At 64.5% G+C, this 57288-nt stretch carries 52 protein-coding genes (2 of these 52 running past the window's edge); 21 read left to right on the top strand and 31 right to left on the bottom strand.

Translation table 11 applies throughout. The features are described 5' to 3' along the window. From GRS80_RS13890 to GRS80_RS13880, 3 genes are all read right to left on the bottom strand, one after another. A protein-coding gene (locus GRS80_RS13890) for a hypothetical protein (protein ID WP_160048079.1) crosses the window boundary here: on the bottom strand, positions 1 to 275 show its 5' portion. 2491 nt of this gene lie to the left of the window's left edge; 275 of the gene's 2766 nt are visible here — the first part of the coding sequence; its start codon is at positions 273 to 275; the stop codon falls past the left edge of the window. After that, positions 260 to 886 (bottom strand): hypothetical protein, encoded by a 627-nt coding sequence (locus GRS80_RS13885; RefSeq protein ID WP_160048078.1) that lies wholly within the window; start codon positions 884 to 886, stop codon positions 260 to 262. Before GRS80_RS13885 ends, GRS80_RS13890 begins: the two co-directional genes overlap by 16 nt. Positions 887 to 1144: 258 nt before the next feature. Next, a complete protein-coding gene (locus tag GRS80_RS13880) occupies positions 1145 to 2146 on the bottom strand; it encodes a helix-turn-helix domain-containing protein (RefSeq protein WP_160048077.1) in 1002 nt (333 codons plus the stop codon). Between the two features lie 93 nt (positions 2147 to 2239). On the opposite strand from GRS80_RS13880, the gene GRS80_RS13875 reads away from it, so the two are divergent. Further along, entirely contained in the window at positions 2240 to 3271 is a 1032-nt protein-coding gene (locus GRS80_RS13875; protein ID WP_160048076.1) for an NAD(P)-binding protein, read from the top strand. Positions 3272 to 3284: 13 nt separating this feature from the next. Here the strand turns inward: GRS80_RS13875 and GRS80_RS13870 are convergent, their stop codons facing one another. Then, positions 3285 to 4685 carry a deoxyribodipyrimidine photo-lyase gene (locus GRS80_RS13870; RefSeq protein WP_160048075.1) on the bottom strand — a complete coding sequence of 467 codons (1401 nt, stop codon included), beginning with the start codon at positions 4683 to 4685 and terminating at the stop codon, positions 3285 to 3287. Between the two features lie 302 nt (positions 4686 to 4987). On the opposite strand from GRS80_RS13870, the gene GRS80_RS13865 reads away from it, so the two are divergent. Beyond that, on the top strand, positions 4988 to 6568 hold the full coding sequence (locus tag GRS80_RS13865; RefSeq protein WP_160048074.1) for an HTTM domain-containing protein: 1581 nt from the start codon (positions 4988 to 4990) through the stop codon (positions 6566 to 6568). 43 nt (positions 6569 to 6611) lie between these two features. Here GRS80_RS13865 and GRS80_RS13860 read toward each other — a convergent pair whose 3' ends face one another. Beyond that, positions 6612 to 7409, bottom strand: a complete 798-nt coding sequence (locus GRS80_RS13860) for an ArsR family transcriptional regulator (protein ID WP_160048073.1) — start codon at positions 7407 to 7409, stop codon at positions 6612 to 6614. Positions 7410 to 7626: 217 nt separating this feature from the next. On the opposite strand from GRS80_RS13860, the gene GRS80_RS13855 reads away from it, so the two are divergent. Beyond that, positions 7627 to 8625: an EamA family transporter gene (locus GRS80_RS13855; RefSeq protein WP_160048072.1), complete on the top strand. Its 999-nt coding sequence runs from the start codon at positions 7627 to 7629 to the stop codon at positions 8623 to 8625. Between the two features lie 63 nt (positions 8626 to 8688). Here GRS80_RS13855 and GRS80_RS13850 read toward each other — a convergent pair whose 3' ends face one another. The 7 genes from GRS80_RS13850 to GRS80_RS13820 all read right to left on the bottom strand — a co-directional run bounded on the left by GRS80_RS13850 (position 8689) and on the right by GRS80_RS13820 (position 13802). Then, complete coding sequence (locus GRS80_RS13850) at positions 8689 to 9318, bottom strand: HAD family hydrolase (protein WP_160048071.1); 630 nt, start codon at positions 9316 to 9318, stop codon at positions 8689 to 8691. A 50-nt stretch (positions 9319 to 9368) separates the two neighbouring features. Next, a complete protein-coding gene (lwrS, locus tag GRS80_RS13845) occupies positions 9369 to 9755 on the bottom strand; it encodes an LWR-salt protein (protein ID WP_160048070.1) in 387 nt (128 codons plus the stop codon). A 7-nt stretch (positions 9756 to 9762) separates the two neighbouring features. Next, a complete protein-coding gene (locus tag GRS80_RS13840; RefSeq protein ID WP_149083166.1) occupies positions 9763 to 10044 on the bottom strand; it encodes a 4a-hydroxytetrahydrobiopterin dehydratase in 282 nt (93 codons plus the stop codon). Between the two features lie 96 nt (positions 10045 to 10140). After that, complete coding sequence (gene hemA / locus GRS80_RS13835; protein ID WP_343161586.1) at positions 10141 to 11505, bottom strand: glutamyl-tRNA reductase; 1365 nt, start codon at positions 11503 to 11505, stop codon at positions 10141 to 10143. Then, positions 11502 to 12158, bottom strand: coding sequence for a bifunctional precorrin-2 dehydrogenase/sirohydrochlorin ferrochelatase (locus tag GRS80_RS13830; RefSeq protein WP_160048069.1), 657 nt, complete (start codon positions 12156 to 12158; stop codon positions 11502 to 11504). The genes hemA and GRS80_RS13830 overlap by 4 nt, the downstream gene beginning before the upstream one ends. A 35-nt stretch (positions 12159 to 12193) precedes the next feature. After that, the gene (locus tag GRS80_RS13825; RefSeq protein ID WP_160048068.1) at positions 12194 to 13309 is read right to left on the bottom strand and encodes an Lrp/AsnC family transcriptional regulator; all 1116 of its coding nucleotides are present in this window, start codon (positions 13307 to 13309) and stop codon (positions 12194 to 12196) included. A gap of 76 nt (positions 13310 to 13385) precedes the next feature. After that, entirely contained in the window at positions 13386 to 13802 is a 417-nt protein-coding gene (locus tag GRS80_RS13820; RefSeq protein WP_160048067.1) for a DUF5778 family protein, read from the bottom strand. A gap of 357 nt (positions 13803 to 14159) precedes the next feature. Here GRS80_RS13820 and uppS point away from each other — a divergent pair, with 357 nt between their 5' ends. Next, positions 14160 to 15116, top strand: a complete 957-nt coding sequence (gene uppS / locus GRS80_RS13815) for a polyprenyl diphosphate synthase (RefSeq protein ID WP_160048066.1) — start codon at positions 14160 to 14162, stop codon at positions 15114 to 15116. A gap of 190 nt (positions 15117 to 15306) precedes the next feature. Here uppS and GRS80_RS13810 read toward each other — a convergent pair whose 3' ends face one another. Beyond that, positions 15307 to 16080 carry a hypothetical protein gene (locus GRS80_RS13810; protein ID WP_343161585.1) on the bottom strand — a complete coding sequence of 258 codons (774 nt, stop codon included), beginning with the start codon at positions 16078 to 16080 and terminating at the stop codon, positions 15307 to 15309. 69 nt (positions 16081 to 16149) lie between these two features. Continuing rightward, positions 16150 to 16755: an undecaprenyl diphosphate synthase family protein gene (locus tag GRS80_RS13805; protein WP_149081460.1), complete on the bottom strand. Its 606-nt coding sequence runs from the start codon at positions 16753 to 16755 to the stop codon at positions 16150 to 16152. A gap of 174 nt (positions 16756 to 16929) precedes the next feature. On the opposite strand from GRS80_RS13805, the gene GRS80_RS13800 reads away from it, so the two are divergent. Then, a complete protein-coding gene (locus GRS80_RS13800) occupies positions 16930 to 18261 on the top strand; it encodes a DUF92 domain-containing protein (RefSeq protein ID WP_343161584.1) in 1332 nt (443 codons plus the stop codon). Between the two features lie 14 nt (positions 18262 to 18275). On the opposite strand, the gene dnaG is transcribed toward GRS80_RS13800, so the two are convergent. Then, complete coding sequence (gene dnaG, locus GRS80_RS13795; RefSeq protein WP_160048065.1) at positions 18276 to 19637, bottom strand: DNA primase DnaG; 1362 nt, start codon at positions 19635 to 19637, stop codon at positions 18276 to 18278. Positions 19638 to 19756: 119 nt separating this feature from the next. Continuing rightward, positions 19757 to 20689 carry a helix-turn-helix domain-containing protein gene (locus GRS80_RS13790; RefSeq protein ID WP_160048064.1) on the bottom strand — a complete coding sequence of 311 codons (933 nt, stop codon included), beginning with the start codon at positions 20687 to 20689 and terminating at the stop codon, positions 19757 to 19759. Positions 20690 to 20908: 219 nt separating this feature from the next. On the opposite strand from GRS80_RS13790, the gene GRS80_RS13785 reads away from it, so the two are divergent. The 3 genes from GRS80_RS13785 to GRS80_RS13775 all read left to right on the top strand — a co-directional run bounded on the left by GRS80_RS13785 (position 20909) and on the right by GRS80_RS13775 (position 23375). Then, entirely contained in the window at positions 20909 to 21187 is a 279-nt protein-coding gene (locus GRS80_RS13785; RefSeq protein ID WP_160048063.1) for a DUF3311 domain-containing protein, read from the top strand. Further along, complete coding sequence (locus GRS80_RS13780; protein ID WP_343161583.1) at positions 21184 to 22653, top strand: sodium:solute symporter family protein; 1470 nt, start codon at positions 21184 to 21186, stop codon at positions 22651 to 22653. Before GRS80_RS13785 ends, GRS80_RS13780 begins: the two co-directional genes overlap by 4 nt. 107 nt (positions 22654 to 22760) lie before the next feature. After that, positions 22761 to 23375 carry a hypothetical protein gene (locus GRS80_RS13775; RefSeq protein ID WP_160048062.1) on the top strand — a complete coding sequence of 205 codons (615 nt, stop codon included), beginning with the start codon at positions 22761 to 22763 and terminating at the stop codon, positions 23373 to 23375. Positions 23376 to 23591: 216 nt separating this feature from the next. On the opposite strand, the gene speB is transcribed toward GRS80_RS13775, so the two are convergent. Then, on the bottom strand, positions 23592 to 24524 hold the full coding sequence (speB, locus tag GRS80_RS13770) for an agmatinase (RefSeq protein WP_160048061.1): 933 nt from the start codon (positions 24522 to 24524) through the stop codon (positions 23592 to 23594). Between the two features lie 685 nt (positions 24525 to 25209). Between speB and GRS80_RS13765 the strand changes: the two genes are divergently transcribed. From GRS80_RS13765 to GRS80_RS13755, 3 genes are all read left to right on the top strand, one after another. Further along, positions 25210 to 25488 (top strand): hypothetical protein, encoded by a 279-nt coding sequence (locus GRS80_RS13765; RefSeq protein ID WP_160048060.1) that lies wholly within the window; start codon positions 25210 to 25212, stop codon positions 25486 to 25488. Then, positions 25489 to 27048: a sodium:solute symporter family protein gene (locus GRS80_RS13760; RefSeq protein ID WP_160048059.1), complete on the top strand. Its 1560-nt coding sequence runs from the start codon at positions 25489 to 25491 to the stop codon at positions 27046 to 27048. 258 nt (positions 27049 to 27306) lie between these two features. Next, a complete protein-coding gene (locus GRS80_RS13755; RefSeq protein WP_160048058.1) occupies positions 27307 to 28479 on the top strand; it encodes an MFS transporter in 1173 nt (390 codons plus the stop codon). Between the two features lie 141 nt (positions 28480 to 28620). Here GRS80_RS13755 and GRS80_RS13750 read toward each other — a convergent pair whose 3' ends face one another. Beyond that, positions 28621 to 29145 (bottom strand): Lrp/AsnC family transcriptional regulator, encoded by a 525-nt coding sequence (locus GRS80_RS13750; RefSeq protein WP_160048057.1) that lies wholly within the window; start codon positions 29143 to 29145, stop codon positions 28621 to 28623. 67 nt (positions 29146 to 29212) lie between these two features. Beyond that, positions 29213 to 30553 (bottom strand): aspartate aminotransferase family protein, encoded by a 1341-nt coding sequence (locus GRS80_RS13745; RefSeq protein WP_160048056.1) that lies wholly within the window; start codon positions 30551 to 30553, stop codon positions 29213 to 29215. A 171-nt stretch (positions 30554 to 30724) separates the two neighbouring features. On the opposite strand from GRS80_RS13745, the gene GRS80_RS13740 reads away from it, so the two are divergent. Then, positions 30725 to 32203: a CoA-acylating methylmalonate-semialdehyde dehydrogenase gene (locus GRS80_RS13740; RefSeq protein ID WP_160048055.1), complete on the top strand. Its 1479-nt coding sequence runs from the start codon at positions 30725 to 30727 to the stop codon at positions 32201 to 32203. A 90-nt stretch (positions 32204 to 32293) separates the two neighbouring features. On the opposite strand, the gene GRS80_RS13735 is transcribed toward GRS80_RS13740, so the two are convergent. Then, the gene (locus tag GRS80_RS13735) at positions 32294 to 32815 is read right to left on the bottom strand and encodes a hypothetical protein (protein ID WP_160048054.1); all 522 of its coding nucleotides are present in this window, start codon (positions 32813 to 32815) and stop codon (positions 32294 to 32296) included. Positions 32816 to 33102: 287 nt separating this feature from the next. Then, positions 33103 to 33786: a zinc ribbon domain-containing protein gene (locus GRS80_RS21025; RefSeq protein WP_160048053.1), complete on the bottom strand. Its 684-nt coding sequence runs from the start codon at positions 33784 to 33786 to the stop codon at positions 33103 to 33105. A 188-nt stretch (positions 33787 to 33974) separates the two neighbouring features. On the opposite strand from GRS80_RS21025, the gene GRS80_RS13725 reads away from it, so the two are divergent. After that, positions 33975 to 34886: a DUF6293 family protein gene (locus GRS80_RS13725; RefSeq protein WP_160048052.1), complete on the top strand. Its 912-nt coding sequence runs from the start codon at positions 33975 to 33977 to the stop codon at positions 34884 to 34886. A gap of 39 nt (positions 34887 to 34925) precedes the next feature. Here GRS80_RS13725 and GRS80_RS13720 read toward each other — a convergent pair whose 3' ends face one another. The 3 genes from GRS80_RS13720 to GRS80_RS13710 all read right to left on the bottom strand — a co-directional run bounded on the left by GRS80_RS13720 (position 34926) and on the right by GRS80_RS13710 (position 40108). Further along, a complete protein-coding gene (locus GRS80_RS13720; RefSeq protein WP_160048051.1) occupies positions 34926 to 35702 on the bottom strand; it encodes a sensor domain-containing protein in 777 nt (258 codons plus the stop codon). Positions 35703 to 35845: 143 nt separating this feature from the next. After that, positions 35846 to 36679: a DUF4097 family beta strand repeat-containing protein gene (locus tag GRS80_RS13715; protein ID WP_160048050.1), complete on the bottom strand. Its 834-nt coding sequence runs from the start codon at positions 36677 to 36679 to the stop codon at positions 35846 to 35848. A gap of 93 nt (positions 36680 to 36772) precedes the next feature. Next, positions 36773 to 40108: an MMPL family transporter gene (locus tag GRS80_RS13710; protein WP_160048049.1), complete on the bottom strand. Its 3336-nt coding sequence runs from the start codon at positions 40106 to 40108 to the stop codon at positions 36773 to 36775. A gap of 295 nt (positions 40109 to 40403) precedes the next feature. Here GRS80_RS13710 and GRS80_RS13705 point away from each other — a divergent pair, with 295 nt between their 5' ends. Further along, on the top strand, positions 40404 to 43184 hold the full coding sequence (locus GRS80_RS13705) for a valine--tRNA ligase (protein ID WP_160048048.1): 2781 nt from the start codon (positions 40404 to 40406) through the stop codon (positions 43182 to 43184). Between the two features lie 53 nt (positions 43185 to 43237). On the opposite strand, the gene GRS80_RS13700 is transcribed toward GRS80_RS13705, so the two are convergent. Next, positions 43238 to 43723, bottom strand: a complete 486-nt coding sequence (locus GRS80_RS13700; RefSeq protein ID WP_160048047.1) for a hypothetical protein — start codon at positions 43721 to 43723, stop codon at positions 43238 to 43240. 124 nt (positions 43724 to 43847) lie between these two features. Beyond that, entirely contained in the window at positions 43848 to 44552 is a 705-nt protein-coding gene (locus tag GRS80_RS13695) for a DUF1405 domain-containing protein (RefSeq protein WP_160048046.1), read from the bottom strand. 116 nt (positions 44553 to 44668) lie between these two features. Between GRS80_RS13695 and pdxS the strand changes: the two genes are divergently transcribed. The 6 genes from pdxS to GRS80_RS13665 all read left to right on the top strand — a co-directional run bounded on the left by pdxS (position 44669) and on the right by GRS80_RS13665 (position 49568). Beyond that, entirely contained in the window at positions 44669 to 45577 is a 909-nt protein-coding gene (pdxS, locus tag GRS80_RS13690; protein WP_160048045.1) for a pyridoxal 5'-phosphate synthase lyase subunit PdxS, read from the top strand. A 208-nt stretch (positions 45578 to 45785) separates the two neighbouring features. After that, positions 45786 to 46706 (top strand): ABC transporter ATP-binding protein, encoded by a 921-nt coding sequence (locus tag GRS80_RS13685; RefSeq protein ID WP_160048044.1) that lies wholly within the window; start codon positions 45786 to 45788, stop codon positions 46704 to 46706. Further along, positions 46703 to 47485, top strand: a complete 783-nt coding sequence (locus GRS80_RS13680; RefSeq protein WP_160048043.1) for an ABC transporter permease — start codon at positions 46703 to 46705, stop codon at positions 47483 to 47485. The genes GRS80_RS13685 and GRS80_RS13680 overlap by 4 nt, the downstream gene beginning before the upstream one ends. Continuing rightward, complete coding sequence (locus GRS80_RS13675; protein ID WP_160048042.1) at positions 47485 to 47625, top strand: hypothetical protein; 141 nt, start codon at positions 47485 to 47487, stop codon at positions 47623 to 47625. Before GRS80_RS13680 ends, GRS80_RS13675 begins: the two co-directional genes overlap by 1 nt. Further along, positions 47622 to 48404: an ABC transporter permease subunit gene (locus GRS80_RS13670; protein WP_343161582.1), complete on the top strand. Its 783-nt coding sequence runs from the start codon at positions 47622 to 47624 to the stop codon at positions 48402 to 48404. Before GRS80_RS13675 ends, GRS80_RS13670 begins: the two co-directional genes overlap by 4 nt. A 99-nt stretch (positions 48405 to 48503) precedes the next feature. Next, on the top strand, positions 48504 to 49568 hold the full coding sequence (locus GRS80_RS13665; protein ID WP_235019746.1) for a hypothetical protein: 1065 nt from the start codon (positions 48504 to 48506) through the stop codon (positions 49566 to 49568). Between the two features lie 121 nt (positions 49569 to 49689). Here the strand turns inward: GRS80_RS13665 and GRS80_RS13660 are convergent, their stop codons facing one another. From GRS80_RS13660 to GRS80_RS13640, 5 genes are all read right to left on the bottom strand, one after another. Next, positions 49690 to 50016 (bottom strand): hypothetical protein, encoded by a 327-nt coding sequence (locus tag GRS80_RS13660; RefSeq protein ID WP_160048041.1) that lies wholly within the window; start codon positions 50014 to 50016, stop codon positions 49690 to 49692. A 6-nt stretch (positions 50017 to 50022) separates the two neighbouring features. Further along, positions 50023 to 50904 carry a homoserine kinase gene (locus GRS80_RS13655; RefSeq protein ID WP_160048040.1) on the bottom strand — a complete coding sequence of 294 codons (882 nt, stop codon included), beginning with the start codon at positions 50902 to 50904 and terminating at the stop codon, positions 50023 to 50025. Positions 50905 to 51004: 100 nt separating this feature from the next. Further along, entirely contained in the window at positions 51005 to 54544 is a 3540-nt protein-coding gene (locus tag GRS80_RS13650) for a methyl-accepting chemotaxis protein (protein WP_200840394.1), read from the bottom strand. A 201-nt stretch (positions 54545 to 54745) separates the two neighbouring features. Then, a complete protein-coding gene (locus GRS80_RS13645) occupies positions 54746 to 56011 on the bottom strand; it encodes an MFS transporter (protein WP_160048039.1) in 1266 nt (421 codons plus the stop codon). 149 nt (positions 56012 to 56160) lie between these two features. Continuing rightward, positions 56161 to 56760 carry a DUF6149 family protein gene (locus GRS80_RS13640; RefSeq protein ID WP_160048038.1) on the bottom strand — a complete coding sequence of 200 codons (600 nt, stop codon included), beginning with the start codon at positions 56758 to 56760 and terminating at the stop codon, positions 56161 to 56163. A 262-nt stretch (positions 56761 to 57022) separates the two neighbouring features. Between GRS80_RS13640 and GRS80_RS13635 the strand changes: the two genes are divergently transcribed. Then, positions 57023 to 57288, top strand: partial view of an FAD-dependent oxidoreductase gene (locus GRS80_RS13635; RefSeq protein WP_160048037.1) — the beginning only. 979 nt of this gene lie beyond the right edge of the window; the window shows 266 of its 1245 coding nt (coding positions 1-266); the start codon lies at positions 57023 to 57025; the stop codon falls past the right edge of the window.

Genomic DNA, 57288 nt, shown 5'->3' with positions numbered 1-57288 from the left:
AGTATCTCGTCTTCCACGTCGACGAACGCCGGATTGCGATCGTCCTCGCCCGGCTCGTCGACGGTCGCGTCGTACAGCCAGCCCCGTGGGCGGCCACCGAGGTCAGGAGGGATCGTCGTGAGCGACACGACCGTTCCCGGCGGTGCCGACGTCGTCTCGAGCGTTGGTTCGCCCCAGAACCCGTCGGGGAGCATCCCCTGACAGCCGGCCAGGCCGGCGGCCGCCGAGGCGCTCATCGCGGCGAGAAGGGTCCGTCGTTTCACTCCCCGTTGCATGGTCTGTCCGGTGGTGAGATCGGGTCGACTTCACCCCACGAGTGGTAGTCGGCTCGAGTCCCTGCCCACTCCGAGCGGACCGGGTAGCCGGTGTCCGTCGAGAGATACTCGGTCGTGACGGGGTGTTCGAAGACGTAGACTTCCTCACCGTCGATGGTGGTCGTCCCGGCGGCGGCGAGCGAGCCGTACGTGTCGTCGCGCGATTGGTCGATCGGGACGTACTGTCCTTGCTCGGGATCGCGCCCATCGACGTCACAGTGTCCCATCACGATCGTGTAGAGCGTACCGTCGACGCCGTACATCTCGACCGGTTCGCTGCTGTCGATGTGGACGTAGTAGTTCCCGTCGTGGACTCGCTGGACGCCGGTCGCCGGCTCCGGCGAACTCAACTGGAGGTCCACGGCAAACGACGACTCGTACTCGACGACGTCGGTGAAGTACACCGGTTCGTCCAGTTCCTCGAGTTCGCTGTCGTCGACGCCGGGCGTGAACTCCTCGTTTAGGACCGGTTCGGTTGGCTCGTCCTGGCCGTCCCCCTCCGGCCTCTCCGGTTCGTCCGGTTCGTCGTCTGTTTCGTCCTCACTCCCGGTACAGCCGGCTACCATCGTCATGGCACCCGCTCCGATCAGTTTCAGTACACCACGTCGCTGTCTGCTATCGGCCATCGATGGCCGTTCACAGGTAGACGCCGTAAGTGTAATCTGTACGAAATTACTGTAACGTCGATTACAATAGTGCCAGCACGATAGCCTCGACTTCACTCGGAGAAGAGATCAGTGAACGTCAGTACCGACGTGGCCCGTTACGGGTCGCTCCGTATCGACGCGGCGTCGGCATGGCCAAACCGACCGATACTGCCAGCGTGACGGTCAGTTTCGGCCGGTAAACGGTTCCACGACTGCGTCGACGACGGACCGCTCTTCGTCGACGGCCAGTTCCAGCGACTCGCCCTCACAGGGGACGGTGACGCGGATACGGACGGGATCGGTCTCGAGTACGGCTTCCTCCACCGCCCCTGCGAGCCGAAACGTCTCCCACGACGCGAACCGGTGGTCGACGCCGTGGTCGTAGTAGAAGGCGGTCACCGCCGGATGAGTGAGAATCGCGATCGTGAGCGGGCCGCGGACGACGGATTTACACCGGTTGCAGCGTTCCGCGACCTCCGTGCGGTGCTGGCGATGACAGTGCTGACATCCGCCGCCGTCGTCCGGTTCGTGCGTCGCACAGACGTCGAACGATTCGTCGACCTCGCCCGAGCAGTCGGGGCAGACGCCGTCGACAAACGACCGAATCCGCTGGAGATTGTAGCCGAGCACCGCGTGAAACGCTTCTTCGGGTGTTCGATCCGACAATCCCGTCGGCGGAAACGGGAACGTGAACAGCACGCCGTCGTCGCCGTCAGCGTCCTGCCAGATACCTGTACACTGGCTACACGAGGCGGTTACGTGGTGATTCTCGTAGTCGACGACGACGGGTGCCCCACACTGTGGACAGCGTTCGTCGATCTCCACGGTGTCGAAGCGCGGCCGTTCGCGGACCGTCCCGGCGACGACCGACCGGGCGACCTCGAACCCGGCCTCGGTGAGTTCGTACCCCGACTCCGTCCGGCGCACGAAGTGGTCGGTCAGCTGCTCGAGGTGGTAGTTGAAGTTGCCGCTGTCCTCGTATCCGACCTGCTCGTACAGCTCCGAGAACGTGATCCCGATGTCCGCGTCGTACAGGTTCGAGAACTTGACCACGTTGGCCGGGTCCTCCGGCTCGTACAGCTCCCAGAGCGCCCGCACGATCTCGAATCGCGTTTCGTTGGCCAGGACGGCGAAGGCGTCGTCCGGCGAGAGAGTCGTCGATTCGTCGTCCGCTCCAGCGGTCATCGAACGACGTACGTCCCACAGTACGTAAACTCCGTCCTTCAGTTCCTGTGTGACGTTCCACAGACAGTTGTTCCGTCGGATCCTACGAGGCGTATGAAGATCGGAATCATCGGCGCTGGCGCGGCGAGTGCCGCGGCGACGTACGCCATCGACCAACACGCGCCAGACGCCCGGTGTACGGTACTCGAGAAGTCCGGCGGCGTCTGCGGGCGGGCGGCGACGCGACGGAGAGACGGCCGGAACTACGACTACGGGGCGAACTACCTGAAAGACGACGACGAGCGCGTGGTCTCGCTCGTCACCGAAGAGCTCGAGACCGACGGACTCGTCTCGATCGACGAACCGATACACGTCTTCGACGAGGACGGCACCGTCGCGGAAGGGAGATCGAACGCCGAACGAAAGTGGACGTACCGGACGGGTATCACGCAGATCGCAAAGCGGCTGTTCGAGGCGACGGACGCGACGGTCAACCGCCGAACCGAGATCACGGCGATCAGTCGTGACGACGACCAGTGGCGCTTGACCGACGCCGACGGCGGAGGGTGGGGTCCGTTCGATCTGCTTCTCTGTACGCCGCCGGCTCCGCAGACGGCCCAACTGGTAAGCGACGCCGACTGGGACGGCGACGCTCGAGACGCACTCGTCGCGGCCGCCGAGACCGTCGAGTATCGGACTATCTGGACCGCCGTCCTCGGCTACGAGTTCGAACTCGAGACACCGTATTACGCGCTCGTCAACACCGACAAGCGCCACGAGATCGGCTGGATCGCCCGCGAGGAGTGCAAGCCCGGCCACGTCCCCGACGGCGAGTCGGTTCTGATCGTGCAGGCGAACGACCACTGGTCGGTCGACCGCTACGACGAGGAGCCGGCCGAGAACGTCGCGGCACTCACCCGGCTGACCGCCGACGTCGTCGGCGACGACCGCCTCGAGAATCCGGCCTGGACCGACCACCAGGGGTGGCGCTACGCACAGCCGGAAGGCGGCGTCGACCGGAGCGCACTCGAGCCGGCCGAACGGGCAGGGCTGTACTGTCTGGGCGACTGGGTCGCCGGCGAGGGACGACTCCACGCCGCGCTCCGAAACGGCCTCGAGACCGGGAAACGGGTCGGTCGGTTGTAACCGAGGAGTAACCTCACCCGTCACCGCGAGCTGCCTCGAACATCTCGATGGCCGCCTCCCGGCGCTCGGCGTGGTCGACGATCGGGGCCGGGTACTCGGGTGCGACGTCGGCTCGCTCCTCGGGGTCGAGGTCGGGCCAGCCGTGGATCGTGTCGGGTGGCGCGTCCTCGAGTTCCGGAACGTGTTCTCGGATGTACTCGGCGTCGGAGTCGTAGCGTTCGCCCTGGGTCATCGGGTTGAACACCCGAAAGTACGGCTGGGCGTCGGTTCCGGTACCGGCAGCCCACTGCCAGCCGCCCACGTCGTTTGCGGCGTCGTGGTCAGCGAGTTTCTCGCGGAACCAGGCGTACCCCTCGCGCCAGTCGAGCAGCAGGTCTTTCGTCAGGAAAGAAGCGACGAGCATCCGCACGCGGTTGTGGACGAACGCCTCGGATCGAAGCTGGCGCATTCCCGCGTCGACGATCGGATACCCGGTCTCGCCGTCTTTCCACGCCCGGAGCGCGTCGGGGTCGGTTCGCCACCCGATCGGGTTCTCGTACGACCGGTAGTTCTCGGTGACGGTCTCGGGGTTCGTCGCGAGGACGTGGGCGTAAAACTCCCGCCAGGCGAGCTGTGAGGCGAACTCCTCGCAGGAGTCTGCCGCCGCCTCCTCCGACGCCTCGTCTTTCGCCCGCCGGACGGCGTCGTAGACGGTTCGAATCCCGACGGTTCCCCACTTGAGATGTGCCGACAGTCCAGAGGTCGCGTCGGCCGCGGGCTCGTCCCGCTGGTCCGCGTACCGATAGATGGGGCCGTCACAGAACGTCTCGAGCCGGCGGTGGGAGGCACCCATTCCGCCGTCGGGGACGGCCGCTTCGGGGTCGGCGAAGCCGAGCTCGGCGAGCGACGGGAGGGAATCGCCCGAGACGTCCGCTAGCTGATCACCGTTCGGTTCCGGGTAGACGGTCTCTTTCTCGCGGTTGCGCCACTTGCGCCAGAAGTACGAGTAGACGGCGTACGTCTCGCCGTCCTGCGTGGTGATCGAGCCGGGTTCGAAGAGGAGCGCGTCGTCGAACGATTCGGCCTCGAGTCCGGCGTCGGTAAGTGCTACTCGAACCGCATCGTCTCGCTTGCGCGCGAGCCCGGAGTAGTCCCGGTTCCACACCACGCGGTCCGCGTCGTGTTCGCGGGCGATCCGTGGCAGTTCGTCCCGTGGGTCGCCGGTGGCGATCAGGAGATCGCTGCTGCGCTCGCGGTACCACGCTCGGAGCTCCGAGAGCGACTCGAGCATGAACGCGACCCGGGGCGGCGAGGCGAACTCGAGTATTTCGGGGTCGAAGACGAAGACGGGCAGGACGGGTCCCGTCGACGCCGCGGCCTCGAGCGATCGGTTATCGGTCGCTCGAAGATCTCGGCGGTGCCAGTGGACGTTCATGGAGCAACGTGGTCGATTTCCGGTTGCTCATACGGTCTGCGATGACTGATTGCCGGTCGGTCGCCCGCCGGTCTGCGGTCGACCGGTACCGACTCGTCGCAGTCCGTATCAGTCGGTGCGGTGTCTGTACCTGGTGAATCCCATCGTGATCTGGCCGACCGGTCAGCGTGGAGGCGTCTCATAGTGCGATGTCTCGTTCTCGAGTGTTAGCGGTTTCCCCGCCTCGAGATTGCAACGCGTGGGCTGGTTCTGTGCTCGCTGGAAGACAAGGCATATGACCGTACCGGACGGGACGTAACCCGATGAAAGACGGGGTGTGGGTTCGCGTATCCGAGCCGAGCGAGGCCGTCAGACGATACCTCCGAAACTGCGTGCGTATCGACACACGCACGCTCGCCGTCTTCCGCGTCGCCCTCGCCCTGTTGATCGTCGCCGACCTCCTGCTTCGCTCGCGTAACTTCTCGACGTTCTACACCGACGGCGGCCTGGTTCCACACGACCTCGCGAGGGAGACCGCGCCCCTCGAGGCACCCTCGGTCTACCTTCTGTCCGCGGAACCGGCCGTCACCGCGGCGCTGTTCGTCGTCCACGGGCTGATCGCGCTGGCGCTGCTCGTCGGCTACCGGACCAGGATCGCGACCGTCCTCTCGTTCGTCTTCGTCGTCTCGCTCGACCTCGCCAACCCACTGGTGTTGAGCTACGCCGACGTCCTCTTCGCCTGGCTGCTCTGCTGGGCAACCCTCCTCCCGCTGGGCGAACGGTGGTCGATCGACGCCGTCCACGCCGACGGGCCACCCCGTCGATCCGTCGCGAGTCTCGGATCGGCGCTCGTCCTCCTCCAGATGATCACCATGTACACGGTCAACGGCTACCACAAGACCGCCTCGGAGCTGTGGCTCACCGGCGAGGCCGCCGTGTTGGTTCTGGGCCTCGACGACATGACGTTCCTGCTTGGCGATCTCGTCCGTTCGGCCCCGACTGCCCTGCAGATCGGCGGTCTGACGTGGCTTCTCATGCTGTCGTTCTCGTCGCTTCTGTTGCTCGCCCGCGGCCGGTTTCGAACCACGCTCGTCGCCGCGTTCGTCGCGGCCCACCTCTCGTTCGCGCTTACCGTCCGGATCGGCGCGTTCGCCTACGTCGCGATCGCGGGTGTCGTTCTCTTTCTCCAGTCGAGTTTCTGGGCGGACTGCTCGAAGGTCGCGCGGCGGTTCCCGGTTCCGACCGAGCCCCTCGAGACGACTCGCGTCCGACTCGAGTCGATCGCGAGGGCGGTTCCCCGGCCGGGCCTCGGCTTCGATCCGAACACGCGGATTCCGCAGACCCTCACCGACGCGACCCGTCCGCTGCTCGTCGCCGTCTTCGCGACGGTCCTGCTCGTCTCGGTGCTCTCGGCTGGCGGCGTGGTCGACGACGACACCAGTCCGGCCGCGGAGATCGACGCGGCTACGGCCGCCGTCGTCGACCACCAGACCGACTGGTACGTCTTCGCCCCGGAGCCGCGGACGACCGACCGCTACTACGTGTTCCCCGCAAAGACCGCCGCCGGCGACGTCGTCGACGTCTACAACGATCGCGAACTGAGCTACGAGCGCCCCGCCGACGACCTCCAGCGCCAGTACGGAACCTACCGCGAACGATTCTACATGAACAGCGTCGCGACACCGGACCACCCCGACGTTCCCGTCCGACTCGCCGAGTCGATCTGTAGCGACCGAAGTGAGGGTGACGACGCGATCACACACCTCGAGATGTACCTGATCGAGGAGGACGTTACGCTCGAGACGATCGACGAGCCATCTGAGCGAACGCGAGAGGCGACGTTGCTCTCCCGCCACAGCTGTGGTGACGACGAACCCGAAGAGATCGCGCCACCACCGTTTTGACGGCCGCTGTCCGTTCCACTCCAGAGACGGAACCGACGCCCGCTCACTCCGACCCGAGCGAGTCGGCCTCGAGGGACTCCGAACGAGTCCAGTACTCCTCGATCGTCTCGATCGCCCACGAACGGACGAGTTCGTCCTCGACGTCGACGGAGGCCCGCAGGATGCCCTGATCGTCGCGCAAGAGGAGATAGACGACGTCGTCGACAACCATCACCGCGAGCGGAACTTCGTCGTCCGTAATCCTGACGCCCGCCCGGTCGGCCTCGAGGAGGTCCTCGAGTCGCCGTCGGAGCTCCGACTCCTCGGACAGCGCCTCGATCGCGCTCCGGGAGAAGACGCCCTCGAACGTCTGTTCGCCCGCCCGGGTCCGTTCCCGAACGACGGAGAGCGTCTGTTCGTTGAACGCGTGGGAAACGGTCCGTACCTCCTCGGCTCCCTCGAGCAACTCGAGGAGTCGCTGTAACGGCGCGTTCGGACGCGTCTGGCTGGGCGTGGTGATCGTCGCGTTCGAGAGCCGGCGGAGATCGAACGAGAGCGATTCGGTCGGCAGGAACTCGACGATATCTCGGAGCGTCCGTTCGGTCTCGAGGATCTCCTGTAAGTCCGTAAACCCTGCGGAGACGAGCTGTCCCGTCGCGGTCGCGACGTACTCGCTTCCGTCCCGTTTCACCCACGACCGCTCGTCGAAGTCGCCGAGTATCCGCCCGAGTGTCGCCTGCGAGGCGCCGGTCGCCTCCGCGAGCTCTCTGCGCGTATGCCGGTCCTCCGAGAGCAATCGGAGCACGTCGACGCGGTTGGCCGAGAGCGCGAGAAACTCGATCTCTTCGAGCGACGATTCCATACCCCGTGTCGTCTCCCCCGTGATAAACGATTTTCGCCCCCTGAACGGATTGCACGAAGCGAAACCGCGACGACCCGACGCTCGAGGGCGTCGTCGTGAAACGTTTTCTGAACTAACCTATCCGATTTGGGCCCGTATCAGTTCGTATGACGCCGACGCGCCTCCGATCGCTCTATCTCGGTTCGCCCTTCCGTCGGCTACGGACGGTGATTCACCGATGATGGATCGCCGGACGCTCTCCCTGTTCGCGCTCTCGAGTCTCTTCTTCGGTGGGACGTTCGTCGCAGCGAAAGCGGGTCTCGAGTACTTCCCGCCGCTGCTGTTCGTCGCCTTACGATTCGACGTCGCGGCGGTGCTCATGCTCGCCTACGTCGCCACGACGTTCTCGCGTGATGAACTGGTGCCGACGACCCGCGGCGACGTCGCAGGAATCCTCGCGACTGGCGTGTTGGTGATCGGGTTGGCCAACGCTCTGTTGTTCGTCGGTCAGCAGTACGCGACGAGCGCCGTCGCCGCGATCGTCTTCAGCCTCAACCCGATCCTGACGCCGGTGTTCGCCGCCGCGTTGCTCTCGGACGAACGACTCTCCTCGCGGGGCGTCGCAGGGATCGGCCTCGGACTCGTCGGCGTCACGCTGGTCGTCGACCCATCTTCGGCGACCGTCCTCGGCGGCGACGCTGTCGGCAGAGCGATCCTCTTCGCCGGCGCAGTCAGCGCCGCCCTCGGTGCCGTGTTGATCCGCCGGGCCGACGCCACGCTCTCGAGTACGGTCCGAATCGCCTGGGGGCTCCCACTCGCCGCGCTCGTCTCTCACGGCCTGTCGTGGTCGGCCGGCGAATCGGCGTCGTCGATCGCGTGGACGACCGAGGCGGTCGTCGCGCTCGCGTACGTCAGCGTCTTCGCCGGCGTGATCGCCTACATCGCCTACTTCGCCCTGCTCGATTCGACCGGGGCGATTCGGGCGAACCTGGTCTTCTACGCCGTCCCCGCCGTCTCGACGGTCGGTGGCTGGGCGGTGCTCGACGAGTCGATCTCGGGGAGCGCGATCGTCGGCTTCCTCGCGATCTTCGCCGGCTTCGCGATCGTCGGGAGCGGTTCGATCGACGTCCGCTCGACGGTTTCGGCGATACGGACCCGGCCATCGATTCCGAACGACCAACCGCCAGGGACCGACGAACGCAACGCGAGGAAACATAGGGGCCACCGATCGGACTAACACAGGACCACCCGGTTTACCGACCGACTCGAGCGCGCGACGATCGATCGCCCAGGGACGGAGTCAAAACAGTTCGTCGAACGAGCGAACGCGGTAGTCGCCGAGTACGCACTGGCCACGTCGCTCGTGGCCAACCCGTTCGACGTGGATCGCGTCGATACCGGCGTTCCAGGCTGCACCGACGTCGTTCGCGCCGTCGCCGGCTAACACGCCACGGTGGCCGTTGTTCCCGACGCCGAGATCGGCCATCACGGACTCGACCGGCTGCGGGTCGGGCTTCCAGCCCGTCTGTTCGGTACAGCACAGCCGGGCGTCGAACCAGTCGTGAATGCCGACGTTCTCGAGGACCGGTTCGGCGAGAAACTCCTGGCAGTGGGTGACCAGCCCGACGGGTGCGTCGAGGTCGGCGACGAACGCGGCGTCGTCGTGGAGGTAGGTCTGTTCCGCCCGGACGAGTGGATCCTCCTCCTCGTGAAACGCCGCCCAGAACTCAGTGGGATCGATCCCCCACGCCTCAAGTTGCCGATCCCGGGAGCCGGTGAGACCGTTCCAGATGATGTCCGCCTCCTGGTCGGAAAACTCCCGGCCCAGCCGGTCGCCGACCCGGTCGAACACCTCGCGGGTGTAGGACCACTCGACGTCGACGAGGGTCCCGTCGAGGTCGAGCAGCCAGAAGTCGTATTCGGAGACCATTGAGGACACTACAGTAGGGTACTCTCGAGTAAATGTTTAACGGATCGAGACTACTCGCTGTCGTCGACCACCCGGATGCTCGAGCCGAGATACTTCGAGAGCACCTCCGAGACCGTCTCGGCGTTGAACGCCTCGAGGTCGTCCGCGATCGCATCTTTCAGCGCCGCGACGTACGCCTCGTCGGCCTGGAGTTCGCGAAACGACACCTCCTCGACGGGCACCTCGAGCCACTCCTCGACGAGTTCCCGGGCGTACGCGTCGTCGCCGACCTCGCCGCGCCAGAGCGTATCACGGAAGAACAGCCACCCCTCGGTTCCCGGTTGGGCGGCCTCGCGAACGAGCGTGACCGTCGTCTCGGCGGTGTCGGGCTCGAGGGAAATACCATCTTGGGGGGCCTCGAGTCTGACCCGCGCCTTGAAGACGTATCGTCCGTCCATCGCCGTATCAGGCGTTTCGTTCGGTCTCGATCAGTTCCGCCATCTCGATGTCGTCGTCGGTGATCCCGCCTTCTTCGTGGGAGGTGAGTCGGATCTCGACTTCCTTGTACCGGATGATCAGTTCGGGGTGGTGAAACTGCGCTTCCGCGATTTCACCGACCATCTGGGCGAAGTTGACCCCGCGGAGGTAGTCGTCGAACTCGTAGGTTCGAACGATCTCGTCGCCCTCTCGGGACCACCCGTCGGGGAGCTGTTCGTCGATTTCGTCCTCGGAGAGTACGTCACCCATGGTCAGTCGAACGAAGGCCAATCAAATAACGATTGTGCCGCCAGTAGAGCGCCGACAATTAACTGTTTCCGGCGCCGTATTGGCGTTTTCTCGGGTTCAGTCGTCGTCGGCAGCGCCGATCCGGGGTTCGGTGCCGTCGGCGGTCGAGAACAACGTCGCGGAGTTATCGTCACCGAACTCCGGGTCGAACAGCTGTAAGGCGGTGCTGATCGTACTCCAGTCATCCTCGGCGGCGGCCTCCCGCAGGCTCTTGGTCGGTGGAGCCAGCAGCTGGTTTACCAGCGCGTCGGCCATCGACTCGACGACCTCTCGCTGTTCCGGCGTGAACTCCTCTCCCTCGAGCCGGGAGAGTGCGGTCTGGAGTTCGCGGGCTTTGATCCGTTCGGCGGATTCGTACATCGCGGCGATCACCTCGTCGGCGCGGGCGCGTTTGAACTGATCGCGAAGCAGGTCGAACTCGTGGTCGATCATTCGCTCGACCTCGTCTGCGGCGTCGGCGCGTTGCTCGCGGGTTTCCTCGGTGATCGACTCGAGGTCGTCGAGGTCGTAGACCGTCACGGTCGACAGCTCGTCGGCCGCCGGTGAGACGTCGCGTGGCTGGCCGAGGTCGACGATCACCGTGTCGGTCGGCCCTCCGCCGTTCGCCGTCTCCGCTTCAGGTTCGTCCGGTCCGACGCCGCCGGGCTCGAAGTGAGTCGGCCCGAGTATCGGATCCGTGCTGTTCGTCGCCGTCACGACGACGTCCGCGTCGCCGACGACCGTCGACAGCGCCTCGAGCGGAACGGCGTCCGCGTCGACCGCGAGGTCGCCGATCAGGTGTGCGGCGTGAGAGGCCGTCCGATTCGCGACGACGAGTTCGCCGACGTTCGCGTCGGCGAGGCTACGTGCGGCGAGTCGCCCCATCTCGCCAGCGCCGACGACCAGCGCCGTCGCTCCGTCGAGCGCTCCGTCCTCGGCGGCAAGCCGCGTCGCGGCCGAGCCGAGCGAGACGACACCGTCGTTGATCTCGGTCTCGGTTCGGGCCCGTTCGCCGACGTGGATCGCCTTCGTCACTCCCGTCTCGAGCACCGATCCGATGCCGTCCGCCGACCGGGCGTCCTCGTAGGCCGTCCGGACCTGGCCGATGATCTGATCTTCGCCGACGATGACGGACTCGAGGCCCGTGGCGACGCGAAGCAGATGTCTGAGGCTATCGTCGTGGTCGGTGTGGACGACCGCGTCGTCGTCGACTCCCTCGAAGAACTCCTCGAGGGTCGCGCGGCCGACGGCGGCGTCGGGGCTGACGACGTACGCTTCGACGCGATTACACGTCGAGAGGACGTACGCCTCCTCGACGTCCGGCACGGAGAGCAGCCGCTCGACGCCGACTCGCTGACTCTCCGGGCTCGCGGCCGCGAGTTCGTCGACGCAGGCGCTGTCGTGAGTCACGCGGGCACCCGTGACGACGCCAGCGTGGATCACGATCGCTCACCCCTGGCAGGGAACTCCTCGGTGAGTACGTCCTCGGTCACTTGACGAGTGTTGGAATCACCGCTACGTAAAGCTGTCCAAACCTCCGGACTGTTGACGACGTCGGTGACGATCTTTCGGCGACGATTCGGCTCGACGCCCCTGGCTTTCAGCTCCTCGCGAAGGTAACCACACAGCGTCGCCACCTCGCCGGAACCGGCAAGCGTTTCCTCGAGCTCCCGACGGAGGTACTTGCTCACCGCCGGTGCGGTTGCGCCGGTCGAGATGGAGACGACGACGGGACCGTCTCGGACGGTCGCCGGGACGACGACGCTTCCGGGGCGTCGCCCACCCGAGCGGTCCGCGCGGTTACAGAGTACCCCTCGCTCGTCTGCGGTCTCGCTGACGGTGTCGTTGACTTGCTCGTCGTCGGTCGCGGCGACAACCAGTGTCGGAGTCGTCCGCTCGAACCACTGCTCGATCCCGTCGGGCGACGGCGCGGCCCGAATCAACTCGGCGCCACCGAAGGACCGATCGTCGAACGCGGGGCTGACGACGACGACGGTCGCCTCCCGGGCGAACCGGCGCGCCTTTCGCGCACCGACCGGGCCACCGCCGAAGATCAAGACAGTTGCGTCGGTGAAATCGTGGAGGAGCGGTATCATATCGTATCGGGATGGACGCTCGTATCCATACGTTGCTATCTGGTGGTTGACTCGATCCGTTCACTCAAACGAATGCCAGTTTTCTTCAATATCCTCGTCGAAAACAGCGAGTCCCAGTCCTCGTCCGCGACGGCCCAGTAGTCGCCCATCGTCTCGCGAACCTGTCGAATCCGACGGTCGCTTTCGGCCTCACTTCGCCCGTGGGTCATCGCGAAGACGTTGTACGGCCAGACCCCCTCGTGGCGCGGTCGCTCGTAACAGTGGGTGACGAACGGTAATGACGCGACCGCCGGCCCGACCTCGTCGACGAGGTCGTCGGGGACGTTCCAGACGGTCATTCCGTTTTCCGTGTAGCCGAGTTCGTAGTGGTTGGGAACGACGCCGATGCGCCGGATCTTCCCCTCGCGGTCGAAGCGAGCGATCGTCTCGAGGACCCACTCGGTCTCCCGTCCGATCGCGTCGGCGACGTCGGCGTACGGCGTCTCCGAGAGCGGGAGTCCGTCCTGAATCTCGAGGACGAGGTCGCGTTCGGCCGGCGTAAGGGTCGACGCCTCGCTCGCCTCGACGTCGGGTCCGAGGGCGGAGAGGTCGATACCGGCGGTCGCGGGTTCGCCGTCCGTAGCTTCGACGCCACGATCACCGTTTTCGCCGCTGGCTTCGGCAAACGGCCCGTCGACGGAGAACTTCGCCTCGACCCGGAACTCCCGCTGTTTGGGCAGGTTGTACGTCTCCTGGTCGGTCTCCGCTTCGATCTCCTCGAGGACCGTCTCGATCCGATCCTCGTCGGCGACGCTCACGACGAACCAGACGTTCAGGTGGGGGTGCTCGCGCTCGTAGTTGTGTGCGACCTCGCGGTGGGCGTTGATCCGCTCGACGACCTCGTCGAACTCGTCATCGGGGGCGTGCATGGCGACGAGCGTCGCCGCGCCGCCGATCTCCTGGGCGTTGACGAGCGGCCCGAACCGGGAGAGAACGCCCCGCTCGTCGAGGTCGCGGACCGTCTCGAGCAACGCCGTCGCCTCGATGTCGACCCCGCGCTCGCGCATCGCCTGGGCGGCCGGTTCGAACGGATGCTCGACGGCCGGGAACCCACCCTGGTAGGCGTTGACAACCGCCCGCTCGCGGTGGGTGAGATCGACGTCCATGCCCATACGAATATCTCGGGAGTCGCGGACTATAAGCAGACCGAACCGGCCCTCGCCGACGAGACGTCGGTGGCCGAGTTGACTACGTGCCTTCGACGCCAGTTACCTCGAACCCCAGGTCGCGAACGTCCTCGAGGATCGCCTCGTGGTCCGCGCTGGCCTCGAAGTAGATCACGACGTCGAACGAGCCGTCGCGCAACAGCTGTTGACACTCCCAGACGAACTCCTCGTTCTCCAGCGTGAGCCCCTGGTGCTGGTTCGAGGAGAAATCGGGGTCGTCGTTGCCGGAGTAGACGTAACAGTCGCGCGGATCGTGGCCGGCGTGTTCGGCGACGATATCCCCGACGTCGATCGTCGCCTGCATCATCTGGACGTCCTCGCTTCCGTCGTACTCGGTGTGTACGATCATCCCGTTGAGTTCGATCTCCCCCGGCTCCAGAAGCGCCTTCGTCCGCCGGTAGAGGTCCTCGTCGATCGGACTCGAGTTCGCGTCTCCCATCGTCCGAAGCGAGACTCCCCGCACTGATAGCCGTCACGGTTCGCTCGAGTCGTTCCACGGGCCGGACGACGAGATCCGACTCCGTCGCGTCGTTCCGGTGGGCTCCGTCGCTCGGCTCCACGGATAGTCACCTCGCCTCGAGTTTCGCCTCGTCGTCCGTTGCGGTCAGTCGCTTCGCCCCGGTTGTGGCCCATCGCCTCACCTCGAGTCCGGAGCGGCCACTCCAACCGGGCTCCCCTCGTGACAACCTGCTGTGTCCGAAGCGACCGATCGTCGGGAGAAAGAGCCTTCCGGTCGGTATCAGTGGTGGAGAGTGACACACAAAACACATAGTCGTCCGTGACCTCGTACCGACCGATGAGGCGGTGGCTCCGTCGGCACGTCGATGCGGCCTACGAGCGTCTGCTCTCGCGGGAGATCTCCGGTGCGCCGACACACGTCGCGGTGATACAGGACGGTAACCGGCGCTACGCCCGCCGCAACGGTGGGGACGCACACGACGGTCACCGCGCCGGCGTCGAGACGACCGAACGGATCCTCGAGTGGTGTCACGACGTCGGCGTCGAGGAACTCACGCTGTATACGTTCTCGACGGAGAACTTCGACCGTCCGGACGAGGAGACCGAGCCGCTGTTCGACCTTCTCTGTGCAAAACTCCGGGAGTTCGCCGACGCCGATCAGGTCCACGACAAGGAGGTCTGTATCCGCGCGATCGGCGAGACCGAGATGCTCCCCGAACGGGTTCGGGACGCGGTCGCGTACGCCGAACGGCGAACCCGCGAGTACGACCGGTTCGTCCTCAACATCGCGCTCGCCTACGGCGGCCGGTCCCGACTGCTCGAGGCCACACGGGACGTCGCCACGGCGGTCGAGAACGGCGAGATCGACCCCGACGAGATCGACGTCGAGACGATCGAACGGCGGCTCTACGACCGTCCGGTCCGCGACGTCGATCTGATCATCCGTACCGGCGGCGACGAGCGAACCTCGAACTTCCTGCCGTGGCACGCAAACGGCAACGAAGCGGCCGTCTTCTTCTGTACACCCTACTGGCCCGAGTTCTCGAAGACCGACTTCCTCCGCGGGATCCGAACCTACGAGCACCGCGCGGAATCCTGGCGCCGAACCCGTGCCCGCCGAGCGCTCGCGTTGCTCGCCGCGATGGGGGAGTCGGAGCTTCCGGAGGCCCGGTCGATCGTCGATCGGTTCCGTGACTCGCTTTCGACCGGTGACCGGTCCGATCTCGAGGCCCTCGAGCGAGCCGACGGCGAGGGCGTCGACGGCATCGACTCGAGCGGCCGGGCGGCCGACTGATACGGAGCCGACTGAATTGCTGTACGACTGATACGGATTGCTGTCGCGATCTCCCGGTGCAACCGCCGACCGGGTCGCGGTTGCACCGGAACTGATCGACAGTAAGCCGTATGACCCGGTACGGATTGCTGTCGCGATCTCCCGGCCCACCCGCGACCCCTGGAGCGGAACCCACGGCAGAGCGGGAACATCACAGAAGGAGCAACAACAGCCCGTAGGCGGTCGCGCCTGCGGCGAACGGCCAGAACCGGCTCTCTCGCGTCCGGGGGAGTTCGTCCTTGATCGAGTTGAAGACGATACCACCGGTTAGCAGTCCGAGTAGCGTCGTGAACGTCACGTCGCTGACCGTGTACACCGCGCCGATTCCGGCACCGAGGACGACAGCACCCGCGAGGATCCACTTGCCGAACCGACTGTACAACTCCTGATGGCGTCGTTCCATAGCCTCGTCGTTCCCGACGACGTGAAGCGTCATCGCGATCCCGAACAGAGCGACGGTGTCGGCCCCCGTCTCACCTCGCACCACCGCGTAGCCGATGAACGCGTTGTAGACGGCGAACGCTCCGACGTGGACCCAGAACACCGGATCGTCCGCGACCGGGGCCAGCCGCCGGCCGAATTCGTGTGATTCCGAGACCGTTGCCAGCCGCTCGAGCCCGTAGAACAGTGCGAGGCCGACGAACGCGACGGCGTACGCGTGGTGTGCGGCGAGCGACCACAGCAGGACGGAGACTCCCTCGAATACCTCCTGGCGCTCGTCGAGTTCGGGGAGCAGGTGAACGAACGCGTAGACGATCGAGACGCCGCCGGTCAGCGAGAGCAGGCTCTCTCTGGAGAGTCCGGCCGGCTCGAGTAGTTCCTCCGGGAGCAGATGAGCGGCGGTGATTGCCCCGACCAGCACTGCGGCGAGAATCGTCTCGGTTTCGACCGGCGACACGAGCGCGGGCATCTCGTTGTCCGTCACCGCGACGGTCACTCCGCCTTCCGTTGCACGTGCAAGGTCGTGTCGGCGACGCCGGTCGAACCGGGTCGTTTACTGGCCGAACCGCCGCGATCGGTTACAGTACTCCCTGACGGCGCGCAAGAAGTCTCGCTTCCTGAAATCACGCCAGTTGACGTCGGTAAAGTACAGCTCCGAGTAGACCGACTGCCAGATCATGAAATCCGAGAGTCGCTCGGCTCCAGTCTTGACGACCAGATCCGGCTCCGACGGGAAGACGAGGTGGTCCTCGACGCGGTCGTCGTCGATCTCTCTCGGATCGATCTCGTCGGCTTCGACGCCCTCGGCGAGCGTCTTGACGGCACTGGTAAACTCGTGTTTGCCGCCGAGACCGATCCCGATCTGGATCGGCGCATCGGCAGGTGTCCGGTCGTCCGGTCCACGGACGGCGACCTCTCGTGGCGCGTCGATCGTCTCGAGGTTGCGTCGCAACGTCGGAACCGCTTCGGCGTCGAGGACGCTCACGTAAACCGTCACGCGAGATGCGTACTCGAACGCCCACTCGAAGCAGTCCGTGAGCGTCTCGTACCCACCGTTCTCGAGCAGGTCGCGTTCGGTGATGACGAGGGCGACGTGCTCGGGGGGGACCCCCTCGTGGCGGCGGATGCGATAGGTGAGATATCGTTCGTACAGTCCCACGGCCGTTCGTTCACGATCCGTGAGTATACAGGTTCCGGGTCCGGCAGCTTCCGATCGTCAACTCGCTCGTTCGACCGCCCGGAGACCGCCACCAGATCCGCTGACGTCGGTGAAATCGACCGCGGAGCGTGTTCGGGAACCTTCAAGTAATCGCCACAGAAAGAGTCCCCTATCGTGACATCACCCGTTCGGCGAGCAGCCGTCTTCGCGGCGATCTGTACGCTCTCGCTCGCCGTTCCGCTGTTCGGAACGGTGGTCGGTGCCGCCCTCGCCGCGGTCGTGTTACTGGGTGCGTTCGCCATCACCGAGGGCCCGGTGTTCGACCTCCTCGCCTATCCCGGCGACTACGAGGATAGCCGCCTCTACGGACTGATCACGTTTGTCCTCGCCGGCGTCGCACTCGGGATCATCGCCGTGTCGTCCTCGATGTCGATCGCCGTCTTCGTCGGGACCGTCTTCCTCATCGGCTACGGCAACGTCGCCGAACAGATCGCCCGCACGCGAACGGAAAACGAAGTCGTCGTCGTGACCGTCTTCTGTCTGGCCGCGACGAGCGCGGCCGTGATCGGTCACGCGGGGACGCTCGCGATCGAGGGTGCACCGCTCGAGTCCGCGACTCCGGCGATCGTCTTTCTCGCGGCCAGCGGCGCGTTGCTCGCCGCCTTGCTCCGGGACGTCCTGTTGCTGTACGACGATCCGGTCGTCATGCTCTCGGTCGGACTCCTCCTCTGGTTGTTGGCCGAACTCGAGCCAGCGATTGGCCCGCTCGAGATCGTCGTCGCGCTCGTCGTCACCGTCGCGCTGGGATACATCTCCTACGCGCTCGATACGGCCTCGATCGCGGGGATGCTGACCGGCATCCTCCTCGGCCTGGTGACGATCGTCCTCGGCGGCTACGGCTGGTTCGCCGTCCTCATCGCCTTTTTCGCGCTCGGCGGGCTCTCGACGAAGTTCAGGTACGACCGCAAAGAGGACCTCGGCGTCGCCGAGGACAACGACGGCGCACGCGGAAGCGGTAACGTCCTCGGCAACGCGGCCGTCGCCCTGGTCGCCGTCCTCGGCTACGCGGCCAGTTCCGCGTCGTTGCTCGCCGGTCACGTAGCGCCCGTCGTCTTCCTGTTCGCGTTTGCCGGTTCCGTCGCGACCGCGATGAGCGATACGCTCTCGAGCGAGATCGGGAGCGTCTTCGAGACGCCGAGACTGATCACGACCCTCGAACCGGTCGAACCGGGAACCGACGGCGGCGTCACCTGGCAGGGTGAACTCGCCGGAGTTGTAGGGGCGGCCATCGTCGCCGGAATTTCGTACCTGTTGTTCCCCGAAGTCGACGCCACCGGCGCGGCCATCATCGTCGCCGCCGGCTTCGTCGGGATGACCGTCGATAGCCTCCTCGGTGCGACGCTCGAGGGCTCGGTACTCGGCAATCAGGGTGTCAACTTCCTCGCGACGCTCTCGGGTGCGATCGTCTGTGCGCTCCTCGTGCTCTCGTTTGCCGTGATCGGCTGACCGACGGTTGGAGTTCAGGGCGCGTTCGGTGGCGCTTCCGCGATCTCGTCGATCGCGTAGATGCGAACACCCGTCGGCTGCTTGGTGAACTGACCAAGCGACCGAGCGACGATCAGGTCGACGCCACGGTCCGTCGCGATGTCGAGTAACTGCTGGCTGAGGATACCGTCGAGGATCATCGCCGTGGGGGCCGAATCGAACTCCTCGAGTGACTCGTCCGCTGCGGTCACGTCGGTTTCGTCGATCGTCTCGCCGTCGTCGTCGAGGAACCGAACTCGGTCGGTCCCCGCGCGGACGATTTCGGTCGCGTGCTCGTAGACGGTCGTCGGCTCGTCGTCCTCGGCGGCTTCCGGGTCGGTGTCGGGAACACTCGGTTCGGTCTCGGCTGAACGGGCGGTCGACGATCGCTCCGGCGGTTCGGCAGTCGTCCGGTCGGCGTCCGTACTCGAGGTGTCGTCGTCGGTCGATTCTTCGTCGATCGTCGGCGGCGAGACGGTTCGCGAGTCGGAGGGTGCCGGTGCGGGCGTCGCGCTCCCGTCGGTCGCGGCGACCGCCTCGCGGGGTTCGGTGAGCTCCGAGACGCTATCGTAGGCGACCTTGTTCCGGAGGGCGGCAAAGAGCTGGTGGTGGTCGAGTTCCTCGACGGACTCGCCGGCGGGTGCGAACGCGACGTAGTCGATGTCGCCGACCTGCGAGAGCTCCTCGAGAATGAGGTCGCCGCCGCGGTCGCCGTCGAGAAACGCCGTCACGGTGCGGTGGCGGGTGAGCTCCGCGACCGCGTCGGGGACGTTCGTCCCCTCGACCGCGATGGCGTTTTTCACGCCGTACTTGAGCAGCGTAAGGACGTCCGAGCGCCCTTCGACGATGATGATGGCGTCACTGTCGGTCACCCGGGGACCGGCGGGGAGCCCTTCGTACTCGGTGATGTCCTCGACGCGGACGTGCTGGCGAACCTCCGCGAGGATCTCTTCGGAAGTCATCACCGTGTCGTCGAACCCCGTTCGAAGCAGTTCCTTCGCGCGGTCGACGACTTCCTTTCGTTTCGCCGCGCGGACGTCCTCGATCTCGGTTACTTCGAGCGAGGCGCGACAGGGGCCGACGCGAGTGATCGTCTCGAGGGAGGCGGCGAGCGTGGCGGTTTCGACCTTGTCGAGGCTGGTCGCGATCGTCAGGTGACCGCTCGAAGTTCCCTCCCTACTTGCGATTTCGACGTCGATTCGGCCGACTTTCTGAGACTGGCGGAGATCGCGGAGATCGAGTTCGTCGCCGAGCAGACCTTCCGTCTGCCCGAAGATAGCGCCGACGACGTCGCTCCGCTCGACGACCCCGTCGGCCGTAACGTCTGCGTGAATGAGGTATTTGGTCGTATCTTCCATTGGAGATCTGTCCCCGAAAGGGGCGCGCGGTGACGCGGGCGTTGCGTACAGAGACCGGTTTGTGTAGAATATAGTGCGTGAGAGCCAAATAGCTGTTGACGTTCGAAAGATACCAGGTATCAGTACGACGGTTGGGACCAGTACCAGTAGGCCGTTATCGCGAGCAACACGACCAGGCCGCCGAGGAAAAAGAGCAGTCCCGGTGGGACGGTTCCGACGACCGCGTCGGTCGCCTCGGCCCCGCCGTCGACCAGGTACGTCCCGTCGTCGGCAGTCGGCTCGGCCTCGCCATCGTACTCGGCGACCGGTTCGTCGTCGGTTTGAACGTCCGTCTCGGCGTCTTCTGACTCGTCTCCCTCGAACGTCTCCGGCGAATCGTCTTCCGGGGTTTCGGTGGCCTCCGGGCTCTCCTCGGCGTCGCGGTCGGCGGCGTCCGCCTCGTCGTCGACCGCGGCACTCCCCATCTCGTCGTCCTGTGGTTCCGATTCCGCGGAGTCGTCGGGCGCTTCCTCGACGGGAGCGTCCCCGTCGACCGCGTCTTCCTCACCGTCCGTGGCAGCGATCCCGTTACCTTCTGCCGGTGTGGCCTCCTCGGTCCCGGGCGCCGTCGGAGCGAACCACTGACTCACGCCGTACTGGACGAGGAGACTCCCGGCGGCGAGCGCACCGATCCCGCCGATCAGCCGCGAAATCGCGGTCTTCAGCTGCGACGCCGTCGACTCGTCGCTCGTCACGATCAACGGCCCGTCCGTCGTCCCGTAGACGCTCATCTCGTTGCCTCGCGAGGAGTACCACGTGTCGACGACCTCGATGAGTCCCGCGTCCTCTAGATTCTCGAGGTGGTACCGAACGTTCTGGATGGAGGAGTCGATCGCGTCGGCGACGTCGCTGGGTGTCCCAGGCTCCTCGTCGAGGCGGGCGTAGATCTGCCGGGCGGTCGTCGAGGAGAGCGCGCTGAACACCGCATCGGCGTCTTCGCCCTCGAGGTCGACGACGCGGGGTGTGCCGTCCCGGGCAGTCGTCTCGGAACGGAACGGGAACAGACGGGCCATGTCGGCTTCGGCTGTCAGTCTCTCTCCGACCCCTATACGCTTTTTCCTACGTGAAAGATCTATTTTAGCTACTGTTCGTTCGGCCGCTTCGTTCCGAACGCGATCCAGTTCGCACGCCGGATGCCGGACGACCACACGTCGGACGCCAACCGAACGAACACACACGTCGGACGCCGGTCGAACGAAACGATTACACGCGACTGGTGCCGACCGGCCGACATGCGCCGACGAGAACTGTGGGGGTGGATCACCGTCGCGGTCGTCCTCTCCGCACTCGCGATTCCGTGGTTTCTGTGGGGCGACGACACGCTCGTCGCCGGTATTCCGCTGTGGCTCTGGTGGCACGTCGGCTGGATGGGACTCGCCTCGATCGTCTTCTGGCTGTTCGCCGAACGTGCCTGGGGGATCGGCATCGAATCGTCGCCGTCCTCGAGCGAGAGCGAACCGAAGGGACAGCGCCGGTCGGCGAACTCGGCCGCGTGGGGTGACGAGCCGTGACGCTCACGATCCAACTCGGAATTATCGTCGGCTACCTACTCCTGGCGCTCGTCGTCGGCCTCGTTGCCTACCGGATGACCGACCGAACCGCGGAGGACTTCTACCTCGCGAGCCGGACGTTCGGAACCGTCGTCCTCCTCTTTACGACGTTCGCGACGCTGCTGTCGGCGTTTACCTTCTTCGCCGGGCCGAACGTCGCCTACCACGAGGGTCCGGAGTGGGTACTCGTGATGGGGCTGATGGACGGCATCATCTTCGCTATCCTCTGGTACGTCATCGGCTACAAACAGTGGCTACTCGGTAAGCAATACGACTACGTTACGCTGGGTGAGATGCTCGGTGATCGATTCGCCTCGCGGTGGCTTCGCGGCCTCGTCGCCGTCGTCAGCCTCGTCTGGCTCTTTCCGTACGTCATGCTCCAGCAGGTCGGCGCTGGCACCGCCCTCGAGGCGCTGACCGAGGGCGCGGTTCCGTACGCCGTCGGCGCGGGGCTGATTACGGCGTTTATGATCCTCTACGTCGTCGTCGCCGGCATGCGCGGCATCGCCTGGACGGACACCCTCCAGGGTGCGTTCATGCTCGTCACGACCTGGGTCGCGATGCTCTGGGTGCTCGCCGTCGTCGGGGGCCCCGGTGCGGCGACGGCGGCGCTCGAGGCCGAGGCGGCCCACCACCTCGCGCTGGGGAGCGATCACTACACGATCCAGTGGATGCTCTCGACGGCGATCGTGATCGGCTTCGGCGTCGCGATGTTCCCACAGGTCAACCAGCGGTTTTTTGCCGCAGGGTCGAAGACGGTACTCAAACGATCCTTCGCGCTCTGGCCGCTCCTCTGTGTCCTGTTGTTCGTCCCCTCGTTCATGCTCGGCGCGTGGGCACGCGGCCTCGACGTCGCCGTTCCGGAGGGCGGAAACGTCCTCCCGGCGGTGCTCGCCGAGTTCACGCCGGTCTGGTTCGCCGCGCTCGTCATCGCTGGCGCGATGGCCGCGATGATGTCCTCCTCGGACTCGATGTTGCTGTCCGGGTCGTCGTACTTCACGCGGGACCTGTACCGGCCGTTCGTCGAACGGGACGTCTCCGAACGCCGTGAGGACCTGCTCGCCCGCGTCGGCGTCGTGGTCTTCGCGAGCGCCGCCTTCGCCGTGAGCCTCCTCAACCCCGCAACACTGTTCGAACTCGGCGACGCTGCCTTCAGTGGTTTCGCCCAGCTCGCCCTCCCCGTCATGATCGCACTCTACTGGCGGGGGACGACGCGGGCCGGAATCACGGCCGGTATCCTCTCGAGCCAGCTGTTTTACCTCTCGAGTCTGTTCGTCGCCGCCGTTCCGGCGGCCTACGGCGGGTGGACCGCCGGCCTCGTCGGCATGGGGATCGGACTCGTCGTCACCGTCGTCGTCTCGCTGGCCACCTCGCCTGCGGCCGCCGAGCGTCGGTCGATCTACTTCGACGGACTCGGCGCGGACTGACCTGTCGTCCGTGTGACCCGGTCTGCACTTGCTCGACGCTGAGATCGTCAACGCACTCGACGCTGGGATCGCCAGATCGAAAACCCGGCCACACGTACGCGGGGTCGATGACCGATCTGCCGGAGTCACTGGCTGAAACGTGGACGACGCTCGGGACGCGCGTCGGTGAGACGAGCGTCCTGGTCGTGTCGATCACCGCAGAGACGACGCTGTACGAACCCGTCGACCCGTCGCCGCTCGCCGACACCGTGGCGACCGAGTTCCCGCCTCGATCGCTGTTCGCGGTCGATCTCGAGTTCTCGCCGTCGCTGTCGTCGGTCGGCATCTCGCCGGAGTCGGTCCGCTCGAAGGCCGCCTCGACGGCGCGAGACCAGTTCGTCGAGATGCTCGCGGACGACGGCGTGGTCGTCGAGGGCGTCCGCGACGAACTCGAGTTCGACGGACCAAACGGGTCGGCGGGTACCTGGTCGGTTCTCGACGTCACCTATCCCGTCGACGCGGATCGGACCGCCACCGACGGGGATCGCGTTCGAGCCGAAGCCCACGTCGCCGTCTGGCCGGCGGAGACGACGTTCGGGGTCGCCGGCGGGACAGTGCCACTCGAAGACCTCGACGACGCGGGGTTGATCGAGGACCGCGCCGACGCCGAACTCGAGCGCGATCGAGAACGCGTGTCGACGCTCGTCAAGGAACTCGATCTCGAGGTCGACGAGGACGCGTAAGCGCGACCGCAGTCGCCGTCACAGGAGTTCGGAGCAGAAAACTCACAACTGAGACGGATTGCAGCCTCGATCTCTCGGCGGACCCGCCCCACAAGTCACAGCTGGCCGGGCACTGACGGACAGGAAACCGTCTGAGACGATGCGGGCTTCGAGAGGCTGATCCGCTACCGACCGGACCGGATCAGTCTCCGCGTTCGCTCGCGGGGGAGCTCTCGTTCACGCGGTGGTCCCGTCGAGTGCCGCACACAGGGCTTCGAACATCACGTTCGCTGCGAGAACCGAGGTCGTCTCGGCGGGGTCGTACGTCGGTGCCACTTCGACGAGATCGAATCCAACGAGATCGATGCCGTGGAGCGACCGCGTCAGTCGAAGAATCTCCCGCGATGTCAGCCCGCCGGGCATGGGAGTGCCCGTCCCCGGTGCGAACGCGGGGTCGACGACGTCGATGTCGATCGTCGCGAACGCTGGCCCGTCCACTCTGTCGTGGATCCGATCGCCCAGCGAATCGAACCCTCGAGACGCGGCCTCTTCGGTCGTCAGGTACTCGATCCCGGAGTCTTCGATGAGATCGACGTCGTCGGCGCCGTACAGACCCCCACGGTCGCCGATCCGGATCGACGTTTCGGGGTCGATCAACCCCTCCTCGATCGCCGTGTGGACGGTCGTACCGTGGTTGTGGTCTTTCCCGAAGTACTCCGTCCAGAGATCCGAGTGGGCGTCGAACTGGACGAGCGATACGGGTCCGTGTTTCTCGGCGACGGCGCGCAACACGGGCAACGTCGTCGAGTGATCGCCACCGGCGATCGCCGGAATCACCCCGGACTCGAGGACGTACCCGACCCGCTCTTCGATTTCGGCAAACGTCTCTTCGATGTATCCCGGAACCACCGGAACGTCGTCGTGGTCGACGATCGAGTACTCCTGCAGGTTCGTTTCCGTGATCGGATTGTACGGTTTGAGTAGCGTCGACGCTTCGCGGATCGCCCTCGGACCGAACCGAGCACCGGGTCGGTACGTCGTCGCATCGTCGAACGGGATTCCGAGAAAGGCCGCGTCGGCCTCGACGCCGTCCGAGAGATCGTACGTGTGTGGCATCCGCATGAACGACGGCACTCCCGCGAATCGCGGCACCTCCTGTGGATCGATCATCGGACACCACCAATATTTGAACGTTTTCCAATTCTAAATCCGGTCGCGACCTCGCCCGCTTCGAGCCGGTCAGGCCGGCCAACAAAATCGATTCGCATACTGTCGAGACAGTTGGAAAACGGGATTGATTAATCTTTGCATTATCCCGAAACGGAAGGATTCTATCCCACAAAAATCTATTTTGGTGGGAGAGATACAACTATATACTATATTTGCTGTACATTGTTCACTCCCTACTGTCTTGGATTTTTGTACCCTCTCCATCAGTACGGTTGACCGTCACTACCGGGCCACACCAACCGTGGCCGTGTGGAAAATCGGTTCCTTACCGAAAATACGACGAATAGTGTTCAACTCACAGACAGCGTGGAGCTCCACCGACAGGCCGGGTTTCGGCGCTGCATCGATCGACTGACCTGGTCTTCTATCCGTCGGTGTTGGCACAGCCGGGACCCGTAGGGCGGGTCCGCCGGGAGATCGGGACAGCAGTCCGTCTGAGCGCTCGAGCCGGCGATTCAGAATTCGTATTTTGGGAGAAATGGGAAAACCTGATTCCGCCACTCACAGGAACTGGCGCCACCGTCGCCAGGAGGCAATAGCACATTGTTCAACTATCACGAGTTCATTTGGAGAATTAACCTTGACAATCAGGTTTATATGGAAATAGTAGTAACCCGATAACGCCATGTCAGAGGTACGCAAACACAGTAAGAAAGCAACGATCGGACGGGGGTGGGTCGGGTTCGCCGTTCTGACCAATCTCGGACTGATCGGATACCTGTACTACTATCAACAGCCGACGGGGACCGTCGTCGGTCTGCCGGAACCGTTCATGGTCTTGATCGCGTTTTTGACGCTCGTCGTGGCCGCGAATTCGATAATCGGATGGCTCTACCTCGGGAAACCGGATTTGCGCGAGGTCTTTACGCAACCGAAACCCGCAGAGACGACGGAGGACCACTAGATGTCCACGTGGATCTACGTTGGTCTCGCGCTCACGGGCGTCTATCTGGCCGGACTGTTTGTCCTCTCGATGTACGGGGGCCGTCTGACCGACATCGGCGTCAGCGACTACTTCGTCGCGAACGGCTCGTTGAGCAGCATCGTCATCTTCCTGACGATGATCGCCTCGGCGTTTTCGGCGTACACGTTCCTCGGCGGCGGCGGGATCGCATACGATCTCGGGATCGCAGGACTCGTCATCATCGGGGCTATCGTCGTCACCGACTTCCCGATCATCGTCATGCTAGGCGAGAAAATCTGGAAGATCAGCAAGACCGGCAAGGACTACGTCACGCCCGCGGATCTCTTCGCCGATCGGTACGGCGGAAGTACGTTGGTCCGTGTACTTGTCGCACTCATCGCCGTCGGCTTCACGATGTTCTACGTGACCATCCAGTTCACTGGGATGGGGCTCGTGCTCAACGTCTTGACCGACGGACTGATCTCGCGTGAGGCAGCGGCTGTGATTATCGGTATCGCGATGGCCGCTTACATCGCGATCGGTGGGATGCGCGGTGTCGCGTACACCGACGCGCTCCAGGCAATTTTGCTGTGGGGTGGGATGGTCGCTGTAACGGGATACGTCCTCCTCACGACACCGTCCGACGTGTACGTAAACGCCGCCCAACAGTTCGACGCCGTCGGACAGGTGACGATGGACCCGCTCTATCTCTACACCGCTGCAGCCGGGTTCGGGCTCGCGATTCCGGTATTCCCCCACATCTGGCAGCGCTACTACTCCTCGAAACGCCAGTCTGCGGTGTGGGCGATGGGGTTCGGTGACTCGTTCTCCGCGCTGGTGTTGTTGACGATCTTCCCCGGCCTCATCGCGTTCGCGGGATTGACCGCACACGGCGGGCTAGAGAACCCCGATACGGTCATCCTCCAGTACATCCTCGAGATGCCGGGGCCGGTCCTCGGCATTCTGATGGCAGCCGCAGTCGCGGCCGCGATGTCGACCGCCGATACGATGATCCTCATGATGGGATCGATCGTCTCCCGTGACGTCTACGAAGAACTGCTCTCTGCCGACATCTCCGACCAGAAACTCTCGCGCAACTCGAAGATCTTCTCCGGGTTACTCGCGTTGCTGGCACTCGGATTCTCGCTTATCGACCTCGGGCTGCTCGTCGAGGTCGCGATCGACCTGGCGATACCGGGATACCTGTTGTTGCTTCCGCCGGCAATCGCCGCGTTCTGGTGGCCGAGGGCGAACTGGCAGGGAACCGTCGCTGGATTGCTCGTCGGACTCGCGGTGATCTGGTACTACTCGCTGACGGGCGCTCCGATTCCGCTTGACTTGTGGATCGGCGTTCCAGGCCTGATCGCCTCTGGAGCCGTTCTCGTGGCTGTCTCGTTGGTTACCGCCGAACCCGACGAAGAGCGCGTCAACGAGTTCGTCTACGAACTTCGTGAGTACTCGGCAAGCGACCTCGAGATGTCACAGAACGTCCCCTCGGAGCCAGGGGGGCCATCGGCTCCGCCGAGTGCCAAACGAGTCGGAGAGAGTGAAGACGACTGAGACGGGCTAGTGAACCGATATATCGGTGGGACCGCCGCTCGAGTCGCGGTCCGACCGGATCTGACGAACAGGAGACGGTATAGGTGGGGCCGGTGTCCACCCTCGTCGGTGTAACCGCGATCAGTCTGTAGCTGCGTGGTGGCCGGCGATACCGTACACAGATCCGCTCGAGCGATGGGGCACAACCCGATCGAACGTTCGTCGTACGATGTCGACCGAGAACAGAGATCTAACTTCGAACCGAAGGAAGTCGACGCGATGAGCTGGCGGTACCGACACACGGTTCTGGCACACTGTACGCTCGCGTTTTTCGCGACGATGGTCGGTCGGGTCGCGATCAGTCCGATCGTCCCGTCGATCACGAACGAGTTCACCGTTTCGAACACGCTTATCGGCGCTTCGCTGACGGGAATGTGGCTCTCCTACGCGCTCGTCCAGTATCCAAGCGGGATCCTCGCGACCCGCTACGGCGAACGTCGGATTATCCTCGTCTCGATCGGCGGAACCGGCATCGCCTGCCTCGTACTTGCGACGGCACCACGCTTCGAGGTCTTTTTCGCGGGGACGGTGCTGTTAGGTGCCGTCGCTGGGCTTCACTTCAGCGTCGCCACGGCGATGATCACGCGTGCGTTCGATCGGATCGGGACACCGATCGCGATCCACAACGCCGGCGGTCCGATCGCTGGGCTGTGTACGCCGATCGCCGTCTCGTGGATCGCCGTTCGCTACGGGTGGCGACCCGCCATCGCGGCGACGGCGTTGGTCGCAGCGGTGGTATTCGTCCTGTTCGCTGGAAACGTCCGGAAGACGGAGCCTCGTCGTCCCGAAATGTCCATTACCGAACGGTTTCAGATCCGTCCGCTTCTCGCCGTGCTCTCTCGGCCAGCGATCGCGTTCACCAGCGCGATTGCCGTTCTCGCCGAGTTCGTCTGGACAGGACTCATCTCCTTTTTGCCGACGTTTCTCATCGTCTACCGCGAGTACTCATCGACGGACGCAGGGGTACTGTTCGCCGTCTACTTTCTCACGCTGGGTATCCTTCAGATCGGCGTCGGTTCGCTCTCCGATCGGTACGGTCGAAACGCCGCGACCGGAACCTGTATGATCGCGGCGATCGCCGGACTCGCGATACTCCTGGCCGTCCCGGGAATCGCCGCCGCCGTGACCGGGATCGTGCTTCTCGGATTCGGGATGGGATGGGGCGCATCGGTGTTCCCGCAGTTTATGGATCACCTCTCCGAACCCGAGCGCGAGACCGGGTTCGGGCTGGTACGTACCGTCTACCTGGTCATCGCCTCGTCGGGGTCGCTCGCGCTCGGCGCGCTCGCCGACCAGTTCGGATGGGGCGTCTCCTTTGGTACGCTGATCGTCTCGCTTGTGGTCGTTTGCGCGCTTCTCCTCGGGAACTGGCTCCGCGGGACGGGATACTGAGACGCCCTCCTGCCAGCCAGCCCCGGGACGATCGCTGTCCGAGTCGTCGTTCTCCCGGCGAATCGGTACAGCAAACGTACGAAACGGGCCGCTATCTGTCGGCGCCGACGTGGCTGTGAGAAACGAATGCGGCGACGACGGTCAGTCCGTCGACGCGTCGAGTACTGCCCGGCGCGCTTCGTCCGTGAGATTCGAGACGAGAGAACTGTCGGCGTCGAACTCCTGCATCACGAACTTCGAGGACGTCTCGTTGACGCCCTCGACTGCGACGATCTGGTCGATTAGGTCGTTCAACTGATCGCGAGTCTGGACGCGGCTGACGACCACGAAGTCGACGTCCCCCATCGTGTAGTAGACTCGTTCGACGCCCTCAAGGTCGTTTAACTTCTCGCCGATGTTCTCCGAGTACCCGCTCTCGTGTGTCACGGAGACGTCCGTGATCGCCACCATCTCGAGTCCGAACGCGAACGGATCGACGTCTGCACTCACACCCTTGATGACGTCGCTGTCTTTGAGTTTGTTCAGCCGGTAGTGGACGGCGGATTTCGAGAGATCGAGTTCCTCAGCCAGGGTCTCGAGGCTGACATCGAAATCCTCCTCGACCCGTTCGATGATCGCGAGATCCGTCTCGTCCAGATCCTGTTGGGTGTGAAGTGTGCCTTCCATGATATCTCGATTACCGTCTAGATCAATGAACCTTGTTTCACGAACGCGGATGGGGGCTCGACCCCGATCAGTGCTCCATCGCGTCGTCGGAGACCTCGAGGCCGGCGTCGATCGCCGCGATCGCCTCGTCGATCTCGTCTTCGGTGATCGTAAGCGGCGGTGCGATGATCAGCGTGTTGATCATGTTCGCGACGTAGGTGCCGTGGTCTGCGGCCGTGGCCGACACCTCGTCGACGACCGTGGATCCGGGGCTGATCTTGTCCGCTCGCTCGCCGAAGGGGACGCGTTTTTCGGGGTGTTTGGTGAGCTCGATCCCTCTGAACAGCCCGACGCCGCGAGTGTCGCCGACGCTCGGGTGACGGTCCGCGAGTTCGTCGATCCGGTCGCCCAGATAGTCGCCGACCTCGCTCGCCCGTTCGATGAGGTTCTCTTCCTGGTAGATGTCGATCGCCGCACGTCCCGCCGCGACGGCGGCCGGATGGCCGGCGTACGTGTGACCGTGACAGAGCATGTTCTCCTCGAAGTGGTCGGCGATCTCCGGGGTGACGATCGTCGCGCCGAGGGGCTGGTACGCGCCGGTCAGTCCCTTCGCCATCGTCATGATGTCGGGTTCGACGTCGAAGACGTCACAGCCGAACCACTCGCCAGTTCGGCCGAACCCAGCCATCACTTCGTCACAGATGAGCAACGCGCCGTGGTCGTGTGCGACCTCCTTCAGCCGCGGAAGGTACTCTTCGGGCGGGACGAGGATTCCGTTCGAGCCGACGATCGGTTCGACGAGGATCGCTGCGACCGTATCCCCTTCGAGTTCGAGCATCTCGTCGATGTACTCGACGCTCTCCATCGGATCGAGCGTCGAGCCGTAGGCGTACGGATCCGGTGCCTTGATCGTCCCCGGAATCCCCGGCTCGGACTCGAGACGACGGGGATCGCCCGTCACGCTGATCGAGCCGTAGGTCGCGCCGTGGTACGAACGGTAGCGGGAGATGATCTTCTGTTTGCCCGTGTAGAACCGTGCGATCTTGATCGCTGCTTCGACCGCTTCCGTCCCGCTGGTCGAGAGGAACGTCTTCGAGAGCTCTCCGGGCGTAATCTCGGCGAGTTTCTCGCCCAGCTTCGCGCGGTTTTCCGTGGTGTACCCCGGTGAGACGTACGCGGCGTCTCGCATCTGCTCGTGGACCGCGTCGGCGATCCGATCGGCGCTGTGGCCGAGGTTCGAGCACATGAGCTGGCTCGAGAAGTCGATGTACTCGTCGCCGTCCGCGGTGGTAAACCGGACGCCGTCAGCGTCGACGACCTGCGTGGGACTGACCTCCTTCTGGTACGACCAGGTCCCGAATACGTGCTCTTTGTCGATTCGTTCGATATCGTTCAATCCGTCACCGTCCGCGGATTCCCGTTCTGACATCCTTGCGTAATACCTCTCACCCCTCATTGATTAATCTTTGGCCCTGCCTAAGTATAGTAGTACAAAATACCCCTATCCTGGATGTCTTTGAGACGATGTTCTGTATATGCGTGATTGAGAGGAAAGTATTGAAAGGTTTTATTGCCAACGGGAGTAACGTTCGACTGTTCGATGACACTCGAGACAGCGCCTCCGTGGGAGGACGTACAGAACTACATCGACGGCGACTGGCACGCTCCGTCGGGAACCGATGGACAGGACGTTGTGAATCCGGCGACTGGAGAGACGATCTCGTACGTCGGATTCAGCTCGACAGACGACGTCGACGCCGCCGTGAGCGCGGGACAGGCTGCGTTCGAGGAGTGGAGTGAGACGCCGGTCGAGGAACGCATCCAGCCGCTGTTCGAACTCAAACAGCTCCTCGAGGACCACCAGGAGGAACTCGCGGAGGTTCTCGTCCGGGAACACGGGAAGACACTCGCCGAGGCGAACGGCGAGCTCCGACGCGGTATCGAGAACGTCGAGGTCGCCTGTGGCATTCCCTCGATGATGCAGGCTGGCCACCTCCCGAACGCGGCTCCCGACATCGACGAGACGGCGATTCGCAAGCCGCTGGGCGTCTTCACCGCGATCACGCCGTTTAACTTCCCGGGCATGATTCCGCTCTGGTTTCTCCCCTACGCGGTCGCGACCGGGAACGCGTTCATCCTCAAGCCGAGCGAACAGGATCCGGTCATCGCACAGCGACTGTTCGAGCTGATCGACGAGGCGGGATTCCCCGACGGCGTCGTCCAGCTCGTCAACGGCGGCGTCGACACCGTGAACGCGCTCCTCGACCACGACGGGATCCAGGGGGCATCCTTCGTCGGCTCGACGCCCGTCGCGGAGACGGTGTACGAACGCGCCGCGGCGAACGGAAAGCGCGTTCAGGCCCAGGGTGGCGCGAAGAACCACATCATCGTCACCGAGAGCGCAGATCTCGAGTTCGCCGCGGCGAAGACAGTGTCGTCGGCCTGTGCCTGTGGCGGCGAGCGGTGTCTCGCGAACGACGTCGTCGTCGTCGAGGAGGGCGTCTACGACGAGTTCGTCGACCTCGTTCTCGAAGAGGCGACAGCCCAAACCGTCGGCTACGGTCTCGACGACGGCACCGACATCGGCGCGCTGATCACGCCCGAACACGAATCCCGCGTCCGCGATCTGATCGCGACCGGCGACGAGGAGGGTGCGGAGTTGCTCCTCGACGGCCGCGACGTCGAGGTCGACGGTTACGAGGACGGCAACTTCCTCGGACCGACCGTCTTCGGCGACGTCGACCCGGAGATGACGATCGTTCGCGAGGAGATTTTCGGCCCCGTGCTCGGCCTGATGGCGGTCGACGACGTCGACGAGGCGATCGACGTGATGAACCGAAGCGAGTTCGGAAACGCCGCGAGTCTGTTCACCGGAGACGGTGCAGACGCCCAGAAAGTGCGCCACGAGGCGGACGTCGGAAACCTCGGCGTCAACGCGGGGACTGCAGCACCGATGGCGTTTTTCCACTTCGGCGGTCGAAAGGACTCGTTCTTCGGGGACCTCCACGCACAAGGCGAGGACATGATCCACTTCTACACGGACAAGACGATCTACATCGAGCGCTGGCCGGATAGCTGATCGCTAACCCACCGCTCGCTTTCCGATCGAACGACCATTCGACTCGAGACAGACTGCCGTCAGTCGCCAGCAGTCGGTCGTTCGCCCTCGTTATGAGTCCGTATTATCGGGTATCAACGGCTCGACCTCCTCGAGAACGTCGTCGTATTCTTCGGTTACCGATTCGACGGTCTCTTCCTCCTCGGCGTCGAGTTCTTCCGGCTCTCCACTTGCTTCGACAACAGCCGTGGCTGCTGTTCGTCCCTCTCGTGCAGTCGCGAAGAGTTCTTCGAGTATAGCAACGACTTCTTTCCCGTTATACTGGTCCAGTTCGTCCTCTGGGGCGATGGTTTCGTCCTCGATGTCGTCGTAGTGGTGGCGAACATCAGACTCACAGTTTTCGAGTGTCTCCAACGTTTCGTCGGCCGCTCGATCGAATCGAGATGAATCAAACGTCTCGGGGGACTCAAGCCAGTCTTCTAGCGCAGTGCCGACCGACTCGACGCGAATTGCGGTCTCTTCGGTGCAGTTCCTCACAGTCTCCCAGTCATCACTGTTGTCAAAATCCATACACCCCGAGAGTACGATACCGGCAGAACAACTCATACCGCCGAGGAACGAACGCCGATCCATCACCCATATTTGATATACAAAAGGCAAAAACGTTGCTACGTGTGAAAGAGAGGCTGAACTCATCCGTTGGACGTTCCACGGTGTGTTCGCAAGTCGACGTCTGATAGGGAGTATCGTAGGAGTTCATAGTTTCCCGCTGAAGAACCGAGAACAGCGCCGAAGGCCTGGTTTCGAGACCTCCAGTAGCTACGATACTCCCTCTGAAACGGATTGCTGTCCCGGTCTCCCGGCAGACCTGCCCACGGCCGCAGGTGTACCGGCACCGACTGACAGTACACTGGTCCGTCTCAGACCGTGATCTCGCCCTGGTTGATCTTCTTGGCGGTCTGGTGGGCGTCGTAGATCGTGTAGATTCCCACCAGCGGGAACGTGATCAGACCGATGAGCAGGATAATGAGCATCGCGTTGAAAAACTGAACCAGACAGAAGGCGATCCCCTTGCCCATCTGCCCGTTGTACATCTGCCCTGCGCCGGCAGCGATCGGGAAGATTAGCCCGATACCCGAAAGTAGTGCGGCGATCGTCGGATCCTTCTCCTGACTGCTCGCCGACCCGCCGTGGTCGACCCCGCAGCTGGGACAGATTCGCGCTTCCTTCTTGATAATCTCTCCACAACTCGGACAGTACTGTTCGTCCGGCCGGGGCCGCGACTCGTCGTCTGTCCCAACTGCGGCGTTCGCTCGAGGTTCGGATTCCACGCCTCTCACGGAGTCTGTGCCGGCGGGTTCGGAGTCGTCGCGGTCGTTCTCGTCGGACTGGGGCGGCCACCCCACGTCCGCGTTTTCGCTCGAGTTGGCGTCGTCGTCCGAATCGAAGTCGTCGCCCGAGTCGGCGTCAGTTCTCGAATCGGTGTCGCTGCCCGAGTCCACGTCGTCGAAACCAGACGGTTCGCTACCGTCCTCCGTCGCCGATACGTCCTCGAGGTCGTCGTTTCCTATCGTCCTCCACTGGTCGTCTTCGTCGTCGGGCATTCTTGCTCGAGACTACCCGGCGACACGACCATGAAGGTTCGCCACAACGGATATATGTCATCGATTCGCCCGATCCACACCGGGACCCGGTCAGGAGCCGACGACGAAACTGCGGTCGACGATCTGTTTACGATCTGGCGGAGAGACGACTCGAGGGAATATATTACCCCGCCGACGAACTAGCACGTATGCAAACCCACATCGTCCCGGTCGGCTTCGACTACGACCGGCTGATCGCCCCGCTCGTCCGCGATCAGATCGACGTCGACAGCGTCATTCTCTTGGAAGGGGCGGTCGGGAGCGAGGCCAACGTCGAGTACTCCCGACACCTCTCGAAGAAACTCGAGACGGACTTTCGAAACCTGCTGGGCGCGGAGACCGATCGATTCGTCCTGGAGGACGTCTACGACTACGACGAGGCGTTCGAACAGGCCTACGAACTTATCACGGCCGAACTCGACCGCGAGAACGAGGTGTGGGTTAACGTGGCGGCGATGCCCCGAACGGTGAGTTTCGCCTTCGCGAACGCCGCGCACTCGCTGATGGTCGAACGCGAGGAGGACCGCGAACACATACACACCTACTACACCGCCCCGGAGAAGTACTTAGAGACCGAACTCGCCGAGGAGCTTCGCGATCAGATCGCGCTCCTCGAGGACCTCGACCACGAGGATGACACAGCAGCGATCACGGAGGATCGGATCGCGAACCGTCTGGAGAGCGCTCGAGACTTGCTCTCGGAGTTCGACGAGCGCGGGACGACGATCGGAGCGAAGGAGATCGACGGCCGCCACATCGTCGAGTTACCGGTCGCTTCCTTCTCGAACGTCAAACCGTTCGAGGAGCTCATCCTCTACAAACTCGGCGAGGACGGCGAGTTCGCCTCGGTCTCGGAACTCGCGGAGTCGCTCGCGCGCGAACTCAACGAGGAGTACACCGACAGCTTCCGCTCGAAGGTCATCTACAACGTCGATCGGCTGGGACCAGGCGGCAAGGGGTACATCGAACGCGAAGAACGCGGGAAGTCGTACCGAACGCGGCTCTCGCGGATCGGCGAACTCTGGGTACGAGCCCACTCGGACAGCGGACTCGGGGAGTAGCTACGGGCGATCGACTTCACGTCGTTCTGTCCAACAGTATCAGGTGCCGCGTCGTGTGAGTGTGGCGAGCGGGTCGAACGCACCCTCGAGAGTGAGACGGGCGAACCATCCCCAGACGCGAGCGAGCGCGTTGAGCGCGTAGAACGTGCCCAGTACGACGACGACTCCGAGCGCCGCGGCGAGGAGTGCCTCCGGCAGCGTCGAAATCTCCCAGTAGCCGACCGTAAACACCGCTTCGACGCCGACGAGCAGGTAGTTCCAGCCGAGATACAGCGTCTGGCTGATCTCCGGGGCGCGATCGGAGACGACGCCGACGTACAGCCCCGGTCGGTCGTAGTAAAGCGGAAGCATCAGCATGCTCGCGCCGGTCGAGAATCCGGTGAGCGCGACCGAAAACGAGACGGTCCCGAGGACGAACTTCGCGGGGACGTAGAGTAGCGCCGACCAGTTCTTCGGGTTGGTACACAGCGAGACGAGTCGGTCGCGAGTACGCTCGCCGGCTTCCCGGCTTCGAGGCTCGATCTCCAGGTCGAGCATCGTCACGGTCAGCCAGCGTTCGAAGCCGGCGACGGCGAGCGTGAACGCGAGCGTCGCGACGAGAATCGGTATCCCCACGAGGAGGATCGAGAGTCCGATGCCGACCGAGACGCCGACCGTGACGAACACGACGTACGCGAGCCCGAGCGGAAACGCGAGCAACAGGTACGCGAAGTTCAGGTACGTCTGTCGTTCGAGCGGAACCGCGACGAACCGCCTGAGACCGGAACCGACTCGCTCGAGGGGTCCGTCCGTTCCCGTGGCCGCAGTCTCCGACATCTCGATGGTGACTGCCCGGCGCGGGCGGATAAACGTTCGCCTCGAGCGCCGCGGGGAGTCCGCCCCCGTGTCCCGCTCGTTCGAACGATTCGTTCGACTGGCCTCCGAGTCACGCGAATCGAGCCGTCGCCGTGGTGTCGCCCTCATTCGAGCGCCGTGAGGGAGATCCGTCCGGTGCTCGTCTCGAACCGAAGCAGTGGACCGCCGTCGCCGAGCGTTCCAGTGACGTGGTCGTCTCCCTCGATCGCGTCGGTCAACGCGAGGTCGTCGACGTCGATCCGTCCCGTACTCGTGTTGACCCGTAGTTCGGCGTCGATCGACGGATCGATCGCGGCCTCGATCCGCCCGGTACTGGTCGAGACCGTCGTGTCGCCGTCGATCGCCGGCACGTCGGTTTCGACGCGACCGGTGCTCGTCGAGATACCGTCGATTCCCTCGACGTCGCGGACCTCGACGCGGCCGGTACTGGTCTGTACACCGACGAAGCCGTCGACGTTCTCTACGTCGACGCGGCCCGTGCTCGTGTCGACCGTCAGGTCCCCCGCCACGTCCTGGACGTCGACCCGACCGACGCTCGTGTCGATCGTCTCGAGGGCGACGGCGCGGGGAATCTCGGCCTCGAGGTTCATCGACGGCTGACTCTGGAACCACCCTCCGCTTCCGTCCCACTCGGAACGGATCTCGAGTCGGTCGTCGGTACGTTCGGTCTGGAGGGTCAGATCCTCGAGGTCGGTGGTGATCGAACTGGACTGTTTCTCCGCCTCGAGGTGGACGTCGTCGTGGTCGGTGCCGACGACCGAGACCGTTCCGACGTCGCCGTGGATGGCGAGGCGATCCGCGTCTGCGACGGTGATCGTCTCCTCGTCCTCGACGCGCTGTCCAACGAGTGGCGTCATACTGGCACAGCCGGCGAGCGCCGCGAGGCCGGTCGTCGCGATGCCGCCGAGGAGGGCTCGTCTGGTTTGCTCTGCGGTCATATGCGACACGACGACTCCACGAACCGTTAATACGGGTGGGCGACTGTCGACCGGCCATCCGACCACCAGGATTTATATAGGACGATCTTACCGTCAGGCTGACCGCCACCCGAGGAATCGTTCGCGAAGCACCAGCAGACACGGTAAGACGGTGAGACAGGCGACGAACGCGAAGACGATACTCACGCCGGTCACGAGCCCGAACCGCTGGAGCGGCGGGGCGAGCGCCAGCGCGAGGACGCCAAAGCCCGTCGCGGTCGTGGCTGCGCTTCCGAGCAGGGCACCACCCGTCCCGGTAACCGTCGCCTCGAGGGCGTCTTCGGCGGCTTCGCGTCGCTCACGGATCCCTTCGCCTCCCGGTTTCCGCTCCGAGGAGTCGGCTCCGCCGACCGCTCGCTGTTCCCGTTCGACGACGAACCGTTCGCCGAGGTGGATGCTGTAGTCGACGCCGAGGCCGATCGCCAGACTCGTGATGACGGCCGTCTCGCTGTTGAACGGCACGTCGAGTAGGGCCATCGTTCCCAGCAGCCACGCCAGTGCGACGACGACGGGCGCAAGCGTCACGAGTCCGAGCGAGAGCGCCCGATGGCGCACCCAGTAGAGGATCGTGAGAAATGCACCGATGACGACGAGTGTCACCGAGAGCGCCTGCACCAGCGTCTCGAGCAAGGCGTCCTGGACGACGGCGGTGGTCACGGGACCGCCCGTCGCGACGGCCGTCATCGGCGCGTCGCTGCTGGCGGTCGTCGTGTCGTCGCTCGCGAGCGCAGTATCGTCCCCGTCGCTCGTTCCTGTCTCGGCTTCGATTCCGTCTGCGAGTGCCCCGACGTCGTCGGCGACCGCCTGTGCCGACTCGTCGCCGCGGACACTGACGACCAGTCGGGCCGACTCGTACTCTCCGTCGTCGGTCCGCTCGAGTACTGTCGCCGCTTCCTCCGAGTCGGCCTCGTAGAGCAGGTCGTACAGTCCCGCGAGATCGTCGGGGACGCCGTCGCCGGTCGTGTCCCGTTCGTCGAGTCCGTCGGCGACCGCCTGGTCGTCGTCGGCGACGGCCTCGAGGACGGTGAGCGGGCCCTCGACTGCCGCCGTCCCGTCGCTTCGGGCGTCGATGGTGGCGTCGTCTCCCGTTTCGACGTCCTCGCGAGCGTTCTCGATCGCAGCGAGCGTCGACGGGTCGGTCACGTCGCCACGTATCAGTATCTCCGCCTGTGAGTCGGGATCCTGGAAGTTGTCGGCGAGGTACTCGGCGTCGTCCGCGATCGTGTAGGTGTCCGGCGCGAGCGGGCCGGGAAGCGACTTCGCCCAGTCGGGTGCGTCCTGGGGGAGGAAATCGGCCTCGTTGAATTCGGTGTCGATCCCGGTCGCGCCGTACGCGCCGCCGACGGCGAGCAGGAGGGCAACGACGACGACCGCAAGCGGTGCCCGACGGGCGAAGACGACGCCGCTCGAGAGCGCTCGATTGATCGGTCCCGGCGTCACCCCGAAGGCCGGTTTCGCGCGGGTGCGGTCGAACCGGTTCTCGAGCAGGTGGTCGACCTCCACTTTGAGCGCCGGGACGAAGACGCCGAACGCGACGAACGTCGCGAAGATGCCCCCCGCCGCCAGGATCGCGAAGTCACGAATCGCCGGCAACGGACTGACCACGTTCGAGAGGAAGCCGACGCCCGTCGAGAACGTGGCCACCGCGAGCGCGAGGACGACCCCGCCGAGTCCGAGTACCATCCCGGTACGGACACCGCGGGAAACCCCGTCAGTTCCCTCCGGCGACCGATCGTCACCCTCCGTCGGTGACTGGTCGCTCGAGTTCTCCACCGGTTGGCTGCCCGAGTCCTCCATCGACTGGCCGCTCGAGCCCTCGTCGAAGCCGCGATCCGCCGTGGCGGATGCGGGCTCCCGGCCACCGATCTCGAGCGTTCCCGCCCTCGCCTCCCGGTAGCGCATGACGACGTGGAGAGCGTAGTCGATCGAGAGCCCGATCAGCAAGAATGGGACGGCGATCAGCAACTGGCTGGTCGGAATCTGGAGCCATCCCAGCAACCCGGCGAGCCAGGCCATCACGACTCCGATACCGGCCAGACCGACCAGTACATCGACGACGTCCCGGTAGGTAATCGCGAGGATGGCGAGGACGGCCACGAGCGCGACCGGCGTGATGATCGCGAAGCTGTCACCGACGGCGCTCGACGTCGCCGCGTCGGTGATCGCCTGGCCGAAGACGAAGCCGTCGTCGAAGCGCTCTTCGAACAGCGACTGAACCTCGAGTTGGGCCTCGGCGGCGGTTTCGGATAGGTCGTCGTCAGCGGTTTCGGACGGGTCGTCGTCCCCAGCCTCCGCGTCGCCGGTGGTCGTTTCGTCCCCGACCTCGCTCTCCTGGAAGAAGAACGTAATCCGGGCCTCCGCGTCAGTTTCGCCCGGTTCGTACCCCTGTGGAACGAAGAGAGTCGGATCCTGGCCGCCGGCGGCGTCCGAATCGGGGTCGAGTACGTCCGCGAGCAGTTCCTCGACCGCCTCGTCCGATCGGCCCTCGAGAGCGGCGATCTGCTCGTCGAGTGTCGGACCGTCGTCCGCGTCGAACTCGTCGCGTTCCGCCTCGAGCGCTTCGCGTTCGTCTTCCAGCGTTTCGAACTCGTCCTCGAGGAGGCCGACGGTTGCGGCGGCGTAGATCCCGTCGATACCCTCTTGTGCCTCCTGGTACTCGGCGGTCTCCTCCGGTTCGTCGGTCGCCCGTTCGATCCCGAACTGCGCGGACTCGAGCCCTCGTATCTCACTCGCAAGTGTTTCGTACGCCGCGGCGTCCTCCTCGTCGAGTTCCGCCGCCGTGGTCGCGTTCTCGACGGCGGTCTCGAACTCCGCCTCGAGTTCGGCGGCGGTTTCCTGGTAGGCCGGGTCGCTCTCGTTGGTCGTCGCGTTCAGTCGCTCGTAGGCGCGCTGGATCTCTCGGCTGTCGTCGAGTCCCGCTTCGAGGGCGTCGATCCGGGACTCGAGTTCCGCTTGCCGCTCGCCGAGTTCCTCGCCGCGCTCTTCGAACTCCTCGATGCGGTCTTCGGTGTGTGCCGCAGTGGCGACGACGTTTTCGACGCCGACGAATCCGTCGTCGGCGAGGGTCTCGTTTACCGACTCGTTCTCGTGGGCCGTCGCCTGGAGCGACAGTCCCTCGAGCAGCGACTCTCGAGTGAGAACGTCGCCGCCGTCCTCGCGAACGACGAGCTGGGTGACGATCCGGTCGTCGGTCTCGTAGTTCTCATCGATATACTCGAGCGCCGCCTGCTCCTCGGAGTCGGTTTCGAACTCACCGATTCCGGCGTCTTCGGTCTCGTTGACGACCGCGCCAGCACCGATAAGCGCCGTGAGAACGAGTACGACGGCGACGACGATGGCGCTCCGATCGACCACCGCGGTCGCGTACCGATCGGCGAGATCACGACCCATCGATGATGATACGTCGACGTCCGCGTCGGATCGGGTTCGGTCCGTTCATCCAGATGTGGTCCACCATGCCGACGGATAACGCTTCCCCCAAACCGGCTGATTCCACCGGTCCGGGATTGTTATCACGGCGTGACTCGGAGTCGACGAACGCGAAACACCTAACAGGGTTCCCGGAGTACCATCAAATATGAACGTCGCCGTCACGGACGATGGCAGAGTGGTCTCCACACCGCAGACCGCCGTTTTCGTAGGGGCCTCGTAGCCCCACACATCCCACCCTGTTTCGACGGATGTATTGTCGGCGACCAGTATTCATCGACCAACGACCAGTATCAGCCATGATCGATCTATCACGCAGACGCCAACATCCGTGGCATCGACCACGCCCCACGGGGGCGGTGAGAGCATGAGTATGGATTCCCAGGAGCGCTCGAGCGACGAGGAACCGTCACTCGAGGGCGCGTACGACCCCGAGGCGGTCGAATCCCGCTGGCAGGATCGGTGGGTCAACGAGGAGATCTACGCCTACGAAAGCGACCCCGAGCGGGATCCGAACACGACCTACGCGATCGACACCCCGCCGCCGACCGTCTCGGGGAGCCTACACATGGGCCACCTCTACGGCCACACACTCCAGGACTTCTCCGCGCGGTTCCAGCGAATGCACGATGGCGACGTTCTCTTTCCGTTCGGCTACGACGACAACGGGATCGCAAGCGAGCGTCTGACCGAAACGGAACTCGACATCGAACATCAAGAGTACGAACGCCGCGAGTTCCAGCAGCTCTGTCGGGAGGTCTGTACGGAGTACGAGGCCGAGTTCACGGAGAAGATGCAGGGGCTCGGGACGTCGATCGACTGGTCGAACACGTACAAGACGATCGAACCCCGCGTCCAGCGCATCTCCCAGCTGTCGTTTCTCGATCTCTACGAGAAGGGGCGCGAATATCGGAAAAAGGCGCCCGCGATCTGGTGTCCGGAGTGCGAGACGGCGATTTCGCAAGTCGAGACCGAAGACGACGAGCGCCACTCCCACTTCAACGACATCGCGTTCGACGTCGTGTCCGACGGCACCGACCGCGACGAGTTCGTCATCTCCACGACGCGTCCGGAACTGATTCCCGCCTGCGTCTCCGTCTTCGTCCACCCCGACGACGAGGCAAACCAGGATCTGGTCGGCGAGACGGCGAGGATTCCGATCTTCGGCCACGAGGTGCCGATCATCGAAGACGAGCGCGTCGACATGGAGAAAGGAAGCGGGATCGTGATGTGTTGTACCTTCGGCGACCAAAACGACATCGAGTGGTACCAGGCTCACGACCTCCCGCTCCGGGTGGCCATCGACGAGACCGCGACGATGACCGACCTCGCCGGCCCCTACGAAGGGCTGTCGACCGAGGAGGCCCGCGAGGCCATCGTCGAGGACTTAGACGAGGAGGGCTATCTCCGCGACCGCTGGGAGATCACCCACGCCGTCGGCGTTCACGAGCGCTGTGACACCCCCGTCGAGTACCGCGTCTCCAAGCAGTGGTACGTCGAGATTCTGGACCACAAGGAAGAGTACCTCGAGGCCGGCCGGGAGATGGACTGGTTCCCCGAGAAGATGTTCACGCGCTATCGCCACTGGATCGAGGGCCTCGAGTGGGACTGGCTCATCTCCCGCCAGCGCGATTCGGGCATTCCGTTCCCGGTCTGGTACTGCGAGGAGTGCGATCACCCGATTATGGCCGACAAGGAGGACCTGCCAGTCGATCCACTCTCGGACGAGCCACCGATCGACGCCTGTCCCGAGTGCGGTCACGACGAGTTCGAACCCGAGGAGGACGTCTTCGACACCTGGGCAACCTCCTCGCTGACTCCCCTCATCAATGCCGGCTGGGACTGGGACGCCGACGCCGAGGAGTTCACGATGGAGAAACCGGAGCTCTATCCGTTCGACCTGCGCCCGCAGGGTCACGACATCATCTCCTTCTGGCTGTTCCACACCATCGTCAAGTGTTACGAACACACCGGCGAGGTGCCCTTCGACGCGACGCTGATCAACGGCCACGTCTTAGACGAGAACCGCGAGAAGATGTCCAAGTCCCGTGGCAACGTCGTCGCGCCCGACGAAGTGCTCGCGGAGTATCCCGTCGACGCCGTCCGATTCTGGGCGGCCAGTGCGGCGGTCGGCGACGACTTTCCCTACCAGGAGAAAGACCTCCGCGCCGGCGAGAAACTCCTGCGCAAGCTCTGGAACGCCTCGAAACTCGTCGACACGCTCGCGCCCGCTCACCCCGAGGAGCCGGCCGACCTCGAGCCGATCGACCGCTGGCTGCTCGCCGAACTCGACGACGCCGTTTCCGAACTCACCGCCCAGTTCGAGGCCTACGAGTTCGCCAAAGCCCGCGATCGCCTGCGGACGTTCTTCTGGAACACCTTCTGTGACGACTACTTAGAGATCGCCAAGGGTCGCGAGGACAACCCTTCGACGCAGTACGCGCTGCGGACGGCCCACCGAACCTTCCTCGAGTTGTGGGCTCCCTTCCTGCCCCACGTCACGGAGGAGATCTGGCAGGCCGTCTACGCTGGGGAGAACACGGACCTCAACGAGGCGAGTATCCACACTCGAGCGTGGCCTGCGCCGCAAGGGTACGAAGCCGACCTCGAAGCCGGCGAGACGGCGATGGAGGTCATCTCGGCGCTTCGGCGGTACAAAAGCGAGAACCAGCTCCCGCTGAACGCCGACCTCGAGTCCGTGTCGGTCTACGGCCCGATCGAGGGCTTCGAGGACGCCATCCGGAACGTGATGCACGTCCAGGAGCTGACGCTCCTTGCGGACGAACCCGAGGTGACGACCGAGGTCGCCGCGATCGACCTCGACTACTCGACGCTCGGGCCGAAGTTCGGGTCCAAGGTCGGCGAGATCGATTCGGGTATCGAGAGCGGCGAGTACGAAATCGACGACGATGCGGGTGTGTTGCGGGTCGCTGGCGAGGAACTCGAAGGCGAGCTGTTCGAGGTGGAACTCGAGCGCACCTACTCGGGCGACGGCGAGATGATCGAGACCGAGTCGGCGGTCATCGTCCTCGAGTAGCGCCGTCGATTTTCGCTGTGGGAGTTTCAGTTTCGGTTCGAGCGGTCGATCGGTTAGCCGTCGGTATCCGTATCGGTGTCCCGATCGTCTGAATCTGAGTCGCCGTCGTCGGTATCGGTATCCGAATCCGAGTCGCCGTCGGTAGTGTCGGTGTCGGAATCAGAGCCGTCGGGTTCGCCGGGTTCGTCTCTTCTATCGGCGTTTACTGGTTTCGAACCGACGTCAGCGGCAGCCGGACCGGAGGTCGTCCGCCTGCTCGAGCCATCGCTCGCATCCGTTTCGGTGACCGTCGGCTCCGGCCGACTCGAGTGTGTGTCGACGCCGAGCACGTAGAGGACGACCGGTGGGCAGACGTAGGAGGCGATCGCGACGACGGCAAAGAGCGGATCGACGAAGACGAGCAATCCGAATATCGCGAGCGCCGCCGCGGACGCGGTGTGGACCGCGGTTCCCGTGTACGCCCGGTAGTACGACCAGAGTCCGCGGAGCCACCGTGTCACCGATCTCCGGCGTCGGCCTTCGATCACCGCGAGTGCCATACGCGCTATTCGGGTTCGACGACCAAGAGCCCCCGTTGCGGTGTTGACCAGTCGACATCTCTTCACGCGGACGCTCGATCACCGTTCGATGCGGTCGCGTGGCTGTCCAGACGAAACCGTGTGACTATCCCGACGAGTGGGCTCGAGTCGCCTCACACGTTTTCACCCGAATCGAGAGCGCGAGAAAGAGCGCGAGGACCGTGAACGTGACCTCACCGGCCGCGATGACGCCGAGGGCGTCCGCACCCAGAAACATCGGGGTATCGCGGGGGACCGGAATCGTGGTGTGGTGGGTTCCGTGTGGCCCCTCGAGGACGGGGACGAAGTAGTCGACGATCAGGTTGCTCGTGTACCAGATCACCGCGACGGCGACGCCGCCGACCGAAAAGTCGGTGATCCGGTGGAGAACGAGCGCCTGGACGACCATTCCGAGGTGGCTCCAGAACAGAAACTGGTACATAAGCGGGTGGAGATAGCCGTACGAATCGGCGAAGGCGAGCAACGTATACGGCGTCCAGAGCCCAAGAATGACGTTGCCGAAAAAGGCGAGTGCGGTGAGCCACGGCAGGTCGTAGCCGAGTTTCCAGGCGGCGATCGCGAGTGCGATCAACAGCGTCGCCATCGGGCTGTCCGGAACCCACGGCCACATCAGCGCCGGTGTCTCGGCGAACTGACCGGCATAGTACCAGAACCCAAAGACCGTCCCCGCGAGGTTGATCGCGACGACGAGCCAGGCGAATCGGAGCCCGAGATCCTCGATCGGTTTCGGTACGGGGGCGAGGTATCGGGGAAGCGGATCTCGGTCGGGCACCTCGCTCGTCGCGAACATCGTTCGTCCGTCGTGTGGACCGACAGTTGCAAAACACTAGCGGTCGGCCGTGACCGACGCGATCGTCCCTGGCCGGAACGGACACGCGTAAGTGCGGTGGGTTCGAACCCTGGTGTATGTCAGCAGAGACCGACCTCGAGGAACTGCGACGCGGAACGGACCTCGTCAAGCGAGGGTTCGCACAGATGCAGAAAGGCGGCGTCATCATGGACGTCGTCGACCCAGAACAGGCCCGGATCGCCGAGGAGGCCGGCGCGGTCGCCGTCATGGCCCTGGAAGCGGTGCCGGCCGACATCCGAAAACGCGGGGGAGTTGCCCGGATGGCCGATCCCGCGGACGTCGAAGAGATCGTCGACTCCGTCTCGATCCCGGTGATGGGCAAGTCCCGAATCGGTCACACGAAAGAAGCCCAGATCCTCGAGGCCGTCGGCGTCGACATGATCGACGAGTCCGAAGTCCTCACGCCCGCGGACGACGCCTACCACATCGACAAGCGCGACTTTACCGCGCCCTTCGTCTGTGGCGCGCGGAATCTGGGTGAAGCCCTCCGGCGAATCGACGAGGGCGCGGCGATGATCCGAACCAAAGGCGAGGCCGGCACCGGCGACGTCAACCAGGCCGTCCACCACCAGCGCACGATCAAAGGCGAGATTCGCCGACTCGAGGGAATGAGCTTCGAGGAGCGCGAGGCCTACGCCCGCGAGATCGAAGCGCCCGCCGAGTTGGTCCACGAGACCGCCGAGATGGGCCGCCTGCCGGTCGTCAACTTTGCCGCCGGCGGCATCGCGACGCCCGCGGACGCGGCGCTCATGATGCACCACGAGTGTGACGGCATCTTCGTCGGAAGCGGTATCTTCGGCGCGGAGAACCCGCCCGTGATGGGCGAGGCGATCGTCGAAGCCGTCAACAACTGGGACGACCCCGAGGCACTCGCCGAGATCTCGAAGAACCTCGGCAAGGGGATGAAAGGCGACGCCAACGTCGATCTGGCCGAAGAGGAGAAGATGCAGGGACGGGGCGTCTAACGGCGAGCGACGTCGGTTCTACGTTCCAAACTCGCGATCACGGCGCGACCGACGGCGGTTGCGACGGAAATGAGCTACAGTACAGTTGACGCGTGTAACAGGACGTTGAACACAACTGATTCTTAGGGGGTTTCCTCTCGACTCGTGGTTGTCCTCACACACGTCAAATCGCCGTTCGTTTCAAGTATCCCTGCGTCGTGTGTCTCCTATGTCCGCCATCCGGATCGACGACCTCACCAAACGGTACGGCGAGGTCGTCGCCAACGACGGCATCTCCTTCGACGTCGATTCCGGCGAGATATTTGGCTACCTCGGCCCGAACGGGGCTGGCAAGACGACGACTATCAGGCTGTTACTCGGGCTGATCAAGCCGACGTCGGGGACCGCGACCATCCTCGGGACGGACATCCGCGACCGACGAGCGCTCACCGAACGGAAAGCCGACGTCGGATACTTGCCCGATTCGATCGGCGTCGAGGAACGACTCACCGGCCGACAGGTTCTCGATTACTTCGCACGGATGCGGGGCGACGAACGACGGGACGAATTACTGGAGCTATTTTACCCACCCCTCGAGAAACCGGTCGAGACGTACTCTCACGGGAACAGACGGATGCTCGGCATCGTGCAGGCGTTCATGCACGATCCGGAGATCGCGATCTTAGACGAGCCGACGTCCGGGCTCGATCCGCTCAAACAGGATCGACTCCATCAGTTCCTCGAGCGGGAACGTGACGCCGGCAAGACGATCTTCTTCTCCTCACACGTGCTGAGCGAAGTGCAGCGAGTCTGTGATCGTGTCGGCATCATTCGCGAGGGCGAACTGGTCGCCCTCGAGGATATCGACGCGCTCCTCGAGCGAAGCGGGAAGCGGGTGTGGGTTCACCTGGCGGAGCCGGTCGACGAAGCGCGCTTCGCGACGGACGAGATGATCGATCTCGAGATCGTCGACAGCGCGGTGCAGTTTACCTACACTGGCGAGTACAACGCGCTCATCGACCACCTCGGCGAGTTCGACATCGCGAACGTCGAGATCACCGATCCGCAACTCGACGAGATCTTCAAACACTACTACGGTGAGGGTACGCCGACGGAGAGAACGGACGGCGAACCGGCGAGGGGAGGATGACGGCGATTCTGCGTCTCGAGTCCAGAAAGCTGGTCCGCAGTTCACTCGTACTGACCGGGCTGCTGAGCCTGCTGCTGGGGTTCGTCCTCGCCGTCTTCCCGGGGTTTGCGGACGAGGCCGAACTCATCGAGGAGGCGTTTCCGCCAGTCTTGCTCGGCTTGTTGGGGATCGAAGAGATCCACACGATCGAGGGGTTCGTCGGCGGATACGTATTCTCTATGATCTGGCTGCTGTTTGCCGGAATTTACTTCGCGTACGCCAGCGCCGGGATGATCGTCGAGGACGTTCGTACCCGCCGGATGGATCTCTTGCTCTCGAATCCGGTCTCGCGGGAGTCGGTCCTCCTCCAGAAAGTCGCCGCACTGTGGGTTCCACTGGTCGCGTTGCACGTCGGCCTGTTTGCGGTCCTGTTCGTCGGCATCGTGGTCATCGGTGAGACGCTCGACCCCGTCACTCTCGCGGTGGCACACCTGTTTATCGTCCCCTATCTGCTGGTCTGTGCCGGGATCGGCATCGTCCTCTCGGTCGTCCTCGGACGCGTCGAGAGCGCACAGGCGACCGCACTGGGACTCGTGTTCGTCTGCTGGCTGGTCGACGGTCTCTCCGAGATGAACTCGGAGTTCGAGTGGGTCGGTGCGATCACGCCGAGTCGGTACGTCGATCCGGGCGCGATCCTCGTCCACGAGGAGTACGCGTTCGCGGACGCAGGAATTCTTCTGATCGCGTTTCTCGTCTTGCTCGGCGTCGCGACCGCTCTCTTCGTCCGGAGGGATATCTGATGAGGACAACAGATAGAACCGCAACCGCCGCCGCGTTCGACGTCCCCACCAGTCGGCGCGAGCACATCCACGAGCGCCGACGGAACGCCGACGCGAGCATCCGGTCGACGATCGACCGTCTCTCGGAGGTGTCGACGTGACGGCGATCCTCCGGATCGAGTCGCGAAAGCGAGTCCGCGGGTCGGTCGTTCTCGTCGGCGTCTTCGTCCTCCTCTCTGCGCTTTACTTTGCGATGTTTCCGAGTCTCTCGGCGGAGATGGAAGCCCTCGAGGAGGCGTTCCCGGCCTTCTTCTTCGATCTGTTCGGGATCGAGGCGCTGCACACGATCGAGGGGTTCATCGCGGCCGAAATCTACTCGTTTTTCTGGGTGATCCTCGTCGGCATCTACTTCGCGTACGCCGGTGCGGGACTGATCGCAGCCGACGTCGCCGACCGGACGATGGACCTCACCCTCTCGAATCCGGTCTCGCGGGAGTCCGTCCTCCTCCAGAAGGTCGCTGCGCTGTGGGTCCCGCTGGTCGCGTTGAACGTCGGAGTGGCGACCGTCGTCTACGTCGGCGCGCTCGTCATCGGCGAGTCGTTCGATCCCGTCGCACTCGCGATGGTCCATCTCCTCTCGATTCCGTACCTGCTGGTCTGTGCCGGGATCGGCCTCGTCCTCTCGGTCGTCGCCGACCGGCCGAGGACCGCCCGAGCGGCGGCGATAACGCTCGTGTTCGTCTGCTGGCTGGTCGACGCCGTCTCCGGGCTCGATCCCGACGTCGAGTGGATCGGCGCGGTGACGCCGAGTCGGTACGTCGACGAGACGGCGATTCTCGTCCGCGAGGAGTACGCGTTCGCGGACGCAGGAATGCTCCTGGTCGCCTTTCTCGTCTTGCTCGGCGTCGCCCTGGCTCTCTTTACGCGCCGGGACATCTGACAACGAGCGGTGAGTTCACTCGAGGTGCGTGACGGTCTCTGTGGCACGAACGAATACCGGCCCCTGTCCTATATCGAGCGCGACCGCGTAGTATCGACCATGACCCCGAGTCGACGACGGACGCTCGAGCTGATCGGTGCAGCGGCAACGGTCACAGTCGGTATCGCGGGCAGTCCCACGGTCACCGCACAGGAGACCGACGACCTCCCGGCGTACACCCGGTGGCTCACGATCGAAGACGACGGCCTCGAGTTCGTCGCGATCGACTGGGCGGCCCTCGAAGAAGAGACACAGCGAGAACTCGAGGAAGCGGAGCCAAGCGAGGAGGTTCCGGACGAGTTCCGGGACGATCCGATGGTCGAACCCGTCTCGACCGGACTGCTCGCGGCGTATTTCGCCGTTGGGCTCGGTCTCTCGCAGTACCGACTCGGCAGGCTCGTCGACGACGATGCCTTCGAGACGGCCGTCGAGGAACTGCTGGTGGTAAACGACGCCGTGATCGTGGCCGGGGACGTCGACACCGCAGAGATCGACGACCGGCTCACCGCGGAGCCGGCGGCGGAGTTTCTCAGACAGATGGAGCGAACGGCCGAGATCGGCGAGTACGACGTCTACACGCCGGTAGAGGAGGACGCCGACGCGGTGATCGCCGTCAGCGACGACGCGATCGTCTTCGTCGACGGCACGGAACTCGAGGACGACGCGGAGCCGATGACGCGACTCGAAACTATCACCGCAGCCTCGGTGGGCGACGCGGATCGGGCGACCGAGATCTCGGACGTGGTCGCGTGGCTCGTCGAAACTGCGGGCGAAGGCGACGTCACCGTCGGACAGTACGGCGACCGGCTCACTGCCGACGAGAACGGGGGAATCACCGACGTCACGTTCGAGGGGTTCGAGGACGCGGACGGCGTCGTCTGCTCGTTTACCGTCGACGGCGCGGAGACGGCGACCGGTGAGTTCGCAGCGATCGTCGACGATCCCGACGACGGCGACCTCGAGCAGCGACTGGGCGCGTCGGCGGACGAGCGGTCGGTCGACGTCGACGGAAACCGCGTTACTGCGACGGGAACGTGGCGGGGCGTAAACGGGACGACGGTTGGTCGCGTCCATCGACGCCTCACCCGGACCGACACCGAGGCGTCGGCCCCGTTCGACCCGTGACGCCTCGACCGTCCCGTCCGTGACGGGAGTCGAGACGCTCGCGTCCGGCCCGGCGCGAGCCTCGAGTTTGCAGCTGTAACGATGGCGGCGCAAAACGCCCGGAGAGACGGAATTACCGCCGTTACGATCCGGCGACGACGACCATCAGAAAGGCGAGATACATCACGAGCGCTCCCGAAATCGCCGACAACACGCTCGACGGTGCGACCGTCGTGCCGACTCCCACGATCGCGAGCGCGACGACGACGGCAGCGAACTGGACCGGCCGCCGCTCCCAGTACTTTCGAACGGTCTCGGGATCGCGAGCGGCGACGAGCTCGAAACCAACCGTCGCGGCTGCTCCGAGCAAGAACGCAGGCAGAGACGGGGTGGCCCCGACGAGGACGAACGCGACGAGTGCAGCGGTCAACACCACCACGGCCAACGCGCCGTCGGTTCGGGCGCCCATCGTCGCTCAGTCGGTGTAGAGCCGAGCGCCGGGCCCGACCGTGGTCTGGTAGGCCCGGCTCTCGATACCGGCCGCGTCGAAGGCGTCGAGCATCGCTGCGGCGATCGCTCGACGATCGGCGTGGTGACAGACCGCGAGCACGCCGGGCCCAGCGCCGCTTACGGTGACGCCGGTCGCACCCGCCTCGAGGGCGGCGTCGCGAACCTGTGCGTAACCGTCGATGAGTGCGGTTCGTTCGGGAGTGACGATCTCGTCGGCCATTCCCTTCCCGACGAGTTCGGGATCGTTCCGTGCCATCCCGACCGCGAGCGTGGCGGCGTTGCCGACGGTGTCGACGACGTTGCCCATCCGGGCGTGCTCGGGGACGACCCCGCGTGCGTCCCGCGTCGAGACCGTGATTTCGGGGAGACAGGCCACGAGAGGGATCGACGTGTCGACCTGGGTGACACCGCCGTCGGTCACGACGGTAAAGCCACCGAGCAACGACGGCGCGACGTTGTCGGCGTGGGCTTCGCCGGAGACGAGCGCCTCGCCCTCGGCGGCGATCGGTACGAGTTCCTCGCGTGTGAGGCCGCGATCGTAGAGTTCGTTCAACGCGACGGCGGCGGCGGCGGCGCTGGCGGCCGACGAGCCGAGCCCGGAGGAGGGGCGAACGCCCTTGTCGATTCGAATGCGTGCCGGCGCGTCGAGCGCCTCGGCGACTGCACCCACTGTATTCTTCTTCGGGTCTTCGGGAATGTACTGGCTGCCGGCCCCGGTGATCGAGATCGTCGTTTCCGGCGCGCGCTCGACTCGAACCACGTCGGCGGGCGCTCCGAGCGCGACGCCGAAGACGTCGAAGCCGCTCCCGAGGTTCGCACTCGTCGCTGGAGCCCGCACGGTAAGCATGCAGATTTCTTGCCACAGTGCAGGCAAAAAGGTAGCGAACGACGACGGGAGCACGGGCCGTCTCCATCGTTCGACAGATCCGTCGGCTCCGCGTTCGGCGCTACTCTTCTGTCGTCCCGCCGAACGTGAACACGTCGTCGGTGTTCTCGACCATCGAGGCGTCCTCGTCGGTTTCGGACTCGTCGTCCTCTCGCTCGGCGTCGTCCCGTTCGGCTTCGGCCGACTCCTCGAGATCGTCACCGCCCTCACCGGTCTCCGACGGATCGACCTGGTCCATCTCGTCGCCGTCAGTGAACGGGTTCCACTCCTCCGGTTCGGTGGTCAACGAGTCCGCGGAGTCGTCGCCGCCGGATTCGTCGTCCGGCAGGGATCCCTCGGTCGTCTCGGATTCGACCCCGGTGTCCGCGAGTGGGTCGATGCTCTCCGGCGAGTCGTCCAACACATCACGGCTTTCGTCCCACTCCGTCGAATCGTCGTCTCCGCCGTGCGCTTCGGTTTCATCGGCAACGGCGTCGTCTTCTTCGACCTCGAGATTCGAGGCAGGCTCCGAGACGGGGTCGTCGACGGTCGACGAGTCGCCGCTCCAGTCGGAATCAACGAGATCGCCTTCCTGCAGCGGATCCTCGACCGACGGCCCGTCGCTCGAGGTAAGGGGCTCCTCGTCCGCGAACCCGTCGTCGTCCGCTTCCACGAGCGGGTCGGATGTGACGGGATCGTCGCTACCGGCCGCAAGCGGGTCGCTCACGTCGGTGGTCGCCTCCGAGTCACTCGAGTCAGTCGTCTCAGCGTTTCCGTCGACCGATTCCGCCGTTTCGGCCGGTTCGCCGTCCGCGAAGCCATCCCCGAGCGGATCCTCCTCGACCGTGAGATCGACGGTGTCGTCCGCGATCGGTTCGTTCATCTCGAGGGGGGCGGCGTCCGTTTCGCGTTCGCCGGAGGGGGATTCGGCCTCGTCAGAAGCTGGTTCGGCCTCGTCAGGTGGCGACTCGTTCGCCAGCGGATCGGGCCGGTCGCCGTCGGCGGCATCGTCGGCCGCAAACGTAATGCCGTCCGCCAGATCGGTCGGTGCCTCGTCGTCACTCGCTGTGTCCGTCTCCTCGCCGGTCGCCGGCGCGGCCGCGAGCGGATCGCCGTCGCCCTCCGTCGGAGACGGCTCACCGTCCGCAGGCTCGTCGTCCGCGTGATCCGTTCCTGGAGCCACGTCGTCGAGTGCCTGCTCGGTCTCCCCTTCGGCGCCCTCGCTTGCGACTACCTGGTCGCCCTCGTCTGTAATTTCGTCCGTATCAGCGTCCTCGAGCGCGGACTCCGCGTCGAACGCGAGATCCTCGAGCGTCGCCTCGGGGTCGACCGCGAGGTCGTCCTCGTCGACGTCGGTGGCGAACCGATCGAGGGCAGCCGACAGTTCGGAGGACTGCTCGGCCAGTCGCGAGGCCGACTTCGTCACCTCCGTCAGCGCGCTGGTCTGCTCTTGGGCCGCAGCGGCGGCAGTTTCCGAACGCGTGCTCGTCTGCTGGGAGATCGTCGCCACCTCGCCGACCATGGCCACGACCTCCTGGGTCGACGCGGCCTGTTCTTCGGTCGCGGCGGAGATCTCCTGGACCCCGCTGTTCGTCTCCTGGGCCAGGTCGGCGATCTCCTCGAGCGCTTCGACGGCCGCCTGGACCTGCTCGCTCGCGTCCTCGATGTGCGAACTGGTTCCCTCGACTTCGGCCGCCGAGACCTCCGTCCGCTCGCGGATCGCCTCGAGTCGCGCCTCGGCTTCGTTCGCCGCGGCGGCGACGTCCTCGGAGAGCTCTTTGACCTCCTGGGCGACGACGGAGAACCCTTCCTCGTCGTCGCCACTCGCAGAGCGTGAGGCCTCGATATTGGCGTTCAGCGCCAGCATGTTGGTCTGGCGTGCGATGTCGGAAATGGTCGCGATCAGTTCGTCGATCTGCTGGACTTCCTCCTCGAGGCGCTGGATCTCGGCGACGGCACCCTCGGACTCGCCTTCGATCTCGTTCATCGCTTCGATCGCCGCTCGTGCAGCCGTCCGGCCGCTCTGGCCGGTTTCGACCGTCTGCTCTGCGATGTCGGCGACCTCGTTCGAGGAGGCGGCGATCTCTTCGGTCGTCGTCGAGAGCAGGTCCATCTCGCCGTCGACGGCCTGCAGCGACTCGTTTTGCTGGTCTGCGCCCTCCGAGATCTCCTGGACCGACTCGGTGACCTGTTCGGACGCCGAGCGAACCTCCTCGCTCGAGGCGGTCACCTGCTCGGAGGCGAGCGCGACGGACGAGGCGAACCGGTTCAGCTCCGCGACGGTGCGCTCGATCTCCTCTAACATCCCGTTGAAGTCGGTGGCGATGGCGTCCATCGCCTCGTTCTCGCCGTCGGCGTCGATCCGGGCGGTCAGATCACCCTCGGCGGCCGCGGCCATCACCTCGCTGTACTCGTCGGCGTTTCGCTCGAGGCGGTCGTTGATCTCTTCGACTCGTTCTCGCTCGCGTTCGGCGTCCTGGCGGGCAGTTTCGGCTTCCTGAATCTGATCGCTCAACGTGTCGCGCATCGAGGCGAGACCGTCGGCGAGCGTTCCGACACTGTCGATCCGTTTGGTCTCGAACTCGACCTGCAGGTTGCCCTGTTCCATCTCGTGTACCTTCCGGGTGAGTCGGTCGATCGACGACGTGGTGTTTCGTCCGAGGACGACGCCGACCAGTCCGACGAAGACGACGAGACCGCCAGCGGCGGCCGCGAGTCCCTGCTCGTCGACTAGCGAGAGGTAGCCAAAGGCCGCGCTTCGCGGTTCGTGTGTGAGGACGACCCAGTCGGTGCCCTCGACCGGTGCGCCGCTTACGACGTAGTCTTCCGTTCCGAACCCGTAGGCGTCCAGAACACTCGCGCTCCCGCCGGCAACCTGTCTCGTGGCCGCGCCGTCTGTGCGGATCCAGTCGGCGGCGCTGCCGTCGTACTCGGCACCGAGAGTCTCACCCCCGGCGTAGCCCGCGCTGTCGAGGACGATCTCGTCGTTCCCGTCGACGACGACGGTCACGGCGGACCCGCTTCCGGCGAGTTGCGTGCCGACGGACTCGACGTCGACGGTGTAAACGATCGCACGATCGTCGTGTTCTGGCGACCGAAGAACGTAGCTGACGACCACGTTCTCTGCCTCGAGGTCGTCGCCGACGTACGGGCTCGAGACCCACGCCTCGTCGGTGGTGGCCTGGCTCGTCGCGTCGCCGTCGATCCCGTCGAGATCAGCGAGCGACCGATCCACGAGCGCGCCGTCGGTGCTCGCGACGACGGTCGCGTTCGTCGTATCGACGTAGCTGATCGCGACCGCTTGCTCTCCGAGGCGCTGGTCCCACTCTATGAACTGTCGTTCGACCGCGTCGGGGTCGTCACTCGCGACGGCGTCCGACGTGGCGAGCATCGCCGCCGTTCGTTCGTTCCGTTCGTGCCACTGCTGTAGTCCCTGTGCGTCCTGTTCGGTGAGAGAGAGCTGGTCCGCCTCGACGCGGTCTTCTACCTCGTCGGTGACGACGACGGTCGCGGCGAACCCGATGAGCCCGACCATCAGCCCGAGACACAGGAGCACGATCGTGAACTTGACCGTGTATCTGCGTCGAATGGCCGCCGGCACCAGCCGTCGAAGGAAACTCATTGATATCGAACGGGTGATGGCGTCACCACATAAATGGTAATCCACGGTTATCGAAGCTGATAACCAGCTGGCCGAAAAGACAACTATTTGATTGTTGTCGGTGGGATCCGCTTCTCTCCGCAGTGTCGTTCCACCTCGAATGTAGATATGTTTGTCGACCGATCGAGCGGGACGCCCGGTAACGGGTGGTGTCGTCGCCGATCACTCGTTCAACCCGGTTGCACTATCGGGGCTCGCCTCAAGGAAGCGTCCCAGTCCGGCCGCCAGGGCGGCCGAAAGGACTGCGCCCGCGGCGGCGAAGCCAGCGATCAGGACGAAGAAGGCGGCGGTCGAGAACCCCTCGAGGACGAAGCCGGCGACGGCGATACTGGCCGCGCCGAGGCCGAACTCGCCGAGGTATGTGTAGCCGTAGGAGAGTCCGCGCGTATCCGGCGGGGTGTAGACGGCGACGGCGTTCTGGTAGAACGGTTGAATCGCGAAGAGAAAGAAGCCGAAGACGGCACAGAGGGCGACGATCGCACCGAGACCCATGCCGGTGACGGGGACGAACGCCACCGCGAGGACGGTGAGAACGACGAAGAGACCGGCCAGCCCACGATCGGGCGAGACGCGGTCGGTCAACTTCCCGCCGACGTACTGTCCCGCCATCCCGACGACGAGCAGCCCGACGTAGATGTAGTCGGCCGGGGAGATCCCCTCGAGGACCTCGGGCACGGCGAGGGCGTCCATCGCCGGCAACCCGTGGAGGATCTCCGGCAGGTAGGTGAGCATTCCCCGATAGTACAGCCCTTCGAACGTGACGATGACGAAGACGATCGCGAACGCGCTCGCGAACAGCGCCCGTGAGTTCTCCAGCAGGTCGGATAGCGACAGCGCCTCTGCTGGACCGGCATCGACGTCGTCTTCGACCGCTGCGGTCGGATCGAACTGGGCCGTCAGCCCGTACGCCACTGCGAGCAGTCCGGGAACGGCGAGCAGCGCCGCGACGAGTTGCCACTCGAGGACGATCAACAGCGTCGCCGCGACGAACGGGCCGAGCGCGATGCCGACGTTACCGGCGATGCCGTGCCAGGCGAAGACCGTCCCACGATCGTCGACTCCCGTGCTGATGAGCGAGAGTCCGGCCGGATGGTAGACGCTCGCGGCGATCCCCCACAGAAGCAGGCCGGCGGCGATCGCGTAGATCGACGTCGCGACCGACAGGACGAAAAACGAGAGGCTCATCCCGGCGAGACAGAGGACGATCAGCCGCTTGGTCCCGTAGCGGTCCGCGAGGATGCCCCCGGGGAGTGCACCCAGACCGAACGGTGCGTAACCGAGCGCGACGACGAGTCCCAGCAACGCGATGGTGACGTCGAACTCGGCGAGCCAGACGACCAGAAAGATCGGTATCGACGTCTCGAACCAGTGAACGAGGGCGTGACCCGCCATCGTAAATCCGGCGATCGACCGATCGTTTTCGTCCATTCGTTACGTGTTCCCGGCACGCAGCGCACTTAGCCGCTTGGAAGTCTCTCTCGAGATATGAAGCGTTAGACACGAACGGAGTCGATTCGAACGAGGCCCGACCCGTCTGGTTCGCTCGTCTGGGGGACTCGATTCGTCGTCCCGACGAACTACTCGCCGGTCGGATCGTCGTCGACTCCGACCGCCTGCGAGACGTCGACCTCGTCGGCGTCGATGTCGTCTCGATCGCCGACGACTAACTCGCCCTCCTCGGTTTCGACGTAGACGTCGTCCGCGAACCCGCCCTCCGCGTGGGGGTGGTCCGGATCCTCGAGTCGCTCGGGCGTGGACGGTGCCTCCGGTAGCCCCTCGGGTGGCGCAAACTGGCCCAGTGGATCGTCGATCGTGACGTCCCAGCGCTCGAAGAAGTCGCCGTAGCGGTCGTAATGGGACTCGAGTTCGTCCGTCGGAAACTCCATCATCTCGGTCCAGCCGTGGTTGTAGAAGTCGAAGTTCGCCTGGATGTGTGTGATCTCGCGGGCTTGGGCCTCCGAGTAACCATCCTGGAGCGCCCGGAGATAGCTATCGACCGTCGCCTCGAAGAGGGCGTCGAGGTGGGCCTCGCGTTCATCGGCGTGGGCCGGATCGGCCTTGCCGAGGAATACTCGCGTGTGCAGGCGGACGAGACCCGACGTCGCGACCGAGCGGACGACCGGCGTCTCGAGAGCCTTGCGTGAGGCGAAGTGGCGCGCGTTCTGGTGGAGTTTCATGACCCGGCGTAGGGCGGCTAGCGTAAAGAGCGGTTCGGACGCCGGTGTGACCAGCCACGATACGCAGTCGACTTCTCTCGGAGAAGAGAGCCGAGAACGGTGACAATTACAACGATAACAACGGCTGCGATATGACGCATCGAACTATATGATTGCGTGAACGTATTCGGTTCGAGCGGACAATCGTTCGACCAGTTCACCAGGGGCGGTAAAATAGACGAGATAGCAACCCACTTTAACCCGCATTACGAACGGTCCGAATATGACCCAGTACGTCATCATCGGTGACGGGATCTCGGGCAGTTCGGCTGCCGAGACCCTCCGGGAGGAAGACCCGGATTCGGAGATTACCGTCATCACCGATGAGGGGGAGCCACTGTACAACCGGATTCTCATCAAAGAACACGCGAAAGGGAAGCTCCCCGAAGCGCCGATCTCGATTCACGACGAGGAGTGGTACGACGAGCGCGACATCGATCTCTCGCTCAACACGCACGTAACGTCGGTCGACACTGACGAGAAGATCGT

This window comes from Natrialba sp. INN-245, assembly GCF_009807105.1.
Lineage (GTDB): Archaea > Halobacteriota > Halobacteria > Halobacteriales > Natrialbaceae > Natrarchaeobius > Natrarchaeobius swarupiae.
The sequence above is the reverse complement of the archived record's forward strand: the minus strand, read 5'-3'. Positions and strand labels throughout refer to the sequence as shown.

Bases quoted from the DNA above. Each gene is read 5' to 3' on its own strand.
- GRS80_RS13885 (WP_160048078.1), bottom strand. From the start codon at position 886: ATGACGATGGTAGCCGGCTGTACCGGGAGTGAGGACGAAACAGACGAC.
- GRS80_RS13880 (WP_160048077.1), bottom strand. From the start codon at position 2,146: ATGACCGCTGGAGCGGACGACGAATCGACGACTCTCTCGCCGGACGAC.
- GRS80_RS13875 (WP_160048076.1), top strand. From the start codon at position 2,240: ATGAAGATCGGAATCATCGGCGCTGGCGCGGCGAGTGCCGCGGCGACG.
- GRS80_RS13870 (WP_160048075.1), bottom strand. From the start codon at position 4,685: ATGAACGTCCACTGGCACCGCCGAGATCTTCGAGCGACCGATAACCGA.
- GRS80_RS13865 (WP_160048074.1), top strand. From the start codon at position 4,988: ATGAAAGACGGGGTGTGGGTTCGCGTATCCGAGCCGAGCGAGGCCGTC.
- GRS80_RS13860 (WP_160048073.1), bottom strand. From the start codon at position 7,409: ATGGAATCGTCGCTCGAAGAGATCGAGTTTCTCGCGCTCTCGGCCAAC.
- GRS80_RS13855 (WP_160048072.1), top strand. From the start codon at position 7,627: ATGATGGATCGCCGGACGCTCTCCCTGTTCGCGCTCTCGAGTCTCTTC.
- GRS80_RS13850 (WP_160048071.1), bottom strand. From the start codon at position 9,318: ATGGTCTCCGAATACGACTTCTGGCTGCTCGACCTCGACGGGACCCTC.
- lwrS (WP_160048070.1), bottom strand. From the start codon at position 9,755: ATGGACGGACGATACGTCTTCAAGGCGCGGGTCAGACTCGAGGCCCCC.
- GRS80_RS13840 (WP_149083166.1), bottom strand. From the start codon at position 10,044: ATGGGTGACGTACTCTCCGAGGACGAAATCGACGAACAGCTCCCCGAC.
- GRS80_RS13830 (WP_160048069.1), bottom strand. From the start codon at position 12,158: ATGATACCGCTCCTCCACGATTTCACCGACGCAACTGTCTTGATCTTC.
- GRS80_RS13825 (WP_160048068.1), bottom strand. From the start codon at position 13,309: ATGGGCATGGACGTCGATCTCACCCACCGCGAGCGGGCGGTTGTCAAC.
- GRS80_RS13820 (WP_160048067.1), bottom strand. From the start codon at position 13,802: ATGGGAGACGCGAACTCGAGTCCGATCGACGAGGACCTCTACCGGCGG.
- uppS (WP_160048066.1), top strand. From the start codon at position 14,160: ATGAGGCGGTGGCTCCGTCGGCACGTCGATGCGGCCTACGAGCGTCTG.
- dnaG (WP_160048065.1), bottom strand. From the start codon at position 19,637: ATGGAAGATACGACCAAATACCTCATTCACGCAGACGTTACGGCCGAC.
- GRS80_RS13790 (WP_160048064.1), bottom strand. From the start codon at position 20,689: ATGGCCCGTCTGTTCCCGTTCCGTTCCGAGACGACTGCCCGGGACGGC.
- GRS80_RS13785 (WP_160048063.1), top strand. From the start codon at position 20,909: ATGCGCCGACGAGAACTGTGGGGGTGGATCACCGTCGCGGTCGTCCTC.
- GRS80_RS13775 (WP_160048062.1), top strand. From the start codon at position 22,761: ATGACCGATCTGCCGGAGTCACTGGCTGAAACGTGGACGACGCTCGGG.
- speB (WP_160048061.1), bottom strand. From the start codon at position 24,524: ATGATCGATCCACAGGAGGTGCCGCGATTCGCGGGAGTGCCGTCGTTC.
- GRS80_RS13765 (WP_160048060.1), top strand. From the start codon at position 25,210: ATGTCAGAGGTACGCAAACACAGTAAGAAAGCAACGATCGGACGGGGG.
- GRS80_RS13760 (WP_160048059.1), top strand. From the start codon at position 25,489: ATGTCCACGTGGATCTACGTTGGTCTCGCGCTCACGGGCGTCTATCTG.
- GRS80_RS13755 (WP_160048058.1), top strand. From the start codon at position 27,307: ATGAGCTGGCGGTACCGACACACGGTTCTGGCACACTGTACGCTCGCG.
- GRS80_RS13750 (WP_160048057.1), bottom strand. From the start codon at position 29,145: ATGGAAGGCACACTTCACACCCAACAGGATCTGGACGAGACGGATCTC.
- GRS80_RS13745 (WP_160048056.1), bottom strand. From the start codon at position 30,553: ATGTCAGAACGGGAATCCGCGGACGGTGACGGATTGAACGATATCGAA.
- GRS80_RS13740 (WP_160048055.1), top strand. From the start codon at position 30,725: ATGACACTCGAGACAGCGCCTCCGTGGGAGGACGTACAGAACTACATC.
- GRS80_RS13735 (WP_160048054.1), bottom strand. From the start codon at position 32,815: ATGGATCGGCGTTCGTTCCTCGGCGGTATGAGTTGTTCTGCCGGTATC.
- GRS80_RS21025 (WP_160048053.1), bottom strand. From the start codon at position 33,786: ATGCCCGACGACGAAGACGACCAGTGGAGGACGATAGGAAACGACGAC.
- GRS80_RS13725 (WP_160048052.1), top strand. From the start codon at position 33,975: ATGCAAACCCACATCGTCCCGGTCGGCTTCGACTACGACCGGCTGATC.
- GRS80_RS13720 (WP_160048051.1), bottom strand. From the start codon at position 35,702: ATGTCGGAGACTGCGGCCACGGGAACGGACGGACCCCTCGAGCGAGTC.
- GRS80_RS13715 (WP_160048050.1), bottom strand. From the start codon at position 36,679: ATGACCGCAGAGCAAACCAGACGAGCCCTCCTCGGCGGCATCGCGACG.
- GRS80_RS13710 (WP_160048049.1), bottom strand. From the start codon at position 40,108: ATGGGTCGTGATCTCGCCGATCGGTACGCGACCGCGGTGGTCGATCGG.
- GRS80_RS13700 (WP_160048047.1), bottom strand. From the start codon at position 43,723: ATGGCACTCGCGGTGATCGAAGGCCGACGCCGGAGATCGGTGACACGG.
- GRS80_RS13695 (WP_160048046.1), bottom strand. From the start codon at position 44,552: ATGTTCGCGACGAGCGAGGTGCCCGACCGAGATCCGCTTCCCCGATAC.
- pdxS (WP_160048045.1), top strand. From the start codon at position 44,669: ATGTCAGCAGAGACCGACCTCGAGGAACTGCGACGCGGAACGGACCTC.
- GRS80_RS13685 (WP_160048044.1), top strand. From the start codon at position 45,786: ATGTCCGCCATCCGGATCGACGACCTCACCAAACGGTACGGCGAGGTC.
- GRS80_RS13680 (WP_160048043.1), top strand. From the start codon at position 46,703: ATGACGGCGATTCTGCGTCTCGAGTCCAGAAAGCTGGTCCGCAGTTCA.
- GRS80_RS13675 (WP_160048042.1), top strand. From the start codon at position 47,485: ATGAGGACAACAGATAGAACCGCAACCGCCGCCGCGTTCGACGTCCCC.
- GRS80_RS13665 (WP_235019746.1), top strand. From the start codon at position 48,504: ATGACCCCGAGTCGACGACGGACGCTCGAGCTGATCGGTGCAGCGGCA.
- GRS80_RS13660 (WP_160048041.1), bottom strand. From the start codon at position 50,016: ATGGGCGCCCGAACCGACGGCGCGTTGGCCGTGGTGGTGTTGACCGCT.
- GRS80_RS13655 (WP_160048040.1), bottom strand. From the start codon at position 50,904: ATGCTTACCGTGCGGGCTCCAGCGACGAGTGCGAACCTCGGGAGCGGC.
- GRS80_RS13650 (WP_200840394.1), bottom strand. From the start codon at position 54,544: ATGAGTTTCCTTCGACGGCTGGTGCCGGCGGCCATTCGACGCAGATAC.
- GRS80_RS13645 (WP_160048039.1), bottom strand. From the start codon at position 56,011: ATGGACGAAAACGATCGGTCGATCGCCGGATTTACGATGGCGGGTCAC.
- GRS80_RS13640 (WP_160048038.1), bottom strand. From the start codon at position 56,760: ATGAAACTCCACCAGAACGCGCGCCACTTCGCCTCACGCAAGGCTCTC.